Here is a 57,671-nt window from a genome sequence, read left to right as displayed (position 1 = left end):
GCATTTTATTCTTATTTAACGAATTAATAAGGGCGTGAAAGCGATAAGAAAATTGAAGTGGTATATATGTACAGCTTTACTAGGTACAGCAATATGGAGTGTATATACAAATGGAATTCCAAAGTATGTAGAGAAGTTAACATTCTCAAATATACAAAGAGGAAAAGAAACGGAGTTTAGTAATAACGATGAAAAAGTCATCTTATCAAATGTTCCATTAATTCAGCAGTTACCAGAATTGGATAGAGGCTGTGAAGTGACAAGCTTAGCGATGATGTTACAATACGCTGGTGTTTCAGTGGATAAGATGACATTAGCAAATGAAATAAAAAAAGTTGATTTTATAGACAATGGTGTGCGCGGGAATCCAAATGAAGGATTTGTAGGTAATATTTATACATTCTCTGAATCAGGATACGCTGTATATCATGGGCCACTTTTTCAGTTAGCGGAAAAATATTTACCTAATAAAGCTGTAGACTTAACAGGGAAGAATATAGAAGAAATTTATAAGAGTGTAAAAGCAGGGAAACCTGTAGTCATGATCACGAATGCAACATTTGCACCATTAGATGAAGATGAATTTACTACATGGGAAACAAATAGTGGAGATGTTTCTATTACGTATAATGAACATTGTGTTGTACTTATTGGGTATGATCAGGAATCTGTATATATTCGAGATCCACTTGAGGATAGCTTAGATGTAAAAGTACCGAGAGAAGCCTTTGAACAGGCATGGGTACAAATGGGAAGTCAGGCAATTAGTTATGTAAAGAGCGCTAAATAAATTAGGACGAAGATTTTTAGTAATATGACTATAAGGGGAAGGATAAAACATTTGAGGATTATAAGAAAAGTTTTATAGAGTAGAAGCTGTTAAGAAATAAGAGAACTTTAGCATATATAATGCTAAAGTTCTCTTATTTTTATGATTAAAATACGTATAAGGATTGAATATGCAAAAATGCATAATTGACGAAAAAATTACATGTTATCATTATATATTGTTTTATATATGTTAATTGTATAAAATGACACAAGTATCCACATTACATAAAGGAGGCTTATTATGCAAAAAATATTTAACTGGGTTAAATGTATGAGTATCAATAAAAAATTAATCATTTCATTTTTTATTATTTTAACTATACCAGGAATTATTATCGGTGGTGTTTCATATCAAACTGCCAAAACAAATTTTGAGCATCAAATGACAGATAAAGCAAAGGAGAATATTTCAGTTTTAAATACTGTTATTTCTCAAAATATAGAAGAGAAATTTGTTGATGCGACGTACTTTGCAGACATCTTAACAGAGGATACATATCCAAACGGACAAGAAGAAATAGTAAGAACGAAGTTAGCACAATATATAAAGCTTCATCCAGAAGTAGAAGGTATTTATATTGGAACAGAGACGGGAAAGTTTATAAGAGAACCATTTATCCAAATGGCTGATGGGTATAATCCAACAGATAGATCTTGGTATAAAGAAGCACATGAAAATAAAGGGAAAGTAATTGTTACTGCACCATATCAATCAGCATCTACAAAAAATATGGTAGTGACAATTGCGAAAGAAGTAAAAGATGGTAAAGGTGTTATAGGAATTAATTTAAACTTAGATAACATCTTAAAAATTTCCAAAATGATTAACATTGGTGAAAAAGGTTATGCAGTTATTTTAGATCAAAATAAGCAAATTGTTAGTCATCCATCTAGAAAACCAGGTGCAAAAGTTACTGATCCTTGGATTAAACCAATTTATGAAGATAAACAAGGAAATGTGTCTTATACAGAACAAGATGATAAAAAGAATTTAATCTTTGCAACAAATGAGAAAACAGGCTGGAAAGTAGTTGGTGTTATGTTCGATGAAGAAATTACTCAAGCTGCCAGTCCAGTGTTTTATAAGACTTTGATTGTCATTGCTATCGCTATTGCATTTGGTAGTGTATTAATTTATTTCATTACAAAGTCTATTACAAGGCCATTACGAAAAATAGCTGAATCGGCATATAAAATTAGTAAGGGAGATTTAACAGAGAAAATTACAATCCATTCCAAGGATGACATAGGAAAATTAGGGAATTCATTTAATGAAATGTCTACGTCTTTACAAGATGTTATTACCCAAATAAGCTTTTCAGCAGAACATGTTGCAGCATCGGCAGAAGAGTTAACAGCGAGCGTACAGCAAGCAAATGATGCGACAGACCAAATTACAATTGCAATGGAACAAGTATCAGGTGGGGCCGAATCACAAAGTCAAGGTGTTGAAGAAGGTGCGGCTACATTGCAACAAGTAAATACAGCAATTCAAGATGTAACTGGAAGCGCAGAGTCAATTTCTATTTCCTCATTACATGCGCGAGAAAGAGCTGAAGAGGGAGAAGATTTAGTTGAACAAACCGCAAAACAAATGCAGTCTATTTCTAAATCAGTATCCGAGTCAGATGCTATTATTAAACTTCTTGATGAGAAATCAAAGCAGGTAGGGGCTATTTCTGAAGCAATTCAAAACATCGCTACTCAAACGAACTTATTAGCTTTGAATGCGGCTATTGAAGCAGCAAGAGCAGGTGAACAGGGACGAGGATTTGCTATTGTAGCAGATGAGGTTAGAAAATTAGCAGAGCAATCAGGAGAGTCATCTGGAGAGATTGCAAATTTAATCGCAGAAATTAAGGCGGATATTGAACATACTGTTAAGGCAATGGATAATGTGAATGGAGAAGTTCAACAAGGCCTTGATGTTGTAACAAAAACGAAAGTAAGTTTTACGGAAATTTTAAGTTCTACTACACATATTGTTTCTCAAGTTAATCAAATGGTAGAAACAACGAAGAGAATTGCTGGAGATGCAAATGAAGTGACAAATGCTATTGATGAAATTGCAGCTGCTGCAGAAGAAAATACAGCTAGTATGCAAAGTGTTGCAGCTTCAACAGAAGAACAGGTTAATTCCATGGAAGAAATTAGTTCAGCTTCGCAAAACTTAGCTGAGATGGCAGAAGAACTACAAGCGATGACTAGTAAATTTAAAGTATAATAATAGCAGATAAGTAAGGTGAAAATAATATCACCTTACTTATTTTTCTATTCAGCAATTAGGGGAGTCATTAACGGGATGAAAAAAAGAAAAAGACTATGGAATTTGTGGAAAACGATTACATTGTTAGTTTGTACAGTTGTAATTTTTTCTTTACTTGTGACAGATGTATTAATTAGTCATAATGTGGAACGGACGACGGAGGATAGCCAATCAGAGAAGGCAAAAACAATTGCACACATTGTGGCGAATGATTCGATTGTAATCGATGGTTTGGTTGGGAAAGCAGATACCTCTGCAATCCAAACGTATACAAATAGGATATTAAAAAACACAGGTGTTCAATTTATTGTAGTTATGGACATGGATGGAATAAGAAAATCTCATCCAGATCCTCAAAAAATAGGTCATCATTTTATTGGCGGGGATGAAGGGCCTGTATTGAAAGGAAAAGAACATGTATCGTTAGCAGAAGGAACTTTAGGTATTTCCATGCGAGTGTTTGTACCAATATTTTCTGAAACAGGTGAACAACTTGGAGCAGTGGCTGTTGGTATTTCAGCAGATAATGTAAAAGAGAGAGTTAAGGAAAGTAGACATATCATTTATATTGGTGTCGGAGTTGGTGTATTAGTCGGAATTATAGGAGCAATATTGCTAGCTAGACATATAAAGAAAAGTTTATTCGGTCTTGAGCCGCACAGGATAGCAAAAATTCTTGAAGAAAGAAATACGATGCTACAATCTGTAAAGGAAGGTATTATTGCTGTAGATAAAGAGGCTAGAGTAACGTTAATTAATAATGAAGCGAAACGTCTATTTAAAAAAAGCGGACTTGAAGAAGATTTTATCGGTAAAGATGTTGAGTTGTATATGCCAAATTCACGTATAAAAGAAGTATTGCAAACGGGAGAAGTACAATTAAACGAAGAACAAAATATTTATGGAATTACGATTGTGACGAATCGAGTTCCTTTATATGTAAAAGGAGAAATAGTTGGTGCAATTGCAACATTTCGTGATAAAACAGAGATTAGAAAACTAGCAGAGGAACTAACTGGTATTAGACTATATGCAGAAGCATTACGGGCACAATCTCATGAGTTTATGAATAAGATGCATGTCGTATTAGGGCTTACACATATGAAACAGTATGAAGAATTACAGAAGTATATAAGCGGCATGGTATCAGAGCATCAGTATGAAATTGGTGGAGTTATGAAAAGAATAAAAAGTCCAGTATTTGCTGGTTTTTTACTCGGTAAGCTCAGCTATGCTAGAGAGAAAAATATAAAATTAATTATAAGTGAAGATTCTTATATGCCGGAAATAGATGATGAAAGTATTATCCATGAACTTATTACGATTGTTGGAAATTTAATTGATAATGCATTAGAGGCAGTTACGAATTGTGAACAGAAACAAGTTGAAGTTAAGATACAACAAGGGGATATATTAACTATTACAGTGCAAGATACGGGAAAAGGTATACAAGAAAAAGAAATAGAGGAATTATTTACGAAAGGTTATTCCACAAAGGGAGATAACCGCGGTTATGGTTTGTATCTTGTAAAAGAAAGTATACAGCGAATAAATGGGGAAATTCATATGCATTCATTAGTAGGAAAGGGAACAACGATAACAATTGAAATACCTAAAGGTAGGGATGAGAGGCAAATATGATTAAAGTTTTAATTGTAGAAGATGACCCGATGGTAGCGATGTTAAATACGCATTATTTAGAGCAAGTAGGAGGGTTTGAACTTGTTCAAGCAGTTAACTCGGTAAAGTCGGCGATAGAAATATTAGAGAAATCACGAGTAGATTTAGTATTACTTGATATTTTTATGCCTGAAGAGACTGGGTTTGAGCTTTTAATGTATATCCGGAACCAAGAAAAAGAAATCGATATTATGATGATTTCAGCTGTACATGATATGGGGAGTATAAAAAAAGCATTACAATATGGAGTTGTAGATTATTTAATTAAACCATTTACATTTGAACGATTTAAAGAAGCATTAACTATATATCAAGAAAAACTTACTTTTATGAAAGAACAACAAAAAATTAGTCAATCGGAATTAGATTCGTTAATTTTACAAAAAGAAAAAAGGGAGCCTATTGTCACTAAAGAGCTTCCGAAAGGGTTAACGAAGCAAACGTTGCAATTAATTTGGCAAAAAATCGAGTCTTTGAATGGAAGCGTGTTTACAACAGATGAAATGGCACAATTAGTTGGAATTTCAAGAGTTTCTATTCGAAAATATGTAATGTTTCTGACTGACATTGGGGTGTTAGAAAACGAAATGATGTACCAACATGTGGGAAGACCTGTAAGTAAATTAAGATGTGTTAATCAAAAGAAAATAGAGTTTTACGTATAAGCGACTTAGTATAAGTCGCTTATACTTTTTTTAATTACAAAATCAATTACAAAACTTACAAAAACTATTTTTACTATTGAAAGCGTTTTAATATTGTTATTAAGAAAACGAGGGGGTGCCATATGGGAATTCAAAAGAATGTGGAAGCGGTATCATTTTCTGAAGGAAATGAAGTACAAAGAGAATCTTTCGCTTCTAAAATTATGAATGTAAAAATCGGTGTTATACCTTTACCGTTATATGTAGTATTGGCTGCTATTATTTATGGGGCATCTGTATATAATAAATTGCCAGCAGATATGATTGGTGGATTTGCAGTTATTATGATCATGGGGATTTTCTTAGGCGATATTGGGATGAGAATTCCAATTTTAAAAAATATTGGCGGTCCAGCAATACTTTCGTTATTTATTCCATCATTACTTGTATTTTTTAACTGGATGAATCCAGCTTCAATGGAAGCTGCGACTATGTTAATGAAAAAATCGAACTTTTTATATTTATATATTTCTTGTTTAGTAGTCGGAAGTATTTTAGGAATGAACCGTAAAGTGTTAGTACAAGGTTTCGTTCGCATGTTTATTCCTTTAGTAGTAGGGACGTTAGCTTCTGTAGCAGTAGGGTTATTGGTCGGTTCATTATTTGGATTTGAAATGAAGCACACATTCTTCTTTATCATCGTACCAATTGTAAGTGGTGGTATCGGGGAAGGGATTTTACCATTGTCGCTAGCGTATAGTGATATTTTAAATGAATCATCAGCAACGTTTGTATCACAGCTTATTCCAGCAGCTATTATTGGAAATATGTTCGCAATTGTAAGTGCAGGGTATATGAAGCGTTTAGGTGAGAAGAAACCGGAGCTTAGTGGTAACGGTGTATTAGTGAAAACAGACAATCAAGCAGAATTATTAAAAGAACAAAATACAGAGAAGCCAATTGACTTCTCATTAATGGGAGCAGGTTTATTAATTGCGTGTACGTTCTTCATCTTCGGAGGATTTGCTTCTAAGTTCATCGGTATTCCTGGGGCAATCATTATGATTTTTTCAGCAGCACTTGTGAAATACTTTAAATTAATGCCAGCAAAAATGGAGCAAGGAGCATTCCATTTATATAAATTTATTTCGAAGAATTTAACTTGGCCTTTAATGGTTGGATTAGGATTGCTATATATTCCGTTAAAAGACGTAGCAGCAGTTCTTTCAGTAGGATATGTTGTTGTGTGCGCATCGGTTGTTCTTACAATGGTAGCATCAGGTTTTCTTGTAGGGAAAGTGATGAAAATGTATCCAGTCGAATCGGCGATTGTAACTGGATGTCATAGCGGTTTAGGTGGAACTGGAGATGTTGCTATTTTATCGGCTTCAAATCGTATGGAATTAATGCCGTTCGCGCAAATTTCAACTCGTTTAGGCGGGGCGGCAATGGTTGTAACGGCGACAATATTATTAAAAATGTTTTCATGATCAAACAAGCTAGCTATATTCATATAGCTAGCTTGTCAAATTAAGGGGAGATTATAAGTATGTTAGCAAATCAAATTAATGAAAGATCATTGTTATTGCATAAAGAATTAGTAGGGAAAATTGAAATTACAAGTAAAGTGGAGGTAAATTCAGCGGATGATTTAAGCCTGACGTATACACCAGGTGTAGCGGAGTCCTGTAAAGCAATTGCGGCAGATGAAGAAACAGTGTATGACTATACAGCACGTGGCAATATGGTGGCAGTTGTCTCAGATGGAACAGCGGTACTCGGTTTAGGAAACATTGGACCGAAAGCGGCTATGCCTGTTATGGAAGGAAAAAGTATTTTGTTTAAGAAGTTTGCGAATGTAGATGCTTTCCCATTATGTTTAGGCACAACGGATGTAGATGAAATCGTTACCCTTGTAAAAAATTTAGAGCCTACATTTGCAGGGATTAATTTAGAAGATATTGCAGCACCGCGTTGTTTTGAAATTGAAAAACGATTAAAAGAAGAAACGAATATTCCTGTATTCCATGATGATCAACATGGAACAGCTATTGTCGTTTTAGCAGCTGTTATTAATGCATTAAAAGTTGTTAGCAAACAAATGGATAATGTGAAAATCGTTATTAACGGTGCGGGTTCGGCAGGAATTGCAATTGGAAAATTATTATTAAAGGCTGGTGCAAAGCACATTACGCTAGTTAGCCTAGAAGGTATTGTTTGTGAAGGTGAAACATGGATGAACGAAGCACAAATTGAAGTTTCAAAAAAGACAAATCGTGAACATGTGCGTGGAACGTTAAAAGAAGCGATTCACCAAGCTGATATTTTTATTGGCGTATCTGCTCCTAACGTATTAACGAAAGAACTTGTACAGACGATGAATGAGAAAGCAATTGTGTTTGCAATGGCGAATCCAATTCCAGAAATCTTCCCTGAGGATGCATTAGAGGCTGGGGCAGCTGTAGTAGGAACTGGGCGCTCGGATTATGCGAATCAAGTAAATAATGTATTGGCGTTTCCCGGAATATTCCGCGGTGCGTTAGATGTGCGCGCAACTGATATTACAGAAGAGATGAAATTAGCGGCAGCATATGGGATCGCTAACATCATTACTGATGAAGAACGTAATGCGAATTATGTAATCCCGAATCCATTAGATAAAAGAGTTGTTCCAAGTGTTGCAGAAGCAGTAGCGAAAGCAGCTATTGATTCGGGCGTCGCGCAAATTACGAAAATACCACGTTATTAATAGCGAAAAGCAGTGCCTAAAAGGCACTGCTTTTTTGAGATAAGAAATCAAAATAATGAAGAAGTGTAGAATTATTTATGTTTCTTCACTATTTATTTAATTCCATTGCAACTTGTTTACCATTCACTAAAACCTCAGTTACTGCTACGATCACTTCTATCATTTTTTTCATCTCTCATCTCTCCTCGTTTCATTTCTTACTTTAAGTATAAGAGAAGAGAGATAATTCAACTATCGAAGTACATGACGTAGAAATTACATTGTTGTAAGGAAGTGATTTATCTTTGTCACTTTACTTAGCGGTGATTACAAACTGATTATAATATTTTTCATTCACATATATATTTAATAACCATAATCCAGGTGAAGGTAGTGACATAGCGAGAGGGAGTTCGCTTGTAGTAGAATCGATTGTATTTGAAGTAGTCCAAGTTTGTTTGGAAGTTTCTTTTTGAAAGAGTACTGGTGTTGGAGTTACAGATCCTTGTTTTAGCGCAATAATAGACAATTTTCCAGTTGGTATTTCAGAATCTAGAAAGTACCACATTATTTCATTTTGTTCATTTGCGATAATAGGACTATCAGCCATTGCGACTTTACCTTCGATGCCTTTTAAAGGCATTTTTCCTTCTATGAAAGAAGGTGTTTCTTCCCAATTTACATCTTTTAAAACACTAAGGTGAAAGAAGGAAGGTGCGTTCACTTGAGTGGATGACGTTGCGACAGCTTCAGTTTTAGATGCTTTTGAATCAGGTTGTGCTTGTGTGCATCCAGTGATGAGGAAGGAGAGAAGTAGCATAGTTCCAATTTTTTTCATGGTGCCACACTCCTAGTTTTTATTGTTAGTGTAATTGTATTTGCTAGAAGGCGGGACAATTCCTTTAAAGTATAAAAAGAGGTCGTAAGTTTTGTACGACCTCTTTTGACATTTTTATCCCGTAAAAGCCCGATTGGTGTAGGTTAATAATTAGTGGGAGATAGTCCCCACTAATTAAAGTTTCATTTTATATTTGTTCCGTTGTATAGGTTGGTTCGGTTTCTTTTTGAGGCATCGTCAAAAAAATAACGGACAGAACGATACATACGCCGCCTAATAATTGATATGTTCCAAAAGATTCATTTAGCCAAGTGATTGAAACGATGGCAGCTACAAGGGGTTCAATGCTAGATAAAATGCTTGTTTCTGTTGCTGCTAAATATTTAAGACTACCGATATATAGAAGGAAAGAAAGGGTACCACTAATAATGATAAGAATAAGCATAGAAAAAGTTTTTAGTGTGAGGGTTTGTGAAAATTGATTCCACCCGAATGAACGATTATAAATAAGTAGTGCAATTCCTCCGATTAACATTCCCCAACCCATTACTACAGTTGTCCCGCATTCTTTAATGAGAGAAGCCGGATGAAGGGTATAAAATGCAAATCCGATTGCTGTTAATAGTCCAAAAATAATAGCTTCTTTGGATAAAACAATATTTTCAATTGAGCCATTTGTAATAATAAAGTATGTTCCTATTAGCGCGGCTATAATTGCGAATAGTTGCATGGAAGCAGGGGATTTTCTTTGTTCAAATGCAACATACATGGTAATAAGAACAGGACCTAGAAATTGAAATAGTGTTGCTGTGACTGCATTACTAATATGAACCGTTTCGATAAAGGCGTATTGCGCACCAAGCATGCCGAGAATAGAGAAAATAATAAGTTGTATAGAATATCTAGGGTGTTTCCAAATTTGAAATATGTTTTGTTTCTTTATAAGTAAGAAAGACAAAATAAATATTCCTGCAAGCAACAATCGAATTGTTAAAAAATCAATTGAGGATACATTAGTATGCTGAAATAGCCACTGAATCATTGGACCAGATAATCCCCATAATGTAGCCCCTGTAATAATCATAATGAGTCCGATACGTCTACCATTGTTCATTATCATGTTTCTCCTCTCCAGTATTTGATTTTTTATGTGTGACATGATAAAAGGAATTATATATAACTTCTGGTACTATAAAAAGTATCAGATTTTAGTTTTATTAAGGGGTCAGATACTATGTTAGAATTAACGCCTAATTTAAATATGAATAGTAAAAAGGCATTATATGTGCAATTGTATGAGTATATAAAAAAAGAAATTAAAGATGGATCGATTGTCCCTTTTACGAAATTACCGGCTAAGCGAAAGTTAGCGATACATTTACAGGTAAGTAAAAATACAGTAGAGGCAGCGTACGAACAATTACTTGCAGAAGGTTATATTGAGTCGATATCGAGAAAAGGCTATTTTGTATGCAAAATTGAGCAAATGGTTCATGTAGAGGATAGCGGAGATAGAATAGAAGAAGTACCGTTTCAGGAGAAGAGTTATAAATTTGATTTTACACAAACAGGAATTGATACAAATGCTTTTCCATTCAATATGTATCGGAAAATTGTAAATGAAGTATGGCAGCCGCATAATAACGAACTTCTCTTTCTAGGACACCCTCAAGGAGAAGCAAGCTTAAGAGAAGAGATTGCGAATTATTTGTATGAATCTAGAGGTGTGCGTTGTTCAGCTAGTCAAATTGTATTAGGAGCGGGAACACAAATATTAGTGAAACTATTGTTTCAATTGTTAAAGGGAAGCAATTATGCAGTTGAAAACCCAGGGTATCATAGGAAGATGGTTGTTTTTGAACAAGGAGAAGCAAGAGTCCAAATGTTATCTTTAGATAGAGATGGAATTTGTATTGCAGATTTAGAAAATAGCAATGCGAATGTTGTATTTGTTACACCTTCCCATCAGTTTCCATATGGAATGATTATGCCTATTACGAGAAGGGTGCAGCTTTTACAATGGGCAAAGAAAGAAGAGAGCAGGTATATTATTGAAGATGATTATGATAGTGAATTTCGCTATTCTGGAAAGCCTATACCGGCGCTGCAAGGGTTAGATACAGAGGGGAAAGTTATTTATATGGGGACGCTATCTAAAGCATTATTGCCATCGCTACGGATGAGCTATATGGTGTTGCCGAAGAAATTAATTAAAAAGTATCAACAGCAATATTTATTTTATACACAAAGTGTTTCAAGAATAGATCAAGAAGTGATTAGAAGATTTTTAAATGAAGGATATTGGGAAAAACATATTCATAAAATGCGTGTTGTCTACCGAAAGAAGAGAGATCGACTTGTTTTTGAAATAGAGAAGTATTTCTCTAATCGTGTTGAAGTGATAGGAGAAGATTCGGGATTACACATTTTATTAAAAGTGCATAATGGAATGCGGGAAGAAGAATTAATTCAAGAAGCTGCGAAACATAGTATCAAAATATATCCTGTGTCTACGTACTATAAAGACGGTACGGCACCTGAGAGTGTAGTTTTACTAGGGTTTGCGATATTATCAGAGGAAGAGATTGCGAAAGCGATTCAATTATTACATAAGGCATGGTTTACAAGAAAGTAAAAAACATCCTCCAAACATGAGGATGTTTTTTATTATTTATTTTCATCTAAGAATAAGACCATATGCTCTTCGTCCCAATATTGTCCGTTATATTTTAATGAACGTTCTTGTACACCGAATGTTTTAAAACCTAATGATTCATAAAGTTTTTTCGCTCCATCGTTTCCAACGACAACATCAAGCATAACTTGTTCTACTTCTAAAGATTTAGCAAGCTCAAGACATTCTTTAATAAGTGCTTTTCCTGCTCCAAGTCCGCGTGCTTTTGGAGATACATATACAGAACCGATTTTAGCTTTATGTTCTTGTTTTACATATGGTTTCGTTTCCAGTGTTGCAACCCCGATTAATTTTCCATCTTTAAATGCACCTAGCGTATAGTTTTCATCTTGTGCTAATTTTTGTGCTTTATATTCAATCGCACACTCTTTATTAATAATATCTTCATAAGAAGAGCTGAATGCTTCAGGGTTTTGCTTTAATCCTTCTACGCGAAGTTCTAAGTAAATTTCTGCTTCGTCTTTTGTTAATACATGGATATCCAATTATATCACCCTCCAAATCTTTGCAAATGTACCTTTATTTTATATTGAAATAAGAATAATTTCAAAAGCTTAGCTTATATGAGCTGTTTTTATGAACAAAATAACACCAGTAGTGTTTACTACTACTGGTGTTTTCACACGCATATTATTCAAAAGGTAGCTCGATTATAAAGTTTGTTCCCGCTCCTAATTGGCTTGTTACTAGAATAGAACCGTTATGCAATTCTACAATTTCCTTTGCAACAGCTAGCCCGATACCTTTTCCGCCTGTAGCTCGTGTTCTAGATTTATCGACACGATAAAAACGGTCAAATATATGCGGGATATCTTCTTCAGGAATACCTTCACCTTCATCTTGTACACTTATTGTAAAAGAATCTGTTTTTGTAAGTACACGTATCGTAATGGCTGTGTTTTCTGGCGAATGTTGATAAGCGTTGTGTAATAAATTTAACATAACTTGTTCCATACGTCTTTCGTCTATACAAACTTCTAAATCATCTTTGCAATATACATGAAGCTGCATTTGCTTATTTGTTAATGTTGTTTTTGTTTTTTCTACCATTCGTTCTAAAAATGGCTGAAGAAGCACTTTTTGTTTTTTTATAACAAATTGGTGTTGTTCTAATTGTACAAGCATAAATAAATCTTGGACGAGATCGGTTACACTATCCGTTTCATCCTCAATGATTTGTAAGTATTCTTCTCGCTCCTCTTTTGTTAAAGAGTCTCTCTTTGCTACCTTCGCATAACCTTTCATATAGGTCAATGGAGTTAATAGTTCATGAGCGACACTAGCGAGAAATTCATTGCGCTCTTTTTTCATATACGTAAGTTCACTCGATAAATCTTCAATTGTTTTTGCTAAACTTCCGAGTTCATCATTTCGTTTAATACCTAATTGAATTGGCTTGTTTAATTTTGACATTTTTTCTGTCGCTCTCTTCATTTTTACAAGTGGTTCTGTAATAACGCGTGAAAAAACAAAGACAGAAATTGTTGTTAAAATAATTGTTAAAACGCTAATGATAAGAAATTGGTTCATGAGTTTAAGTAACATATTTTCTAGGAAAGATGTTTTTAATAACATATATAGCTTTCCTTGAAACTTTGTTGTGTTAAGTGGACTTACTGTTGTGATGAACTTTGATTTTTTCCAGTTCCTTTCAACGACCAACCCGCCGTCTGGGACAGTTTCTGTTTTACAAGTAAGTTGTTTTTGCATATCTTTTGTTACGGGTTCTGAGGTGGAAATAATTTTGCCGTTATGGTCAGTAATAATGATAGCTATATCGGAGTTAGAAATTGATTCCGATTCAACTAAGTGTGCAGCCTCATTCGTAATATCGAACTCAGGGTACACAGGACGTTTAGGATTTTTATTATGTTCAGCGTGTTTCATTTCTTTATAATATTCATCCCGTCTCTCGCGGCTTTTAATTTTTTTACTATAGCGATTACCTTTCTCTAAAAGAGCATCTGTTTCCTCTACAATACGCATTTTTGAAAGGCTTTTATAAAAAGATACGAAAGCAATTGTTTCAATACATAAAGCTAATATTAAAAAGTATGTCCCAATTTTAAGGGAAAGTTTACTCATTTTTTCACCATACCTTATTCATAATAAAGAGTCAGTGGTATACGATTTCCCACTGACCGAAGTAATTATTCACTTTTCCATTTATATCCGACTTTATAGACCGTTTCTAGGTAATCTTCAATCGGAAATCCTTTTTTGCGTAGTTTATCACGGATATTACGAATGTGTGAGTCAATTGTTCTATATTCGATATCTGTTTCATAGCCCCAAATTTTTTCGATTAAATCATCTCGGCTATAAGCACGGTTTGTATTTTGCAAAAATAGTCCGAGTAACGAAAATTCGATAGGAGTTAGCGAGATTTTTTCATCGTACACTGTGACGGTATGTTTCGTTTTATCCCACTCAATACCATTAAAACTAACAAATCCATCTTTTTTTGTACGGCGTAATATAGCCTCGATTCGTGCGACTAATACATGCTCATCAAATGGTTTTGTAATATAATCATCTGCGCCCATCGTGAGGCCTTTCACCATATCGTAGTTTTGGTTGCGAGCTGTTAACATAATGATAGGAACGTTGGAAATTTGACGAATTTGATAGCAAGTATCCCACCCATCCATATTTGGCATCATAACATCTAATAAAATAATATCGAATTCTTTTTGTTCGATTAATTTTAGTGCTTCAAGGCCAGAGGTAGCTTTCATACAAAAATAGCCGCGAGGGCTTAAGAACAGATCTAATAATCGCAACATACGTTCTTCATCGTCTACTAATAAAATTTTTACCATAATCTTGTGCACCCCAAACTGTTCATTCTACTTGTATAGTTTACATGAAAATAATAAAAAACTCTTTTTATGTGATTGAATGGAGGGCTGATTTTTTCGCTCAGAGTAATTGACATAAAAAATGCACTAGTTTTGCACAACTATTTTTTATAATAGAAAACGTAGCGACACAAAATACCCTATGTTGCGACATAACGTCATGTCATTTTATTTATAAAATGACAATTCCATTCTATTGTGTATGTGAGATAGAGAGGGTTTTCGTATTCACCTCGCATCGGATAAGAAAAATTTCCTATCTCACACTTTTTTTAAAAGGAGATCATACACATGAATTCAAAAGAAGAAATTTCAAAAAAAGAAAAGCAAGATCGTAATACGGTTGTCATGTGCGTTGCCGTATCTATGGTTATTATTATAAGTTGCGTAAATAAAATTTTGGGGATTTTATAATATAAAAAAAGCTGATTGCTTCTTAAGAAGCAATCAGCTTTTTTCATTGTTAGGGGGAGTGTTCATATAATAAACCAAGGTAAAATTGCTAATCCAGAAGTTACAATTGCTGTAGTAAATATTAAAAGCATAGCTCGTTTGTTTTGTTTCATGTCACATTCTCCTCTACATATCAAGTACATGCGATCAGCGTGGGATGTAGTTCCCCACTGAGTAAAGTTTCACTTTATATTTTTAGTATAATGAATGGAAAGGTTTGGTACGATCGATAAAGGTGACATGAAGATTACATTGTTGTAATGAAAAAAACATCTTTCTTATTAAGAAAGATGTTTTTGGAAAACTCCCCCACTGAGTAAAGTTTCACCTTATATTGAAGTATTAATCATTTAAGAACAGAACCATATGTTCCTCGTCCCAATATTGACCGTTATGTTTTAATGAACGCTCTTGTACGCCGTAAGTTTGGAAACCTAATGACTCATATAATTTTTTTGCTGCATCGTTACCAACTACAACATCGAGCATAAGTTGTTCTACATGTAATTTATCGGCATTTTCAATAATTGCTTTAATTAGAGCGCGTCCTGCTCCAAGGCCACGCGCTTTAGGGGAAACAAAAACGGAACCGATTTTTGCTTTATGTTCTTGTTTAATGAAAGCCTTTGTTTCTAAAGTAGCGATACCAATTAAATCGTTATCTTTGAAGACCCCTAGAGTATACTTATCCGGATTGCTTAATCGTTTTGCCATAGCAGCTACAGGATCCTCATGTTTAAGAACATCTTCATAAGAAGAGCTAAAAGCTTCCGGGTTCTTCGTTAAACCTTCCATACAAACTTTTAAATATATTTCTGCGTCCTCTGTCGTTAATAAGCGAATTTCCATTGTTGTAACCTCCTTGGGTGATTTTAAATAAAATAAATCCATTATTTTTATAAGAATGTGGATGCGTTTTGTTAGCAGTCTCTTTTAATTTGTAAAAGAATGAAAAGATATATGCTACAATATTTTGTTTTAATTATGTAATGAAATTATATATTAACTTTATTAACTATTCAAGTGTTTAATATATTACATTTTTATAACTAAAATAACTCCTCAATCGAGGAGCTATTTTAGTTATTCGATTGATACCCATCAATTCGATGTGGATGCGTGTAAATATTACAAGATTCATTTCTAATAAATCCTACGACTGTAATGCCTAAATCATGGGCAAGTTGCAATGCTAGTTTTGTTGGAGCTGATTTAGATAGAACAATTTCACATCCGATTTTTGAAACTTTGAGTAAAATTTCGGATGAAATACGTCCGCTAAATGCGATGATTTTTCCTTTAATGGATATATCGTTACGCAAACAATGACCATATATTTTATCTAATGCATTATGTCTTCCAATATCCATTCTTGATAGGAGGACATTGTTTCGATCACATAGCGCGGTATTGTGAACACCGCCAGTTTGGCGAAATGTAGTAGAAGATTGTTGCAAGGTATTCATTAAGTGAAAGCATTCTTCAGGAGTAATTTTTACATGTATATCATGTAAGTCTTTTGCTTTTGCTGCGTCGTTTACGAAAATAAAACCTTGTCTACCTTTTCCGCAGCAAGAAGTGATGTATCGTTTATTATATAAAGTTTGATAGAGCGGATTCACTTTTGATGATTTTACATGGACAATTCCGTTATCTTTTTGAACCCATAGTTCTTCAACATCGTTATAGGAAGAAATAATCCCCTCAGAAATTAAAAAACCAATTACCATATCTTCAATATAATTTGGTGTGCATACGACTGTTACATATTCTTCACCATTCAATTTAATAGTAATAGGAGATTCTGTAACAATCTCGTCAAGTTGTTTTGAAAATGTACCAGATTGATAACGTACAATTTTATAAGTCTCTTGCGTAGGCCTCATATTTAATTCCCCTTTTATATGTATTTCTCTCCCACATTTATCATAAAACAATGGGAAAAATAAAAACACCTATTAGCAAGAAGATCACAGATTATTTTGGTTATTATTGTATATGTACGATATAATAGAACTGTAGAATAGTGATATTTTCAAGCTTTCGTAGTTATACCTTATAACATCTAGAATCGACTTCATAAGAAAGTATTTGGGTAGAGCGTTTCAAAAATATGTACAGTAATGCAGTTTTGAAAACGGATTCATAATTGTGTTGTACAGTTGGTTGTAAGGAGAGGGGAAACTATGGCAGAACAGACAGTCCGTGTAACCGTCGATGGTAAAGAATTTTCTGCATCAGGTGAAAAGACGATACTACAATTATTTAACGAGAGTAATTTGGAACATCCTCAAATTTGTCATGTACCAGAAGTAGATCCAATTCAAACTTGTGATACGTGTATTGTAGAAGTAAATGGAAAATTATTGCGTGCTTGTTCAACGAAATTAGAGAACGGTATGCATATCGAAAGACAGTCCCAGCGTGCAAAAGAGGCACAGACTGAGGCAATGGATCGAATATTAGAGAATCATCTATTGTATTGTACCGTTTGTGATAACAATAATGGTAACTGTAAAGTCCACAATACAGTACATATGATGGGAATTGAGGAACAGAAATATCCGTATGAGCCGAAAGTAAGTGCGTGTGAAGTGGATATGTCACATCCATTTTATCGATATGATCCAAATCAATGTATTGCTTGTGGGCAGTGTGTAGAAGTATGTCAAAACTTACAAGTGAATGAAACTATATCGATTGATTGGAGCTTAGACCGTCCACGTGTTATATGGGACAATGGTGTAAGTATAAATGACTCATCTTGTGTAAGTTGTGGGCAGTGTGTAACAGTATGTCCATGTAATGCGTTAATGGAAAAAACAATGCTGGGTGAAGCTGGATTCATGACTGGATTGAAACCAGATGTGTTAGATCCGATGATCGATTTTGTAAAGGATGTAGAGCCTGGATATAGTAGTATTTTAGCAGTTTCAGAAGTAGAGGCTGCGATGCGTAAGACGAAAGTGAATAAAACAAAAACAGTTTGTACATTTTGTGGTGTAGGTTGTTCATTTGAAGTATGGACGAAAGACCGCCACATTTTGAAAGTACAGCCTGTTTCAGATGCGCCGGTTAACGGTATTTCCACATGCGTAAAAGGCAAATTTGGATGGGATTTTGTAAACAGTGAAGATCGAATTACAAAGCCATTAATTCGCCAAGGAGATATGTTTGTTGAAGCTTCATGGGAAGAGGCTCTTGAAGTTGTGGCATCCAATATGCAGCATATTAAATCAGAATATGGCAGTGATGCATTTGGGTTTATTTCTTCTTCAAAAGTAACGAATGAAGAAAATTATCTTATGCAAAAATTAGCCCGTCAAATATATGGAACGAATAATGTAGACAACTGTTCTCGTTATTGTCAATCTCCAGCAACAGACGGTTTATTTAAAACTGTCGGTATGGGCGGGGACGCTGGAACAGTGAAGGATATTGCGGAAGCAGGTCTTGTCATTATCGTTGGAGCAAATCCAACAGAAGGACATCCTGTACTTGCGACGCGTGTAAAACGTGCTCATAAATTACATGACCAAAAATTAATTGTGGCGGACCTTCGTAAACATGAAATGGCAGAGCGTGCGGATTTATTCATTCATCCGCGCCAAGGAACTGATTATGTATGGCTCGCTGGTATTACGAAATATATTATTGATCAAGATTGGCACGATAAAAAGTTCATAGCTGAAAATGTGAAGAATTTTGATGAATATAGCAAAATGGTAGAAAAGTATACGCTTGATTATACAGAAGAAATTACGGGGATTTCGAAAGAAAATCTGAAAGAAATGGCTCGTATGGTATATGAAGCAGATGGTACTTGTGTACTTTGGGGAATGGGTGTAACTCAAAATACTGGAGGAAGTACAACTTCAGCAGCAATTTCAAATCTATTGCTTGTTACGGGTAACTATCGTCGTCCTGGTGCAGGAGCATATCCATTACGCGGACATAATAACGTACAAGGCGCTTGTGATATGGCAACATTACCAAACTGGCTTCCAGGTTACCAAGCAGTTTCAGATGATGCGCTCCGTGCGAAATTTGAAAAAGCATACGGTACTACAATTCCGAAGGTACCAGGGTTAAATAATATTGCAATGTTACTTGCGGCAGATGAAGGAAAGCTGCGTGGTATGTATGTTATGGGTGAAGAAATGGCTTTAGTAGATTCGAATGCCAACCATGTACAACATATTTTAGCGAATTTAGATTTCCTTGTTGTTCAAGATATGTTCTTATCGAAAACAGCTCGTTTTGCTGATGTTATTTTACCGGCAGCACCAAGCTTAGAAAAAGAGGGAACATTTACGAATACAGAGCGCCGTATTCAAAGATTATATGAAGTATTAAAGCCGCTTGGTGATTCAAAACCAGACTGGTGGATTTTACAAAAAGTAGCTCGTGCACTTGGCGGGGACTGGAATTATGAAAGTCCAAGTGAAATTATGGATGAAATTGCATCGCTTGCACCTTTATATTCTCAGGCAACATACGATCGTTTAGAAGGATGGAATAGTTTATGTTGGGGTAGCCATGATGGTAGCGATACACCACTATTATATGTGGACGGATTTAACTTCCCAGATAAACTAGCTCGTCTATCATTAGATGAATGGGTACCACCAGTTGTAGCGCCAGATGAGTATGATTTACTTTTAAATAATGGTCGTATGTTAGAACATTTCCATGAAGGGAATATGACGAATAAATCGGCTGGTATTTTATCTAAAGTATCTGAAGTGTTCGTTGAAATCTCGCCTGAACTTGCTCTAGAGCGCAATGTGAAAGATGGTGGTCTTGTAGAATTAGCATCACCATTTGGGAAAATTAAAGTACAGGCACTTGTTACAGATCGTGTAACGGGGAAAGAGCTATATTTACCGATGCATGCAACGGTAAATGAAGAGGCAATCAATATTTTAACTGGAACGGCGACAGATATTTATACGTGTACACCAGCGTACAAACAAACGATGGTAAAGATGCGTGTACTACGTGAAAAAGGGAATCGTCCGTTACCATCTTCAAACCCGAGAGATAAAAAGCGTAATCCGCAAAACGGTGTTGAAATCCAGCAAAAATGGCAAAGAAAACAATACGTATCACTTGTGGACTAGGGGGCGGAGATAGTGGCGAAAGAAATTACTGTAATTAAAAAGAAAGTTGTAACAGAGGAAGAACAGAAACAGCAAGTAGCAGATGAACTTCTAAATGAGCTATCTAATAATCGTGAAGCAGTAGAAGAAACGATGCAGCTTTTAGCACAGTTGCAGAAGGCTGGTATATTAGATGCGGCAATTAGTTTACTTGCTGCGAAGGAAGATGTTTCAAAAATCGCTGTGGAGCAATTAAATCGTGAACCCGTTAAAAATGCGTTAAACAATATGATGGGGGCAGGAGAAGCGTTATCTTCAGTTGACCCAGAAATAACGAAGCAAATTACGTCAAGTTTAGTTACAGGATTGCAATTTGCAACAGACGAATTAAATAGTGGTAAAAAAACAAAAGTGATGGATTTCTTTAAAGTATTAAAAGATCCAGATATCAATAGAGCTATTACATTCGGTTTTAGCTTCTTGAAAGCATTTGGACAAGGGTTAGAGAAAAAATAGAATAAATGAAAAAGTGATGGGAAGTAGCCATCACTTTTTTCATTATATGTATAAGAGTGTTCATGTTAAGCGGAATATATTATTATTAAAAAGATGGATTAGAACTGGAAATGTGGAATCCATCTCAAATACCGTTTTAGAATTTGGAGGAATATATGCAACACCGTAAAAAACTATCTATACCAGGAGTAATGAGACATTCCTTTCAAACAGTTAAATTTGCTTTTTGGAATGTATTAACTTTTCAACTTGCTTATAAATTATTAGCAGCGATTGTGTTTGTTCCACTATTTGGAATCATTTTTAATAAATTATTGTATTTTGGTGGTTATGCAAATGCGACAAATGATGAATTATTAGCGTTTTTAAAGACGCCTTATGGCATCTTAGCAATCGTAATTTTGTCATTGTTAGCACTGTTTCTTATCTTTACAGAATTTGCGGTGCTTATTATTATTTCGTATTTCGCTCATAAAAGACAGAAGGTGAAATTACGTCCGATTTTATATAAAACGGTAACGTATTTACCTACTCTTTTCACATATTGCTTACCAGGATTTATTTTATATGCTGTCGTATTGTTGCCTCTTTTAAATATGGGATATGAAACGGCATTAATCCCGCAAATTCAAATTCCTAACTTCATTACAGGAGAACTGTTTAAGACAACGATGGGACAAGTTGGTTATTACACGTTCTTTGCTGTAGTCGCGTATTTGAATCTTCGATGGATTTTCGTTCTACCTATTGTTGTTTTAGAGCAAAAATCATTTCGCGTGGCAGCACGTAAAAGTGCAACTTTAGTAAAGGAAAGCTTTTTTAAAGTACTACTCTTTTTAGTAGGATTTTTTATTTCAATTGGAATTGTATATGTCGTGTTTTTGGGAATGTATTTATTGTGCCTATGGGGTGTTTATGAATTTACAAACCCGAAAGGAACATTTGCATTATTAGCTGAATCAACGATTTCTGTATTTTTAACGAGCACATTGTATTTATTCAGCTTTATCGTGACGCCGTTTTATATTATGGCGATTACGCGATTATACTTACAAAAGGTTCCGGTTGAGGATGTTTTATTAGAAGAAGGATTAGATTATTCGAAAACGAAAGCAGATAAATGTTTCTTCCAAAAACATCGTTGGAAATTCATTGGCGTATACATTGTAGGAATTATTACTGCCGGAATGGTCGTTGCCTTCATTGTAACGTTTATTTCAAATTCGTATAAAGAACCGATTATTATGGCGCACCGCGGGTATATATCAAAAGGCGTAGAAAATACGAAAGAAGCTGTGCAAGGTGCTATTGATGCAAAAGCAGACTACGCTGAAATAGATGTATTACAAACGAAAGACGGTGAACTAGCGGTTATACATGATTTGAAGCTGAAGCGTCTTGCCAATGCCAATGTGCATGTGTCAGATTTAACGATGGCTGAGTTAAGGCAGCTTACCCTTAGTCAAGATGGACTTTCAGGACAAATAAGTACACTTGATGAAATCATTAAGCTAGCAAATGGCAAAATCAAACTTAATATAGAAGTGAAGCTTCATGGGGGCGAAAAAGATTTTGTAAACAAAGTCTTAAAAACGATTAAAGATAATGAATTTGAGAAGCAATGTGTAATTCAAACGTTACACTATCCGCTTATTAAAGAGTTTAAGCGTGCAAATCCAGATATAAAAGTAGGGTATATATTGTATGCAAGTAGAGCTAACTTAAAGAATGTGAAGGCTGACTTTTACGTAGCAGAAGAATATATGTTAAATAAGAAATTAGTAAAAGAAGCAAGGAAGTTAAACAAACCAATTTACGTATGGACAGTAAATGATATGGAAAATTTAAAGGCATATTATAAGTTAAACGTAGATGGTATCATAACCGATTACCCTGAAGATGCACGTGAAACAATTAAGATGTTAAAAGAGCAAGAAGCGGAAGAAAGTGATCTGTTTGATAAAATTACTGAAACGACAGATGATTTGTTTTCAAAACTATTTATAAGTTATCCAGCTGCTAGCTAAATGCTAGCAGCTGTTTTTTTGTGAAAAGAATATATCTCTAAAGTATTAAGTAAAGTAATAACTGTATATGTATACGTTGTCACTTAGGTTTCTTACATTGTTACATTATTGTCAAATAATAAATGATTACTATTTATTTTGAAGAAGTATAATAAAAATAGAGTGATAGATAGTGAAATGCCACGAAACCCCTAATAGAATCAATGTTTTATATATTTACACTATTCTAAATATATAAACTTTAGAAAAATGGTATGTTAGCGTTTTCATAACTTTTAAGTTATGCTAGAATAAGGACATAAGTTATTAATTATTACAAAAAGAAAAAAGAATCTCTTTTTTCTGTTAATTATAAGGGGGCATTTCATTATGCGTATTGGGGTACCAGCAGAAATTAAAAACAACGAAAACCGTGTGGCAATGACACCAGCAGGTGTTGTGCATTTAATTCGTAACAATCACGAAGTATTCATTCAAAAGGGTGCAGGGTTAGGATCTGGTTTCACAGATGCTCAGTATGTTGAAGCGGGAGCAAAAATTGTTGATACAGCTGAAGAAGCTTGGAACATGGAAATGGTTATGAAAGTTAAAGAACCAATTGAAAGCGAATACAAACACTTCAGTGAAGGCTTAATCTTATTCACATACTTACACTTAGCTCCAGAGCCAGAATTAACCAAAGCGTTAATTGAGAAGAAAGTTGTTGCAATTGCATATGAAACAGTACAATTAGAAAACCGTTCTCTACCATTACTTGCACCTATGAGTGAAGTAGCTGGTCGTATGGCTGCACAAATTGGTGCACAATTCCTTGAGAAAAACAAAGGCGGTAAAGGTATCTTACTTGCAGGTGTTCCAGGGGTTAAACGTGGTAAAGTAACAATCATCGGTGGTGGACAAGCTGGTACAAATGCTGCTAAAATTGCAGTTGGACTAGGTGCGGATGTAACAATCATCGACTTAAGCGCAGAACGTCTTCGTCAATTAGATGACATTTTCGGAAACCAAGTAAAAACTTTAATGTCTAATCCTTACAATATTGCAGAAGCTGTTAAAGAGTCTGATCTTGTAATCGGTGCAGTATTAATCCCAGGTGCAAAAGCGCCAAAACTTGTAACAGAAGAAATGATTCAATCAATGGAACCAGGTTCTGTTGTTGTAGATATCGCGATTGACCAAGGTGGTATTTTCGAAACAACTGACCGTATTACAACTCATGATAACCCAACTTATGAAAAACACGGCGTTGTTCATTATGCAGTTGCAAACATGCCAGGTGCGGTTCCACGTACATCAACTCTTGCATTAACAAACGTAACAGTACCATATGCAGTACAAATTGCTAACAAAGGCTACAAAGAAGCTTGCCTAGGTAACTCTGCATTACTAAAAGGTATTAACACATTAGATGGCTATGTAACATTCGAAGCAGTTGCAGAAGCTCACGGTGTAGAGTACAAAGGTGCTAAAGAATTATTAGAAGCAGAAACAGTATCTTGCTAATAGAAGCATTATACAAAACAAAATCGAACAATATATAATACAACATGATAAGAGCTAAGAGATAATACCTCTTAGCTCTTCTTAGTAAAAGGGGGCATACATCGTGGCCAACCTATTTAAAAAGAAATCCGTTACGCAATTGTTAGGGGAAAGTAAAAGTAAAACTTTGACGAAAACGCTAGGGGCATTTGACCTAACAATGCTAGGGATTGGTGCGATAATTGGTACAGGAGTTCTAGTATTAACTGGATTAGTAGCAGCAAGAGATGCTGGTCCAGCAGTTATTTTTTCATTTATGATTGCAGCAATTGTTTGTGGATTTGCAGCATTATGTTATGCAGAAGTTGCATCTACACTTCCTGTTTCAGGTAGTGTGTACACATATTCGTATGCAACAATTGGTGAGTTTGTTGCTCATTTAATGGGATGGACATTACTATCCGTATATGTCGTAACGACTGCCGCAGTAGCTGGCGGATGGACGGGTTATTTCCATAACTTAGTGAGTGGATTGGGACTTGAAATTCCAAAAGCATTGTTAACGATTCCAGCACAAGGTGGTATGGTAAACTTACCGGCAGTTATCGTTACGTTAGTAATAACTTGGTTATTATCAAGAGGTACGAAAGAAAGTAAGCGTGTGAATAACATAATGGTATTAATTAAAATTGGTATTGTTGTTTTATTCATTGCAGTTGGTGTATTCTACGTGAAACCAGAAAACTGGATACCATTTGCACCGTACGGTTTAAGTGGAGTTTTCGCGGGGGGAGCAGCAGTATTCTTCGCTTTCTTAGGATTTGATGCATTAGCAACTTCTGCTGAAGAAGTAAAAAATCCGCAACGTGATCTACCGATTGGTATTATTGCTTCATTAGTCATTTGTACAATCATTTATGTTGTAGTTTGTCTCGTTATGACAGGTATGGTTTCTTACAAGGAATTAGATGTACCTGAAGCTATGGCCTATGTACTAGAAGTTGTAGGACAAGATAAAGTGGCTGGTGTAATTGCTATTGGAGCTGTAATTGGTATTATGGCTGTAATTTTCGCGTACATCTACGCTACGACACGCGTATTCTTCGCTATGAGTCGTGACGGTTTATTACCAAAATCTTTCGCGAAAATTAACAAGAAGACTGAAGCGCCAACATTCTCAGTTTGGTTAACAGGAATTGGTAGTGCTTTAATTGCTGGATTTATCGATTTAAAAGAATTGTCAAATTTAGCGAATATTGGAGCGTTATTAACATTCGCCATGGTTGGTGTAACTGTTATCATTCTTCGTAAAACGCATCCGAAATTACAACGTGGATTTATGGTACCACTTGTACCGATCTTGCCGATCATTTCAGTTGCATGTTGTCTATTCTTAATGGTAAACCTACCATTAAAAACATGGATATACTTCGGTGTTTGGTTAGCAATTGGAGTAGTTGTATACTTTGTTTATTCGAAAAAACATAGTCATTTAAAAGACGATGGAAGTTCGCAGGATAATTTAGAACAAGCTAATTAAAAGCTGATTAAAGGGATATAAGATAGTAAGCCTTGTGCGTCTAGGGAGCGCGCAAGGCTTTTTCTTTTGTTGAAATAAAGGGAATGTATATTACTTTGTTGAAATTTTATGTCGGAATATGAAAAAAGGGTGTGCGAATTGTACATCCTTTTTTGTATGAGAATATAGAGGATGCGGAAAATATGTATATGCCTTACTAAAATGTGAACGAAATGTTCATAAAAAAAATTCAGATTTCATTGACACATATGAGTAGGCGCTCATATAATAAGAGTATAAGATATATGAATGATTGTTCATATGTTCAATTAAAGAGGTGGGCTATAATGGCTGGAAATAAAGTAGAAACACCACAAGAGACATGTTCTCAAACGATAATTCATGAAGAAGTTGTTGAGCAAGTAAAACAAACAATTCCAACTGATGAAAGTTTAAGTAAAGTAGCAGAACTATTTAAAGTATTAGGTGACCGTACACGTACGAGAATATTACATGCGCTATTTGAAGCTGAAATGTGCGTTTGTGATTTAGCTTATTTATTAGGAATGACACAATCATCTATTTCGCATCAGCTTCGTGTGTTAAAGCAAGCGAAACTTGTGAAGAATCGTAAAGAAGGAAAGGTTGTTTATTATTCGTTAGCTGACCAGCACGTAATTCATATCTTCGAGCAAGCGTTTGAACACGTAAACGAAGAAGAATAAAAAGAACGCGAGGAGGGAGAACGATGGCTGAAGCGTTAGTGAAAAAGAAACTGATGTTAGATGGTTTAGATTGTGCGAATTGTGCAATGAAAATTGAAAAAGGTGTTGGGAATATAGAAGGAGTAAATTCTTGCTCTGTAAACTTCGCAACAAAGACAATGATCTTAGAAACAGCACAAAACAAAGAAAACGAAGTTGTTACGGAAGCAAAACAACTCGTTACAAAATTAGAACCGCATATTAAAGTGCAAGAAGAACCAAAAAATAAAATTGCTAAAGAAGTATTTATATTAGAAGGTTTAGATTGCGCGAACTGTGCAATGAAAATTGAAAATAAAGTTAAGGAAATGCCAGCTGTCTCAGAAGCAACTGTTGATTTCGTATCGAAGAAACTACGAGTAGAAGTTGCGAATAAAAGAGAACTAGAAGCGACTGTAGCAAATATAACAAATGTTGTTCAAAAGTTAGAGCCAGATGTGAAAGTTGTTCGTGAAGAGAAGAACGGTCATGACCACGGACATAGTCACGATCATGGTGAAGCAAACGTGAAAAAGATGGTAGGGAGATTAGTGGTCGGCGGAATTTTGACAGCAATTGCTGCATTAGCGGGCTTACCACAAATGGTAACAATTCCGTTATTCGTCCTTGCTTATTTATTAATAGGTGGAGATATCGTTTGGAGAGCGGTAAGAAACATAACTCGTGGCCAAGTATTTGATGAAAACTTCTTAATGGCAATTGCAACTGTAGGAGCTTTTGCAATTCAACAATATTCAGAAGCTGTAGCAGTAATGCTATTTTATCAAGTAGGAGAACTATTCCAAAGCATTGCGGTAAACCGCTCTCGAAAATCAATTACTTCATTAATGGATATTCGTCCTGATTATGCGAATGTAAAGGTTGGGAATGAAACGAAACAAGTATCACCAGAAGATGTACAAATTGGCGATTATATTATCGTTAAGCCAGGTGAGAAAGTACCATTAGACGGAAAAGTAATTGAAGGAACATCAATGGTAGATACTTCAGCATTAACTGGTGAATCTGTACCACGTGAAGTTGAAGTTGGAAATGATGTATTAAGTGGCTTTGTGAACCAAAACGGTGTATTAACAATTGAAGTTACAAAAGAGTTTGGTGAATCAACTGTATCGAAAATTTTAGATTTAGTTCAAAATGCAAGCAGTAAAAAAGCACCAACAGAAAACTTTATTACGAAGTTTGCGCGTTACTACACTCCAGTTGTAGTTATTACAGCGGCGATCATGGCGTTTATTCCACCGCTTATTTTAGAAGGGGCTACATTCTCTGAGTGGATTTATAGAGCTTTAGTGTTCTTAGTAATCTCTTGTCCATGTGCGTTAGTTGTATCCATTCCTCTTGGATTCTTTGGAGGTATCGGTGGTGCATCTAAAAGTGGTGTGTTAGTAAAAGGTAGTAACTATTTAGAAGCTTTAAATGATGTAAAATATATTGTTTTTGACAAAACAGGAACATTAACAAAAGGTGTTTTCAAAGTTACAAAAATGGAACCGAGCGAAGGTACTACAAGCGAAGAGTTATTAGAGTATGCGGCATTTGCTGAAGTGTATTCTAACCATCCAATTGCCCAATCTATTCGAAAGGCATATGGAAAATCAATTGATGAAAAAATAATCGATGATTATAACGAAATTTCTGGTCACGGTACAGTCGTAAAAGTACAAGGAAAAGAAATTTTTGCAGGTAATGCAAAATTAATGAGAAAAGAAAATATTGAATTTAAACAACCAGAAACAGTAGGTACATTAGTTCACGTTGCTGTAGATGGAAAATATGAAGGTTATATTGTTATTTCTGATGAGGTAAAAGAGGATTCGAAACAAGCGATTCAAAAGTTAAAAGAACTAGGTATTAAAAAGACAGTAATGTTAACTGGTGATGCAAAAACAGTTGGTGAAGCTGTCGGTAAAGAATTAGGCTTAGATGAAGTTCATGCGGAATTACTACCGCAACAAAAAGTAGAAGAGATTGAAAAAATTGATGTAGCGAAGCATGGAAAAGAAAAAATTGCCTTTGTTGGTGACGGTATTAACGATACACCAGTATTAGCCCGTGCAGACGTTGGTATTGCGATGGGTGGTTTAGGATCAGATGCAGCAATTGAAGCGGCAGACATCGTTATTATGACTGATGAGCCTTCAAAAATTGCGACAGCTGTAAAAATTGCAAAACGCACAAGAAGTATAGTGTGGCAAAATATCATCTTTGCTTTAGGTGTAAAAGGGATCGTTCTATTACTTGGTGCCTTTGGTATTGCAACAATGTGGGAAGCTGTTTTCTCAGATGTTGGTGTGACACTACTTGCAGTGTTAAATGCAATGCGTGTATTACGAGTGAAAGATTTATAAAAAAGAGGACGCAACCTGCGTCCTCTTTTTTATTAGTGATTTTGTTGAAATTGATTCAATAAAATAATATCAAATATTATTTTACTTTTAAATAGTATAATATTAAAATTTACAAATAAAAAACATTCGTCTTATTATTTTAATATATTTTTTACAAATATCCATATAGTATTGAAAAAAACAGAGAAGGAGAAACTTCTCTGTTTACTTTTGTATGTTTTTTTCAACTTGTTCTCGAACTGTTTGAATGTAATTCATTTTATGATCCCAACATTCTTGGCTTAAATCGACAGGATACTCTTCGGGATTTAAAGTTCGCATGTATTCTTCCCAAAATAGAGCGAGACTCTGTTCATTATATTGTTGAATATCTAATATACTTGGTAGTTCATATGTTCTTTCACCGTTAACGAAAATGTCTTTATGGAGTTCACGGGCTTCAAAGTTTGTTACGAATTTACTTATATATGTGTGAACTGGATGGAACATTTTTAAGCGCTCTTCTTTTTCAGGTTCTTCAGAATCTAACGCAATATAATCGCCTTCTGCATGATCGTTAACCCGATTGATAATACGATAAATTCGTTTCAGTCCTGGAGTGGTAATTTTTTCAGGATTAGATGAAATTTTAATCGTATCATTTAATTTTCCGTCAGTATCTTCAATCGCAACAAGTTTGTAAACAGCCCCTAATGCAGGTTGCTCAAAGGACGTAATTAATTTCGTCCCAACGCCCCATACGTCAATTTTTGCTCCTTGAGATTTAAGGTGCATAATTGTGTATTCATCTAAATCGCTAGAAGCGATAATTTTTGTATTTGTAAACCCTGATTCATCTAGTAGTTTTCGTGCCTTTTTCGATAAATAAGCCATATCACCACTATCAAGACGTATACCATAGAAATCAATACGATCCCCAAATTCTTTTGCAACACGAATTGCATTTGGAACACCAGATTTCAATGTGTCATATGTATCAACGAGAAAGACGCACTTTTTATGAGTTTCAGCGTATTTCTTAAATGCGACGTATTCATCGCGATATGCTTGAACGAACGAGTGCGCATGTGTGCCAGCTACAGGGATCCCAAAGCGTTTCCCAGCACGAACATTGCTTGTAGAGGAGAAACCACCAATAAAGGCAGCACGCGTCCCCCAAAGGGCAGCGTCGAACTCGTGGGCACGTCTTGTGCCGAACTCTAAAAGCTCATCATTATTTGCAGCATGTTTCATACGAGCAGCTTTTGTTGCAATTAATGTTTGGTAATTCACAATATTTAAGAGAGCGGTTTCAATAATTTGTGCTTCACCGAGTGGTGCATCAACGCGTAATAAAGGCTCGTTATTAAATACAACTTCACCTTCTTGCATACTACGAATCGTCCCAGTGAATTTCATATTTTGTAAATAATGAAGGAATTCTTCTTCAAATTGTAATTCTGCTAAATAAGCGATATCGCTTTCAGTAAAGCTGAAATTTTCTATGTACTCTACAATTTTCTCAAGGCCAGCAAAAACAGCATAACCGTTCTCGAATGGAAGCTTTCGAAAGTATAAATCAAACACGGAACGGCGATTATGAATACCATCTTTCCAATATGTATAAGCCATGTTGATTTGATATAGGTCTGTATGTAAGGCATAACTATCGTCTTTATAATGAGTCATCGCGAGAACACCTCCATAATTTGGTTATAGTATACCAATTTTTCACCATTCGTAGCAAAGAAGAGATATTGAAGTGAAGTCAAGAGAGAAAAAAATGAAATTATGCATATTTTTTAGAAAATTTATATTTATCAATTTATATTTCTCCGAATTTTATGTATTATTAGAGTAATGGGGTAATGAGAATGGAGGAGGACAATGCAACAAACATTAGAAAAAATAGGCAAACAAGTCTTTTATAAACGGCTTCAGCAAAAAATGACACAAGAAGAACTATGTCAGGGCATTTGTTCTGTCTCATACTTAAGTAAGATCGAAAATGGAAAGATCGAAGCATCAGAAGAAATTCTACAATTGCTCTGCACAAGACTGGAAATTGCCGTGACGGATTTGAGAGATGTAGAAGAAGATGTGAAGGGGAAGCTGGATGAATGGTTGAATGCACTAGTTCATTTGGACAAGCAACAAGTAGAACGTATATATGAAGAGTTGCAAGGTGAAATGAAGCATGTATTGGATTTTGAAATTATAAATTATTATAAACTGCTGTATACACGTTATTTAATTATGAAAAGGGATTTTCCTGCTGTCGAAAAAGAGTTAGAGAGCTTAAAGAAGATGTACAAAAAGTATTCACCATTCCAAAAATTATTATATACGTATAGCAAAGGGTTATATTATTTTTTACAACATAGATATAAGAAGGCATTGGAGTATTTGACTCGAACAGAAGTAATGGCAAAGGAACAAGGTTATCATGAGAATGGAATATATTTCAATTTGGCTCTTGTTTATAATGAATTAGAAGTTGAACATATGACTTTACATTTTGCTAATGTAGCAATGGAAGGATTTAAGAATGAATATAAATTCCGTTATGTGATAAATTGCCAGTTACTTATTGCGTTGAGTTATATACAAAAAAAGCAATATAATGAAGCACTATCTATTTATAATAATATTTTGAGGGAAGCAAATTCTTTTGCTGATAAAGAAAGTATAACAGCTATTGCTTTAAATAATTTAGGCTTCTTGTACTATAACTTAAAAGATTATGCAAAAGCAAAAGATTATTATTTACAATGCCTAAAGTACAAAAAGGAAGAGGATTTAAATTATATTGATGCAGTGTATGAGATCGCTTTGCAGTGTATTGAATTAAAAGAATTTGAAGAAGCGAAAGATTGGATTAATAAAGGGATAGATGTTGCCAAGAGGGATGAAAAGTATAAAAGTATGCTATATATACTTTCAATGCTTAAGAATAAATACTTTGAAACGAAAGATGTTTATAAAAGATTTTTAGAAGTTGAGGCAATCCCATTTTTTAGAGGCGAAGAAAATAAAAAGGAATTAAAAATGGTGTATTTAGAACTAGCAGGATATCACGAGGAATTACTAGAATTTAAGGAAAGTAATAACTACTATAAATTAGCAATTAATTTATTAGAAGAAAAGGGAGGAAAATAATATGAAAAAAATAATTATTGGTGCTTTGGCTTTGGTAGCTGTATTAGTGGTATTGGAACCGCAATATGCTTGGACATCGGATATTTATGGTCAAGGAGAAAAAGTAGTAGAATTAATAAATTCTTAACAGAAACCCCTTTCCAACCGGAAAGGGATTTTTCAATATTTGTTCCTCAAAATTCTACAAAACTTGAGAAAATAATTATTTGAATTTTTAGTATATTAATAGTGGAAACATAATGCTAATATGAAACTACTCTTTTTCAAAAAAATTTTTATTAGGGGGAAGGTTCATGAAAAAGAAAAGTTTAGCGTTAGTGTTAGCGACAGGAATGGCAGTTACAACGTTTGGAGGGACAGGCTCTGCGTTTGCGGATTCTAAAAATGTACTCTCTACGAAGAAGTACAATGAGACAGTACAGTCACCTGAGTTTATTTCTGGTGATCTAACTGAAGCAACTGGCAAGAAAGCAGAATCTGTTGTGTTTGATTACTTAAACGCAGCAAAAGGTGATTACAAGCTAGGGGAAAAGAGTGCGCAAGATTCTTTCAAAGTGAAACAAGTGAAGAAAGATGCTGTAACTGATTCAACAGTAGTACGTATGCAACAAGTTTACGAAGGAGTGCCTGTATGGGGTTCTACTCAAGTAGCTCACGTAAGTAAAGACGGTTCTTTAAAAGTATTGTCTGGAACAGTTGCACCTGATTTGGACAAAAAGGAAAAGTTGAAAAATAAAAATAAGATTGAAGGCGCAAAAGCAATTGAAATCGCGCAGCAAGATTTAGGGGTAACACCGAAATATGAGGTAGAACCAAAAGCGGACTTATATGTATATCAAAACGGTGAGGAAACAACATATGCATATGTTGTAAATCTAAACTTCTTAGATCCAAGCCCAGGAAACTACTACTATTTCATTGAGGCAGACAGCGGTAAAGTATTAAATAAGTTTAATACAATTGATCATGTGACGAATGATGATAAGTCACCAGTTAAGCAAGAGGCTCCTAAACAGGATGCGAAAGCTGTTGTAAAGCCTGTTACAGGAACGAATAAAGTAGGAACTGGTAAAGGTGTATTAGGAGATACGAAGTCGCTTAATACAACGTTATCTGGATCATCTTACTACTTACAAGATAATACACGCGGGGCAACGATTTTCACATATGATGCGAAAAACCGTTCAACATTACCAGGAACATTATGGGCAGATGCAGATAATGTTTTCAATGCAGCGTATGATGCAGCAGCAGTAGATGCTCATTACTATGCAGGCAAAACATATGATTATTATAAAGCTACATTTAATAGAAATTCTATTAATGATGCAGGAGCTCCGTTAAAATCAACAGTTCATTACGGAAGTAATTATAATAATGCATTCTGGAACGGATCACAAATGGTATACGGAGATGGCGATGGTGTAACGTTTACTTCATTATCTGGTGGTATTGATGTAATTGGTCACGAGTTAACGCATGCTGTTACGGAAAATAGTTCAAATCTAATTTATCAAAATGAATCAGGGGCTTTAAATGAAGCGATTTCTGATATCTTTGGTACTTTAGTAGAATTCTATGATAACCGTAACCCAGATTGGGAGATTGGTGAAGATATTTACACGCCTGGTAAAGCAGGAGACGCGCTTCGCTCTATGAGTGATCCAGCGAAATATGGTGATCCAGACCATTATTCTAAGCGTTACACTGGTTCAAGTGATAACGGTGGCGTTCATACAAACAGCGGCATTATTAATAAACAAGCTTATTTATTAGCAAATGGTGGTACGCATTACGGTGTAACTGTAACTGGTATCGGTAAAGATAAATTAGGTGCGATTTACTACCGTGCAAATACACAGTATTTCACGCAATCTACTACATTTAGTCAAGCTCGTGCTGGTGCAGTACAAGCTGCTGCAGACTTATATGGTGCAAATTCTGCTGAAGTAGCAGCGGTTAAGCAATCATTTAGTGCTGTTGGTGTAAACTAAGGTTTTAAGGAAGAGCTAGTAATAAAATACCTCAAAAATAAAGAAGGAGCCTATGCTCCTTCTTTATTTTTTTCTCCATTTTTTCCACAAATAAAACAATCCAATAACGCCTGCGATTGTTACAACCCACTTCGCTTCATTTGTTCCGTTCATGACTTGGTATGCCGAATATACTTCAATCAATAATGCCGGTATTTTACCTATTGTACTGGCAATACTGAAGGAGAGTAATGACATTTTCCCTAGAGCTGCAAATAAAGTCACGATACTTGATGGGATGAAAGGTATCAATCGAAACGATAGAACGAGTAGAAAGGCCTCTCTACCTTGTACATAAAGAAGACGCTTTACCTTTGGGTACTTATTTACTTTATCGTGAGTGAACTTTTGAAGGCCCATGCGGTAAATATAAAACGAGATAATGGCCCCTAAGGCCTCACCTGCGATCGAAATGATTGTGCCATTTGTTACACCGAAGAGCTGTATATTAATGGCGGTTAAAAAGATGCTAGGAATAACACCTAAAAGACTAATGATGATGTTAATTAAGATACTAAGTGGAATTGCGATTGAATAGTATTCTGTTAAGAAATTTTGAATCGTTTCAGCCATTGTTTAAAATCCTTTATCTTTTTTTGCATTACACCACATTTCGTTTGTATAGGCAAGGGTAAATTTACATAATGTAGAAAAATGTTGATAAGAAGGGGTCTTTATACCTTATATGGGTATTGGGTATATAAAAACAGGGGTATTTTAAAATGTTTTGAAAAATACTATAAAAACCTTTTTATAAAAGAGTTTTATAGTTATATTATCAGTGTTTTCATCTGGGAAATAATCATAAAATATAGGGGGTATATATTATAAAAGTCGAAAAATAGAGGGTTGATGAAATTGCGCGGGTAAATATGGAAAAACAGATAAAAAAATGAAAACTGATAGATTTTTTCGTTGTGAAATTGACTTTTATTGAAGTTGCGATAATAATCATGAAAGAGGTGATATGATGAAACGAATAAGTAGTCTTTTCTTGAGTGGTTTATTGGCACTAATGCTGATCTTAAGTGGATGTGCAGGAAAAGAACAAAAAACAGAGAAACAAACAGGGAATCAATCGACATCAGTAGAAAAAATTAGTGATAATATTTTAGATGAAATGGAAGGACCACCTAAAAATGGTCATACGATTGAAAGACATGTAGGCAAATCAGAAGAAGATTTGAAGAATCGCTTGAAGACAGATAAAGTATCAGCAGCAAGTACATACTATGACAAGGAAACAGCAACGAAAGCTGTAAAAGATAGTTTGAAGCAGCATGATAAGGAAATTCAAGACTGGTTAAAAAATTCTAAAGAGGCTCGTCTCGTATTAAATACAACACATTCATTCCCGGTTGGAAAAACGGTAATAAAGAAAAATATGAGTGTAAAAGACAAGTTAGTAAAAACTGTTACTGTTTTAGCAAGAGATAAGTCAGGAGAATTAGGGTTTAAGATTATTACTTCTTATCCATCTGATAAATAAGAAGGGGGAGTACATTATGTATACGACATTACAATACTTTCTTAAATCGTACTGTACGTTAAGCGTTCATGAGGATGAAATAGTAAGCGTGATGGAAGAGTTTATTGAACAAGAAGACGAAGAAATTGTTTTGAAATTACGTGATGAATTAATAAATATGAAGAAAAAGAACGCGTGGGAAGAGGCGTGTGTATTAGCTACGAAACAAGGCAATCGTATGTGGTCTTTAGAAGAAACGAAAGACCATCTTGAAACTTTTTTACTATTACTGCAAAAGAAAAAGGCGTGATATAATCACGCCTTTTTCTTTATGCTATTCGGTGGATATTATCTATTCTTTTGGAGCGCTTTTATATACGCTTTTTGAAATTTGTCCATTTGATATTACTTCCCCGTTTTGTGTTACTTTTTTATACGTAACCGCTGTGATTTTATCACTAGTCCTACTAATTACTTGAGAAGAAACTTCAACATTTTTACCAGTATTTGTACCGAAAATGCGTGTAGTAATACTACCTCCATTTGAAAATGCTTGAATATAAATATGATTGCCCGTATTATTTTTAAATTTTAAATCTGGACCATAATCTGCTACTGCTGCATCTTGCCCAAGTGGTAAATAATTTACCGGCATAGAATGATTGCTTCGAGAAACAATGCCTAAATCTGCCCTTAAAGCTGCGCTGTATAATGTACTACTGACTTGGCAAACTCCTCCCCCTGCACTTTGTATTACTTTACCTTGTGAATATACTGCTGCAGATTTGTAACCATGTGCAGCATCAGTTACGCCAACGCGGCCGTTAAAACTAAACGTTTCATCAGGTGCGACAATAACCCCACTTAAAGTATTGGCTGACTTATTTACGTTAAATGATTGATTTCCGTTACGGCCGGCCATTGGAGTAGAATATTCAGCGATGACTTCTTTAATACCCATTTTCTGTATGTCTTCTGTAGAACGTTCTGGTTTTATAAATGTAACTGGCAATGTAACATCTGATTTACCAGTAGTAATAGCTTCGTTTGTTAAACCGTTTAGTTTCCCTTTATCAATTTTTTCTCCGTTTTGGCTTTGACTAATATTTACTGTTGAGCCTTCAATACTCAATTCTGCATTAACAGGATTTTTTAATGTTTCATTATATTTATCTTTTATAAAGGTTTCATAAGCTGTTGCATTTAATTGTGGTGTTAATTTATAGTCACGTTTTAATTCACCGTTTTCAGCTTGCTTACGCATTTTGTAACGATTCATTACGTTTCCTTCTTGTTCTTTGAAGATTTTGTCAATAATATCTTTCTCTTTATAATTTATCCCTAAATCTTTCCATGTGTAAGTTTGTTTATCGTTTTGGAATATGTAGGTAAGGGATTTTTGATCTAACTCATTTACCTTTTTATTAATAATTGCTTGAATATCTTTCTTATTTTTTCCTTCGAGAGAAATACCTTCAAATGTAGTATTTGGTAATGCAGTAGTATCTAATTGATTATTTAATTTGGATACATATTGATATCCCCCAACACCGCCTACACAAAGTAATATGCCCCCAGCAATTGCAGAACCAATCAGTATTTTACTTAGCTTCATGTATTTCCCCCCAGAAATTTATGTATAAATATATGTATTACATTTTTTGTATAAAAATGATGAAAATAACATTATGTACGTACTAGTATACTATTATTTTCACTGTGTGTGTAATGTTTTCATAAAAAATGTTACATCGCTGTAATAATTGTCACTTCTTGTCACAATGTGTATGAAAAATATGTTGAAAAATATAATAAAAAGGCTGTCTAGAAAGATCTAGCAGCCTTTTTATTATAATTTTTTATGTTCATTTTTATTCGTAACACCGAGATGTTTTTGAAGGGTAGTTGAAATAGTATCGACGCTTTTTTCATTTGGAACGTAATAATAAATACCGCCTATATATTTATCTGTACCTTCTACTTGCATTTTTTCCATTTTTAAATTTGAATCCATTGAATTTTTTGTAATTGTCATCATATCATCAAACGTTAAATTGGTTTTTAAATCCTTATCGACAGCGTCTAGTAGGCCACCGATTTTATTAATAGAATTAAGAGATAGTGCCTTTTCAGCAATGGCCTCTAATACAAGCTGTTGTCGTTTGCCACGCATATAATCACTATCGATATGACGAGTTCTAGCTAGTGCCAGTGCCTCTTCTCCATTTAAATGTTGACGTCCTTTTTTTAGATGAATTGCATCTGCTTCATCTTTACTATTTTGCTCTGTGAACTCAACTGGAACGTCCACAGTAATACCACCAAGAGAATCAACAATTTTGATAAAGGATTTAAAGTTGAATTTTACATAATAATCAACTGGAACATCTAAAAAGTTCTCTACCGTATCAATTGTGCTGTCTACACCACCGAATACGTGAGCATGTGTAATTTTATCGTATTTATCACGTGATTTAATGTAGACGCGTGAGTCACGTGGAATGCTTACAAGTTTAACGGATTTATCGTTTTTATTAATTGTTGCAAGTAATAACGCATCTGTTCGAGTTGCTTTTCCATAACCTTTTTCCCTAATTTCACTTTCATCAACACCCATAATAAGTACGGAAATGTTGTCGGTCATAGGTTTAACAGCTTTTTCACGTTTACTGGACTTATCTCCTCGACCTAGTTCAGCATAAGCATTATTTAAGACGGACTTTGCTTTACTGTATATATGGAATGAGTAGCCTCCTGCTCCAAGTGCTACAATTAGTAATGGAATAAGAAGGAACCAAAGTAGGCGTTTTTTCTTTGAGCGTCCTTTTTTGGCTCGCGTATTGTTGTTCATGTCGGATTTCATCATTTTTTCTCCTTTAAAACTATCAAAGTGTATACATTTAGAAGTGTATTCAAACACATAAAAAATATTTTACGCTAAATAAAAGCGATTGTACATGTATAAAAAATAGATGTCTTGATTATTTATAAGACACCTATTCGTTATTGTATACAAAAGATAGGGATAAGAAAATGATAAAATTTTACCTAATTACAACATAATGCTTACGATAATTGCAGATAAAATACTAACGAGAGTAGCTCCATATAGTAATTTAAGGCCAAACCTCGCAACAACGTTTCCTTGTTCTTCGTTTAGTCCTTTTACCGCACCTGAAATAATACCAATGGAAGAAAAATTGGCAAAAGATACAAGGAAAACAGAAATAATACCAACTGTACGGGGAGAAAGGCTATTAGAAATTTTACTGAGGTCCATCATTGCAACAAATTCATTCGTTACAAGCTTCGTTGCCATAATGCTGCCAGCCGCGACAATTTCAGAACTTGGTACACCGATAAGGAATGCGATAGGTGCAAATACATAGCCGATTAATTGTTGGAACGTAATACCGAATATAATGAGGAACAGGTCATTAATACAACTAATTAATGCGACGAATCCGATGAGCATAGCGCCGACAACAATGGCTACACGAAAACCATCAAGAATGTATTCTCCAAGCATTTCAAAAAAGCTTTGTTTTTCACCTTTGATTTCTAAAATATCTTCGTCATCTTTAACGTCGTAAGGGTTAATGATGAGTACGATAATAAAACCGCTAAATAAATTGAGAACGAGTGCAGTTACTACATATTTAGGTTCAATCATTGTCATATAGGCACCTACGATAGACATAGATACGGTTGACATAGCAGAGGCACAAAGTGTATAAAGACGGTGTTTTGGAATTTGAGCTAATTGCTTTTTCACTGTAATAAAAACTTCTGATTGGCCGACAATGGCAGAGGCGATAGCGTTGTAAGATTCTAATTTCCCAAGACCATTTATTTTACTAAGAAAGTACCCGATCCAATGAATAAAAAATGGTAGTATTTTGAAATGTTGTAATATACCAATTAAAACAGAAATAAAGACGATTGGTAATAATACATTAAGGAAAAATGGCATTTCACCTTTATTTGCAAGGCCACCAAATACGAAATTTATTCCATCAGCAGCATACTCGAGTAGCTTGGTAAACAAACTGGAAATGATTCTAATTAGTATGAGGCCGACTTCTGTATTTAGTAGTAAATAGGTTAAAATTAACTGTATAATAAGCATGATAAAAATTGGTTTAAATTTAATATGCTTCTTATTATTGCTAGCAATATAAGCGAGCAAGAAAACAACAATTAGTCCGACGAAAAAAGTAATGAATTTCATGATAAGCCCCCTAAAAGAGATATTCTGCTATATATGTTTTTCATTTCAAGAGAGAATATGCATCTTTGGTAAAGAAAGGAATAGAGAGAGTATGAATATATGTAGAGTGCATCACGTTGCAATTATTTGTTCGAATTATGAGACGTCAAAGGATTTTTATACTAGAATATTAGGATTTAAAGAACTGAATGAAGTATATAGAAAGGAACGAGATTCTTATAAATTAGATTTATGTGTAGGAGAAGAGTATCAAATCGAATTATTTTCATTTCCAAATCCGCCTGAGCGCAAAAGTTTTCCAGAAGCAGCAGGTCTTAGACATTTAGCATTTGCTGTTACAAATATAGAAGAAGCTGTGAAGCATTTAAATCAATGTGGTGTTGAGACCGAATCGATCCGTATTGATGAAATAACGGAGAAGAAATTCGTCTTTTTCCAAGATCCCGATGGTTTACCTTTAGAATTGTATGAGGTTTGAAAATTGGTGGATTTTATATAGAGTTGCTTTCCAATAATTGAAGAAACTAAAGTGAAACTTCTTTTTAAAAGGAGGTGTAACTTTAGCTAAGAAAGCTAAAGGACATATGTGGATATTTTAAAATTATTGATGGTAGTCATTCTTATTGGATTAACAGCATTTTTTGTGGCTGTTGAATTTGCAATTATTAAGGTACGTAGCAGTCGTATTGATCAACTCGTTAGCGAAAAAAGACGAGGTGCACTGGCAGCTAAAAAGGTAACTTCAAATTTAGATGAATATTTATCGGCCTGTCAGCTAGGTATTACAATTACTGCTTTAGGGCTCGGGTGGCTAGGGGAACCAACTATTAAACATTTACTCGAGCCGTTGTTTTTAAAATTAAAATTCTCACCTGCAATTTCCAGTACAGTTTCATTTATTATTGCCTTTGCAGTAATTACATTTTTACATGTTGTCATTGGGGAACTTGCTCCAAAGACATTTGCTATACAAAAAGCAGAACAAGTTAGCTTATTGTTATCGAAACCACTTATTTATTTTTACCGAGTTATGTATCCGTTTATTTGGGCTTTGAATGGTTCAGCGAGGGTTGTAACTGGTTTATTCGGATTACATCCAGCTTCTGAACATGAAGTAGCTCATTCAGAAGAAGAATTAAGGTTAATCTTATCTGAGAGCTATGAGAGCGGAGAGATTAACCAAAGGGAATTTAAATATGTAAATAATATTTTTGAATTTGATAATAGAGTAGCAAAAGAAATTATGGTACCTCGTACGGAAGTTGTAGGCTTATATGAGGACGAACCATTTGAAACACATATTAAAGTAATCGCACAAGAAAAGTACACGAGATATCCTGTATTTGGTGAAGATAAAGATGAAATTATTGGGATGGTTAATGTAAAAGATTTATTTATTCGTTATATGGATGGGAATCGGGACGAGGAGTGCTCGATTATGCCATATACTAGGCCAGTTATTGAAGTGCTAGAAAATATTCCAATTCATGATTTACTATTACAAATGCAAAGAAAACACATTCCATTAGCTGTATTGTATGATGAATATGGTGGTACAGCAGGGATTGTTACACTAGAAGATATTTTAGAAGAAATTGTTGGAGAAATTCGAGATGAATACGATGAAGATGAGAATCCACCTATAGAGCATGTAAGTGAAGGTTATAAAATCGTAGAGGGAAAAGTGCTTATTAGTGAAGTAAATGATTTGCTTGGCATACATTTAATTGCTGATGATGTAGATACAATTGGTGGCTGGATTATGGTACAAAAACAAATCGTTGCTGAAGGAGATGTTATTGAGAAACATGGTTTTTATTTTAAAGTCCTTGAAAAGGATATGCATCAAATTAAACGAGTGGAAATAAGGAAAGTAGAAGAATGATTTTCTGTAAACTTTAATAAAAAGGATATACAGAAAAATAAATGTTTGCGCTTTCAAAAAAGGTGCTATATAGTGAAGGTGGATACTGAAAAATTCTTCTGAATGATACTCGTGTTTTTAGAGGGCGGATTTTTTGGATAAGGATTTAGAATGAAAAAGTATAGGTGATAAAAATGATAGCAACGAAGGATATACGTATAGAAAAAGATTTTTTAGGTGAAAAAGAAGTACCAAGTGCAGCTTATTATGGTGTACAAACATTACGTGCCGTAGAAAACTTCCCAATTACAGGATACCGCATTCATCCATCACTCATTACAGCAATGGCAATTGTGAAAAAAGCGGCGGCACTTGCGAATATAGATACTGGTTACTTAGCTAAAGACATTGGACATGAAATTGCAGAAGCAGCGCAAGAAATTGTTGATGGAAAGTTTCATGATCAATTTATCGTGGATCCTATTCAAGGCGGAGCCGGAACTTCTATTAATATGAATACAAATGAAGTAATTGCGAATAGAGCGTTAGAACGTATGGGATATGAAAAAGGGGCGTATGCGAAAATTAGCCCAAACACTCATGTGAACATGGCCCAATCAACGAACGATGCGTTTCCAACAGGGATTCATATTGCAACTCTTATGATGTTAGAAAAGCTTCTTATTACAATGGAAGAACTTCATTCTGCTTTTCGTAAAAAAGCAAAAGAGTTTGATCACGTTATTAAAATGGGACGCACACATTTACAAGATGCAGTTCCAATTCGCCTTGGGCAAGAATTTGAAGCATATAGCCGAGTGCTTGCGCGTGATATAAAAAGAATTAAACAGTCTCGTCAACATTTATATGAAGTGAATATGGGGGCGACAGCTGTTGGCACAGGATTAAATGCAAATCCTACGTATATTGAACAAGTAGTAAAACATTTAAGAACGTTTAGTGGATTCCCACTTGTTGGTGCAGAGCATTTAGTTGATGCAACGCAAAATACAGATGCATACACAGAAGTATCTGCAGCACTTAAAGTATGTATGATGAACATGTCTAAAATTGCAAACGATCTTCGTATTATGGCGTCTGGGCCACGTGTTGGGTTAGCTGAAATTCAATTGCCAGCACGTCAGCCGGGTTCATCGATTATGCCAGGTAAAGTAAATCCAGTTATGGCAGAAGTAATTAACCAAGTCGCATTCCAAGTAATCGGAAACGATCATACAATTTGCTTAGCATCAGAAGCAGGACAATTAGAGTTAAACGTAATGGAGCCTGTGCTTGTATTTAATTTAATTCAATCTATAAGTATTATGAATAATGGATTCCGTGTATTCCGTGAATATTGTATTGAAGGAATTACAGCAAATGAAGAATTGCTGAAGCAATATGTTGAGAAAAGTGTTGGAATTATTACAGCAGTTAATCCTCATATTGGTTATGAAGTAGCATCTCGTATTGCACGTGAAGCAATTGAAACAGGAAAATCTGTTAGGGAGTTATGTTTAGAACATGGTGTACTGACAGAAGAGGAATTGGATATTATTTTAGATCCATTCGAAATGACTCACCCTGAAATTGCTGGAGCTTCTTTATTAAAAAATAAAAAAATGTAATGTGAAAAACACCGATCCATTTGGATCGGTGTTTTATTTTTAAAAGATATTAAATACAGCGTTTAATTGAAGTAAGCTAATAACAGCTAAGAAGATTAAACTGTATTTCATTGCTGTTTTAAATAGAGCAGATTCTTTCCCAACTAGTCCAACTGCGGCACAAGCAACTGCTACAGATTGTGGTGAAACCATTTTTGCCATTGTACCACCTACTACGTTTAAGGCAACGAGTGTAGAAGGAACGATGTTTAACTGGTCTGCTGTTACTGCTTGAAGTGGTGCGAATAAAGAACCACTTGAAACTACTGAACCTGTAATGAATACGCCAATCCATCCTAAGATTGGAGAAAGAACTGGGAATGCATTACCAGTAGAAGAGAATGCAAGTCCAAGTGTAGACGACATACCAGAGTAGTTCTCTACGTAAGCTAAAGCGATAACGCTACAAATTGTATATACTGGAGCTTTTAATTCTTTCATTGTTTCAATCATTAATTCTTTAACCATTTTACCTTTTACGCGGTAAACGATAAGTGAAACGATAATTGCTAGTACAATCGCTGTAGTTGTAGAAGAGAATACATCGAATTTGAAAACAGCTGCGAAAGGTGTAGCAGCTTTTGTAATTGGTGTAGTTTTCATAACAGCATTATGAAGACCAGGGAACTGAATGTTAAATACTAAGTTTGCTAACGCACCATCTGGAGCAAATAAAGCTTTAATCGGTTTTAAGTTAAAGATTGTTACAAATGCAGTTAAGAATACGAATGGAGACCAAGCATATAAAATTTGATTGAATGTATGTGATACTTTAGTTTCTTGTTTTTCTTCTTTAGTAGAAGATTTTGGTTGCCAAACACGTAAGAATAATGCAAGAGCAATCATACTTACAACGGCTGCGAAAATATTAGTAAGTTCTGCACCTAAGAAGTAAGTTACAGCGAATTGAGTAATTGCGAAAGAAACACCACTTACAAGAATACCTTGCCAAGTTTCTTTAATACCTTTAATTCCATCGACCATTGAAACAAGTAAGAAAGGTAAGATAACACTAATGAAAGGTAAAATAAGAACAGTTTGACGACCAATAGTTAATGCGTCAAGTTGAGTTAATTGTGCTGGTACTGTAACTGGAATACCCATAGCACCCATAGCACCACCAGCGATATTAGCTACTAAACAAATACCTGCTGCTTTTAATGGGTTAAATCCCATACCTACAAGTAGTGCAGCTGTAATAGCAACTGGAACCCCTAGACCAGCTGCGCCTTCTAAGAAAGCACCGAAAGAATAAGCGATTAATAATACTTGTAAACGTTGATCATTTGTAATGCTTGAAATACTATCGCGAATAATATTGAATTGCTCTGTTTTAACAGTTAATTTGTAAAGGAAAATTGCGGCGATAACGATAGTACAAATTGGATAAAATCCAGATAAAACACCGAATCCAGCAGATGCTACAGCTACTGTTGCTGGCATTTTATAAACAAATATTGCAAGGATAATAGCGACAATCACACTATAAAGACCAGTCATGTAACTTTTCATTTTGAATCCCATTAAACAAATGATGAAACAAAAGATTGGAAGTGCTGCGATTAGTGCAGATAACCAAATATTGTTTAATGGGTCATAAATTTGTGTCCAAGTACTCATAATAATGACAACTCCTATCTATTATATGTGAAGAAATTCACATTATTTGTGAAACTATTCACAATCAACTTACATGCTTAGTATATTCTCCTTCAACACTATTGTCAACGTAAAAAAGTATAATTATTCCATAATAGTGTTAAAAGAAAAGCTTTGTTCATAAAGTAGACAAAAAACACACTCAAATGAATTTAAGTGTGCTGTATAAGTTATTTGCATATTATTTTGCTTATTTAGATGGCATGTTCCTTATAGGCGTATATTAGATGCCATCTTTTATATCGAGTATAAAGTTTGATATATGAACTGATCTGTCCTGTTTGATCTAGTGAGGGAGGAATGGTGAGTGGATTTAATAGGAAGTTTTGCACAACAGTCCAACCGCTTGCAATACGAATAAAAAATAAGAAACAAATTTTTAATATCACATCATCTCTTTTTACTGAAAATTCCTTTTAGCGTAACAAAGAGGTTAATTATAGTTCAACTACATTACGATAGGTTATCAATTATAGACGGTATTTTACAATACCGTTACTGTGCATTTCAATGAGGTGAAAATATAACAAAAAGCCTGATAAAACAACGTTTGCAAGCAAAGTATTCGTAGGCCATTATTTTGCTTTTTCGTTATATCATATAGTATAATATTCAAAATCAACAAGGATTTTTTCCTGAATTTTTGTTGATGAAAATGGAAAAATTTTTCGGCTTTATAGGTTGATAAAGTTATGTCGTAACAGGAAATATAAGAACAGATATATAAATAAATAAAAAGAACATAAAAACGCAAATAAAAACGAAAATGAGGGGAACTTTATGAGCCAAAATCAATTCGAATGTCGTATTTCAGAAGAAGATGTACAAATGTTAAGAGCGTTAGCTCACCCACTTCGTCTACGTCTAGTAATGGAACTTATGCAAAGAGGAACATGTAATGTAACACAACTACAGGAAGTATTAGAAATTCCGCAATCAACGGTTTCACAACATTTAACGAAGTTAAAGCAAAATAAAGTAGTGCGCTTTGAAAGACGAGGATTAGAAGTGTATTACCAAATCCATAATGATAAAGTAAGTGCGGTAGTAAAAACATTATTTTCTTAAAATTTGAATATTATGGAAAAAGACGTGTGGAATATACGTCTTTTTTTATTTGTCAGAAAGGTAGCGAGAGAGTAAATATTAGCATGTGAGGAAGAAATGACTATCAATCAACATGCTGCTTTACGGAATATATTCTAAAAGGAAAAGAAAAAATAGAAAAGAGTGTAGTAAGCAAAAGGAGGGATATTAGTATGGATGTGAAACGTGTGAAACAAATCTTATCTTCTTCAAGTAGAATTGACGTTACATATGAGGGCGTACCAGTATGGATTGAGAGCTGTGATGAGCAGAAGGGGAGTGCTCAAGTGTATGATGTATCTAATCCTGGTGAGAGCGTTCATGTGGACGTGACAGCTTTAGAGGAGAAATAATAAAAAAGACGCTTCTAATTTTAGAAGCGTCTTTTTGTTATTCCATCATATGTGCAATTTTCTTAGAGAACATAAGAAGTACTAATCCTAGTACGATTACGATAACACCGATGCTCGCGAATACTTCTAAATATCCTAAAGATTGAGTGAAAGCAGCTAATTGTCCTGCTAAGAAGTTTGCACATCCAGTACCAGCTAACCATACACCCATTAATAAAGAAGCTAATTTAACAGGAGCGATTGCACTAACCATAGATAATCCGATTGGTGATAAGAATAATTCACCGATTGTGTGGAACATGTAAGTGAATACAATGAATAGTAAGTTTGCCTTCATTGTAATGTTACCTTCATCACTACCAGTTTTTAAAACAGCTAAAGTTAGAACTAAATATCCAATCCCTAGTAAAATCATACCTAGGGCCATTTTTGTTGGGATTTTTAAATCACCATTTTTTGTTTTTGAAAGTTTAATCCATAAAGCTGAAACAGGTAATGCTAGTAAGATAATGAATAGTGGGTTTACAGATTGGAACCAAGGTGTTGGAATTGTAAATCCACCAATTGTACGATCTACGAACTTATCTGTGTAAAGTGTTAAAGAACTACCAGCTTGTTCAAAGCCTGCCCAGAAGAATACAACGAAACAAGTTAAAATTAAAATTGCAGCTGTACGTTTTTTCTCTTGTGTTGTTAAAGGTTTTTTCTCAATTACTTTTGCAGTTTTTTCTTTAGACTTCTTACCTACAACAGTTGTACCAATTGTTCCTAAGTAACGAGGTGCTAAGAAATTAAAAGCAACCTGTCCAATGATCATACCGATACAAGCTGTTAAGAATCCATATTTGTAATCTGTGAAGTAACCGCAAATGAATGGAGCGATAAGAGCTCCTAAGTTAATTCCCATGTAGAAGATAGTGAAAGCACTATCACGACGAGAATCGTTGTCGCTATATAATTGACCTAGTAAAGTCGAAATATTTGGTTTGAAGAATCCGTTACCGATAACTAATAATCCTAATCCTAAAAATAGTCCAGTTTTCGTATTCATTGAAAATAGTACAAAGTTACCAATTGCCATGATGATACCGCCAATAGTAATGGCGTGTCGTTTCGTAATGAAATGGTCAGTTAACCAACCACCAATGATAGGTGTGAAATATACAAGCATTGTGAAAATACCGTAAATTTGAACTGCAACTGCTTTATCAAATCCTAAACCGCCACTTACTAAGCTCGTTGTTAAATAAAGAACTAATAAGCCACGCATTCCGTAATAACTAAATCTTTCCCATGCCTCTGTAAAGAACAACAAGTATAACCCTGGTGGATGTTTTTTTGGTGATTGTTGCTCTCCAGCTTTGTCTAATTTTAAAGCTGCATCCATTTTTGTTTCCCCCTAATCCTGTATAACGGATATTTATGTAATCATTTTAATTTACAAAATATTTAGAAGTCAATAGAATTATATGGAAATAGAAAGAGAATTTCTAAAAAAGTTCTATTTTTCTTCAACCGTTACTGTATTTTGCCCTGAAAACGAGATGATAAGCGTTTTCAAATGTAATAATTGAATTCTAAAAGAAAATAAAATAGTGATTAATCAGAAAATTTAGATTAAAAAATCTATTCTGATATAAAGAAAATATATTCTATTTACTTTTATAATATAACATATTGGGAATAAAAATACAAAATGAAATAATGTGACACTTCAGTGAAATGAAAAAAACAGCTCCATCAAAGAGAGAGCTGGTTAGAATAAAATTATTTAACAAAGCGTTTTTCGATATCATCTAATAGTAGGTTAGCAGCCATTACACCGCCAGCTGTATTCCAAATAACATCGTCGACTTTGTATGCTTTACCATTTTTTACGGCATTTAAATTTTTAAATAGAGGATCGTTTATATATTCTTTTTCTAGTTCAGATCCTTTTTTCTCATTTCCTTTATCGAATGTGAAGTAGAATAATACGTCACCATCCATAGCAGAAATACGCTCTTTAGATACGTTACGCTCTGCAAAATCATCTTTGTTTTGATCTCCAGGACGTTTAAATCCAAGTTCTTTTAAAATAACACCAGAGAATGTATCGCCATGATAAATACGAACATCACCAGGCATGAAACGAACCATAGAGATTTCTTGATTTACTTTATCGCCAAGTTTGCCTTTTAAATCTTTCATACGTGATTCGTAATCAGCTACAACTTTTTGACCTTCTTTTTCTTTATTTAATGCTTTTGCATAAAATTTGAAGTTATCTTTCCATTCCCCACGTAATGTTTCTGAGAACACAGTAGGTGCAATTGCTTTTAGTTGTTCGTACACTTTTTCGTGACGCATTTTGTTACCGATAATTAAGTCTGGTTTTAAAGAAGCAATTGTTTCAACGTTAACTTGTCCTTCATCACCAACAACTTTTACATCTTTCATTTTATCCTTAATATGTGGATACCATGGGTCACCCGTCCAAGACTTTACAGCACCAACTGGTTTCACACCTAATTCAAGTAAAGCTTCAGTTCCTTCATTTGTTAAGATAACTACACGTTTTGGATTAGCAGGAACTTCTGTTTTACCCATTGCATGTTCTACAGTAACCACTTCTTTTTTATTATCTTCTTTTGTAGATTCTTCTTTGTTATTTGATTTTCCACAAGCGCTTAAAAGCATTGAAAATGCTAGTAAAAATACAAATACTGTAAACGATTTTTTTTGCATGAAATTCATTATGTACCCCCTACATGTTGAGAATATTTTTCAATAGCAAGCATGATATTAAGCCTTTATCTTTTGATTGTCAATACATATGGTTGAAAATAATTCTCATTTCCGTTGACAATAAGAATTAAGTTGAAATACACTTACAACGTATCATTATACATTGAAGGGGAAACGCTGCATGTTATTAAAAACAAATCAAGCAAAATGGATTGGATTATTTGTTGGAATCATTGCAGTCGTTATTTGTATTTGGGGAAGTATTATTTTCGGATATACAAATACGAGCTGGAAATTAGCGCTAGATGCTTTTTTCCATTTTAATGGTTCTAATGAACATATTATTATTCAAAATGTGCGCCTTCCAAGGGCACTTATAGCAGCAAGTGTTGGTGCTAGTTTAGCCATCGCGGGTTGTCTTATGCAAACTTTAACTAAGAATCCACTTGCTTCTCCAGATTTTATTGGATTAAATTCAGGTGCTGCGTTCTTCATAGTTGTAGCAATTGTAATCTTTTCAGTAACATCATTATCAGCTTTCACATGGATTGCCTTTTTAGGAGCTGCGGTTGCAGCTGTACTTGTATTTGCTTCTAGTTCTTTAGGAAAAGAAGGGACTACTCCTCTTAAGTTAACGTTAGCAGGGGTCGCAATTAGTGCGTTATTTTCATCATTAACACAAGGATTACTTGTGTTAAATGAAAAAGCACTTGAAGAGGTATTATTTTGGCTTGCTGGATCTGTGCAAGGGAGAAAGTTAGAAATTTTACAATCTGTATTCCCATATTTATTAATAGGATGGATTGCATCTCTTATGATGGCAGGGAAAGTAAATACATTGATGATGGGAGAAGACGTCGCGAAAGGACTTGGACAACGAACAATTTTAATGAAATCATTCGTGTTACTTATTATTGTACTATTGTCTGGTGGTTCAGTTGCGGTTGCTGGCCCAATTGGATTTATTGGAATTATTACTCCGCATTTTGCTAGATTTCTTGTTGGAGTTGACCACAGATGGAGAGTGCCTTATAGCGGATTGTTAGGTGCAATACTACTAATATTGGCTGATATAGCAGCAAGATATGTCATTATGCCACAAGAAGTACCAGTAGGAGTTATGACAGCATTTATTGGAGCACCGTTCTTTATTTATATTGCACGTAAGAGAGGGCTTAGCAAATGAAGAAATATATTCCGTTTCGTATAGGAAAAGGCGAGCTCTCGTTTTTAATGTATAAACGAGCTTGTCTCGTCTTGTTAAGTTTACTAGTTGTTTTAATAGGATTATTCTTTGCGAGCGCAGGTATGGGAGACATGAAAATTGCTCCTTATGACGTATGGCAAGCAATTACCGGAAATGGCGATGCAATGTCAAATATGGTTGTAAATAAGTTTCGTATGCCACGTATTTTAATTGCTATCCTCGTAGGAATTGCGCTTGCGGTAGCGGGCTGTATTTTACAAGGGCTCGTTCGAAATCCACTTGCTTCTCCTGATATCATCGGGATTACGGGCGGGGCAAGTGTCGCAGTTGTATTATTTTTAGCGTTATTTAGTGATAAAAATAATGCACTAACGGTAAGTATTCATTATATGCCGCTCGCAGCTTTTGCAGGAGCAACGATTGTAGCAGTTTTTGTATACTTATTTGCATGGCAAAATGATGGATTATCACCAATTAGTCTCGTTTTAATTGGTGTTGGATTTTGGGCATTAACGAAGGCGGCGACAACATTATTTATGTTGCTAGCACCAATTTATCAAGCGAGCCAAGCGAATGTATGGATTACGGGTACCGTTTACGGCTCTTCTTGGCAAAATGTTATGGTACTTGCGCCTTGGGTTCTCATTTTAACAGTAATATCATTTATCGCAGCTAGGCATTTAAATGCACAAGAGCTAGGGGATGATATAGCGGTAGGACTTGGGGTTCCTTTAACGAAGTCGCGTGTATTTATGTTATTACTTAGTACAGCTTTAATTGGTGGTGCGGTAGCTTTTGCCGGAGGGATTGGATTTGTCGGTTTAATGGCACCTCATATTTCACGAAGATTAGTTGGTTCTTTATACGGTGCATTACTCCCAGTTGCAGCTATTGTCGGTGCAATTCTAGTACTTGCTGCAGATTTAATAGGGCGTACAATTTTCACACCACTTGAAATTCCAGCAGGGGTATTTACATCAGCAATTGGTGCACCTTATTTCATTTATTTACTTTATAAAAGTCGGAATTCATAAAGGGAGATGAATATGCAAAAAGCATTGGAGACGAAACGCTTGACGTTGTCTTATGGTGAAACAATTATTATTGATGAGCTGAACTTAGAAATTCCAAAAGGAGAAATTACAATTTTTATCGGTTCTAACGGTTGCGGGAAATCAACTTTATTACGTTCACTAGCCAGATTATTAAAGCCAACAAATGGTGATATTTTGTTAGATAATCAAGCAATTCAAAGTATGCAAACGAAGCAAATTGCTCGTCAAATGGCGATTTTACCGCAAGGACCACAAGCACCAGAAGGACTTACAGTATTACAACTTGTAAAGCAAGGACGCTATCCATATCAAACATGGCTGAAGCAATGGTCAGAAAAAGACGAGGAAATGGTACAGAAGGCACTTGCAGCAACAGGTATGACAGAATTTGCTGAGCGTGATGTGCATGCTCTTTCAGGTGGGCAGCGTCAACGTGCTTGGATCGCAATGACACTTGCACAAGATACAGATATCATTTTACTGGATGAGCCAACTACATACTTAGATATGACTCACCAAATTGAAGTGCTAGATTTATTATTCGAATTAAATGAAACAGAACAAAGAACAATTGTTATGGTATTACATGATCTGAATTTAGCATGCCGCTATGCAGATAACATTGTAGCAATTCAAGATAAACAAATATATGCACAAGGTAAACCTGAAGAAGTGGTAGATGAGAAACTAGTACGTGATGTATTCCGAATGGAGTGTCAAATTAGTACGGATCCGTTGTTTGGAACACCGCTTTGTATCCCTCACGGAAGAGGAAGACGTGTAGTTAAAGAAGTTGCTCAGGCAATGAGATAAAAAAACGATGAGTGAGTCATCGTTTTTTTTATTTGGTACAAGAAAATAAGAGGAAGAGAGGAATACGTAAGCGACGTTTATACTCTTCTTCATCTTGAAAATAGGTTGGATTTGGTGTAGCTTCTTTTAATGATGTAATGGTAAATCCAGCTTGCTGTAATAATGTGAAATACTCTTCCGTTGTACGATGATATTTAATAACTTCTTGGTCAATCCATGGTTCAACCCGTTTGCCTAGTTTAAAATAATCATCGCCGAGCCAACTCGTTCTTTTACCACTTGTTTGTAAGCTTTCAAATGAAGAAGTAATAACGGGATGTTGAACGCTAAAGGTAAAGGTGCCATTTGTTTTTAAAGTTTGAAACACATTTTGAAAAATGATATCAAGATGTTCAATATAATGTAAGGCGAGTCTAGAGGTTACTAAATCAAAAGTGGAAGAGGGATAGGTATAATCTTTGAGGTTTAAAAAATGAACAGATCCATTTTTATTTTCTAGTTGTTTTTTAGCTTTTCCATACATAAGCTCGGAGCCTTCAATGCCGGTGTAAGAGTAGCATCCCTTTTCTAATAATTCCGCACCAAACTTAGCATCACCACAGCCTAAATCGAGAATTTGTTTTCCTTGCACATGACCAATGAGCTGAAAGAATACTGGTTTTTCAATGGATTCATTTGGGCTATTTTCTCGGTATCTTCGTTTCATATATTGTTCGAAAAATGCTGTGTTATTGTATACATCAGATTCTGTAAATGCCATGTTTGAAGCCTCCCTAAATATTTTTTTAATTCTATCAAATATGAAAAGTAAATGATAGATTTATTGTAATGAATCATATATAATCTAGAATTGTAAGCGGTTACTTTAAACTATTTTTCTATAATAAATTCTGAAAACGTGTTAAGCTAGTAGAGGGATTATTAGAACTATTAAGACAATAATCCGCTTACATGAACGATGGGAGGCTTCACAATGTCTAGTAAAACACTTGCGAAATTTTTAGAAGAAAATTTAGAGGATTTAAAATCAAAGGGGCTTTATAACGTAATTGATCCGCTTGAGAGTTCGAATGGACCAATCATTACAATTGGCGGAAAAGAATATATTAACTTATCTTCAAACAACTATCTTGGATTAGCAACAGATAGCCGTTTGCAAGAAGCAGCAATTGGTGCTATTCATAAGTACGGTGTTGGAGCAGGGGCTGTTCGTACAATTAACGGTACTTTAGATTTGCATATTAAGTTAGAAGAAACAATTGCAAAGTTTAAACATACAGAAGCAGCAATTGCTTATCAATCAGGATTTAACTGTAATATGGCAGCGATTTCAGCTGTTATGGATAAAAATGATGCGATTCTTTCAGACGAATTAAATCATGCATCTATTATTGACGGTAGTCGTCTATCAAAAGCAAAAATTATTGTTTATAAACATTCTGATATGGAAGATTTACGCCAAAAAGCAATCGCGGCGAAAGAATCAGGTCTTTACAATAAATTAATGGTAATTACAGACGGTGTTTTCTCAATGGATGGAGATGTTGCAAAACTACCAGAAATTGTTGAGATTGCAGAAGAGTTAGATTTAATGACATACGTAGATGATGCACACGGTTCAGGTGTACTTGGAAAAGGTGCAGGAACTGTAAAGCACTTCGGTCTTTCTGATAAAGTTGATTTCCAAATTGGTACATTATCAAAAGCAATTGGGGTAATTGGTGGATATGTAGCAGGGAAACAAAACTTAATTGACTGGTTAAAAGTTCGTTCACGTCCATTCTTATTCTCTACAGCATTAACACCAGCTGATGCGGCAGCTTGCATGAGATCAATTGAAATCTTAATGGAAAGCACAGAGTTACATGATCGTCTATGGGAAAACGGTCGTTATTTAAAACAAGGGTTAAAAGAACTTGGCTTTAACATTGGGGAAAGTGAAACGCCAATTACACCTTGTATTATTGGGGACGAAGTATTAACACAAGAATTTAGTAAACGTCTAAATGAAGAAGGCGTATACGCAAAATCTATCGTGTTCCCAACTGTAGCAAAAGGAACAGGTCGTGTTCGTAATATGCCTACAGCAGCTCATACGAAAGAAATGTTAGATGAAGCAATTCGTAAGTATGAAAAAGTAGGGAAAGAAATGGGCATCATTTAAGTAACGACATCTTTTGAATAGCTTGCAAATGAGGAGTGGGGAAAATGAAAAAAATTCTAGTAACCGGTTCTTTAGGGCAAATTGGTTCTGAACTAGTAATGAAACTTCGTGATGTATACGGCGCATCAAATGTTATTGCAACAGATATTCGTGAAACAGACAGTGAAGTAGTAACGTCTGGTCCATTTGAAACGTTAGATGTAACAGATGGACAAAAACTACATGATATCGCAAAGCGTAATGAAGTAGATACAATTATTCATTTAGCAGCTTTACTTTCAGCAACAGCAGAAAAAAATCCGTTATTTGCATGGAATTTAAATATGGGTGGACTTGTAAATGCTCTAGAAGCAGCTCGTGAATTAAACTGTAAGTTCTTCACACCAAGTTCTATCGGTGCATTCGGTCCATCGACGCCAAAAGATAATACACCGCAAGATACAATTCAGCGTCCTACTACGATGTATGGGGTAAACAAAGTAGCAGGAGAATTACTATGTGATTATTATTATCAAAAGTTTGGTGTAGATACGCGCGGTGTTCGTTTCCCAGGTTTAATTTCTTACGTAGCTCCTCCAGGAGGCGGAACAACTGATTATGCAGTTGAAATTTATTATGAGGCGATTAAAAAAGGTGCATACACCTCATACATTGCTGAAGGAACGTACATGGACATGATGTATATGCCTGATGCTTTACAAGCGATCATTTCATTAATGGAAGCTGATCCAAGTAAGCTAGTGCATAGAAATGCATTTAACATTACAGCAATGAGCTTCGAGCCAGAGCAAATTGCAGCGTCAATTCGTAAACACATTCCGACGTTTACAATGGATTATGCAGTAGATCCAGCTCGTCAAACAATCGCTGATAGCTGGCCAAACTCTATTGATGCAACAGCAGCAATGAAAGAGTGGGGCTTCAAAGCAGAATACGATTTAGATAAAATGACAACTGACATGCTGGCTAAGTTAAAAAAAAAGCTCACAGCTGAGTTAGTGATGAATTAATAGGAAGAGTCGATTCTTAGGAATCGGCTCTTCATCATTTTTGGAGGGAGAGAAGTCTTATGCAGAGAGTTGATGTCGTATATGCACTAATACATGACGAAGAAACAGATAAAATATTAATGGTACATAATGTAGAACAAAACGTTTGGTCATTGCCAGGCGGGGCTGTGGAAAAAGGTGAAATATTAGAGGAAGCACTAATAAGAGAAGTGAAAGAAGAGACAGGTTTAACAGCTGCGTTAGGTGGACTTGTTGCGATTAATGAAAAATTATTTGAAGAATCAGGGAATCATGCACTATTTTTTACATTCCGAGCGAATGTAGTAAAAGGTGAACTTATTGCGGAAGATGAAGGTGAAATTTCTGCAATAGAGTGGGTGGATCGAACAATTGCGAATGAGCGCTTCCCATACTATGACGGAGGATTTGAATCTTTGTTAGAAGTAGCCATTCCATACAAGTTTCAACCAGAAACAAAGTAATTGAACGAAAAAACAGGAGCCACAAGGCTCCTATTTTCTATTCAATCGTCTTCAGTAATAATTTTTTCAGTAATGGTTTAATCTTCAATCGTAAATCTTCAGCGTGATTTGCAACTAAGAAGTGATGGTTATAAATGTTTTTCATCAATTGATAAGTTGCTTCTTTCGCTTCGCCTTCTTCGATGAAGATACCGATTACTTCCATACCACTTTTACGCGCGAGTTTAACAGCTTCATGCGTATCTAAAATTCCGTCTTGTTGATAGTCTAGCGCAGAAGGCTCACCGTCTGTGAAGACTAGTAAGAATTTATGTTTCTCAGGTCTTTTGGCAAGCTTTTCAGAAACGATACGAATAATATATCCGTCGCGGTTATCTTCTTCTTCACGAAGTTGCATAATTTCTGGACCGACGTTTGGTAACGTTGAGTTTTTATAATTTACAACTTCATGGATAACGTTCGGCTTATCTTCAGGTTTAGCGCTAGAGGCATCTTCCCAAAATCCGCTAATAGCGTGCGGGATTTTTAAAGATTTTAAAGCTTCATGGAATAGTACAACACTCTTCTTCGTTTCTTCCATTTTGTTATACATAGAACCAGAACAGTCAACTAACAGTTGGAATGCAACATCGAGTTCTTGTGACTCTTGTCCTTTTTTATAAAACATCCGCGGTTGTTTTTCGGTATAAATACGAAGGAATTTCTTACGAAGTCTGCCGTAATATTTATCACTATTCGCATTCGTTTTATTTTCAATCGTTTTTTCGATAATTTTCTTTAATTCTTTTACATCTTTATTGACGACTGATTTGATAGCTTGGTAATCTTTTTTCTCATCAATATTTACTTTGCGAGCTTCTTTAAATGTATGAGAAGCACCTACATTATACTTCCCATATGCACCGTCGTGCTGGCTAGAAGCGTGTGAAGCCCTTGCTTCTTCTGTATCAGCGCCATCAAAGTTGGATTGTGTACTTTTTTGAGAAGTACCTTGTACAGAACCAAGTGCTTGGTCGCCATCTTCTGATTCACGAGCAGTATCGCCCATCATGTTTGTTTTTGTTCCGCTTTCTAATTCAAAGCGTAAAAAGTTCTCGTTTTCGTTATTTTTATTTTCACGATGCCATGTGGAGAAACTTTCATCCATTTTGTTTTTATTTTCATCGTCATCTATAAGCTGCGTATCATCATTTGCTAAATCTTCGACGCGACAGTTCTTTTCGTCTGCAAGAACAGATAAGTAAAGTGGAGCATGTCCGAAATAGTTGTTAAGCATATCACTTTCAAGAAGCGCCTCTAAGCGATAGCGAATTTTCTCAACGATATACATAATATCTTCTGTATTACGTGCTTGGAATGCTTCATGTAAAATCGCTTCAATTTGCTCAAAATATTCATTATTAAACATTTCATATTTATCGCTCGTTAATGAAAGATAGCATAGGCAAAATAGACGATCACCGTGATAATTACGAACGCGGTTTATTTCATTTTGAGAGCCGAAATAATTGCGGTACATTTCTTTTCGGCGTTTAAAAATATGTTTCGTGCCAGGACGTAAGTTCTTTACGATTTCCTCAACGCGTAAATCTTCTAATAGAACAAATAATTGTGTTAAAAACTTTTTTAGGGGCGATTCTTGCAATTCAATCGCATACGAACGAATTAAAGTCATGTCCGAGTAATGTTTATTACCAAGTGCTTTTAAGAACACTTCGCTTTTTAATCCGATTACTGTATCTTCTTCTTTTCGATCATCCCAAAAGTGACTAATGACAACTTTCTTTTCAATTTCGTCGTAGTATGCTTTATAGCCATATTCAAGATAGGCATCGTCTTCTTTTAGAAGGGCATACATTAAGTTTTCCATTTGTAGAAACAGCGACGCATCAATTTTTTTGTCACTAAAAATTTGTCTCATAAATTATCCCTCAAAGAAATAACTTTCTGCTAATTC

Annotated in this window: 50 protein-coding genes (2 of these 50 cut by a window edge); 32 read left to right on the top strand and 18 right to left on the bottom strand. The window is 34.9% G+C overall.

Annotated features, from left to right (window positions below; all coding sequences use genetic code 11):
• The 7 genes from ACQRBL_RS03425 to ACQRBL_RS03395 all read left to right on the top strand — a co-directional run.
• Positions 1 to 27 carry the 3' portion of a transporter gene (locus tag ACQRBL_RS03425; protein ID WP_097920154.1) on the top strand. 795 nt of this gene lie to the left of the window's left edge, so 27 of the gene's 822 nt are visible here — the last part of the coding sequence; its start codon lies off the left edge, out of view; its stop codon occupies positions 25 to 27.
• A 7-nt stretch (positions 28 to 34) separates the two neighbouring features.
• On the top strand, positions 35 to 790 hold the full coding sequence (locus ACQRBL_RS03420) for a C39 family peptidase (RefSeq protein ID WP_097920153.1): 756 nt from the start codon (positions 35 to 37) through the stop codon (positions 788 to 790).
• A 423-nt stretch (positions 791 to 1,213) separates the two neighbouring features.
• Positions 1,214 to 3,055 carry a methyl-accepting chemotaxis protein gene (locus ACQRBL_RS03415; RefSeq protein ID WP_151260853.1) on the top strand — a complete coding sequence of 614 codons (1,842 nt, stop codon included), beginning with the start codon at positions 1,214 to 1,216 and terminating at the stop codon, positions 3,053 to 3,055.
• 78 nt (positions 3,056 to 3,133) lie between these two features.
• Positions 3,134 to 4,738, top strand: a complete 1,605-nt coding sequence (locus ACQRBL_RS03410) for a sensor histidine kinase (RefSeq protein ID WP_000746429.1) — start codon at positions 3,134 to 3,136, stop codon at positions 4,736 to 4,738.
• A complete protein-coding gene (locus ACQRBL_RS03405) occupies positions 4,735 to 5,442 on the top strand; it encodes a response regulator (RefSeq protein ID WP_023521021.1) in 708 nt (235 codons plus the stop codon). Before ACQRBL_RS03410 ends, ACQRBL_RS03405 begins: the two co-directional genes overlap by 4 nt.
• Before the next feature lie 122 nt (positions 5,443 to 5,564).
• Positions 5,565 to 6,911: a 2-hydroxycarboxylate transporter family protein gene (locus tag ACQRBL_RS03400; RefSeq protein ID WP_000512722.1), complete on the top strand. Its 1,347-nt coding sequence runs from the start codon at positions 5,565 to 5,567 to the stop codon at positions 6,909 to 6,911.
• A gap of 59 nt (positions 6,912 to 6,970) precedes the next feature.
• Positions 6,971 to 8,170 carry an NAD(P)-dependent malic enzyme gene (locus tag ACQRBL_RS03395; RefSeq protein WP_000880780.1) on the top strand — a complete coding sequence of 400 codons (1,200 nt, stop codon included), beginning with the start codon at positions 6,971 to 6,973 and terminating at the stop codon, positions 8,168 to 8,170.
• A 292-nt stretch (positions 8,171 to 8,462) separates the two neighbouring features.
• Here ACQRBL_RS03395 and ACQRBL_RS03390 read toward each other — a convergent pair whose 3' ends face one another.
• Positions 8,463 to 8,987, bottom strand: coding sequence for a DUF4871 domain-containing protein (locus ACQRBL_RS03390; protein ID WP_000719683.1), 525 nt, complete (start codon positions 8,985 to 8,987; stop codon positions 8,463 to 8,465).
• A gap of 187 nt (positions 8,988 to 9,174) precedes the next feature.
• Positions 9,175 to 10,101 (bottom strand): DMT family transporter, encoded by a 927-nt coding sequence (locus tag ACQRBL_RS03385; RefSeq protein WP_411996158.1) that lies wholly within the window; start codon positions 10,099 to 10,101, stop codon positions 9,175 to 9,177.
• A 120-nt stretch (positions 10,102 to 10,221) separates the two neighbouring features.
• Between ACQRBL_RS03385 and ACQRBL_RS03380 the strand changes: the two genes are divergently transcribed.
• Positions 10,222 to 11,622, top strand: coding sequence for a PLP-dependent aminotransferase family protein (locus tag ACQRBL_RS03380; protein ID WP_000891883.1), 1,401 nt, complete (start codon positions 10,222 to 10,224; stop codon positions 11,620 to 11,622).
• A 32-nt stretch (positions 11,623 to 11,654) separates the two neighbouring features.
• On the opposite strand, the gene ACQRBL_RS03375 is transcribed toward ACQRBL_RS03380, so the two are convergent.
• The 3 genes from ACQRBL_RS03375 to ACQRBL_RS03365 all read right to left on the bottom strand — a co-directional run bounded on the left by ACQRBL_RS03375 (position 11,655) and on the right by ACQRBL_RS03365 (position 14,504).
• Entirely contained in the window at positions 11,655 to 12,167 is a 513-nt protein-coding gene (locus tag ACQRBL_RS03375) for a GNAT family N-acetyltransferase (protein ID WP_000351212.1), read from the bottom strand.
• A 145-nt stretch (positions 12,168 to 12,312) separates the two neighbouring features.
• Positions 12,313 to 13,767, bottom strand: coding sequence for a HAMP domain-containing sensor histidine kinase (locus tag ACQRBL_RS03370; protein WP_000041023.1), 1,455 nt, complete (start codon positions 13,765 to 13,767; stop codon positions 12,313 to 12,315).
• 65 nt (positions 13,768 to 13,832) lie between these two features.
• Positions 13,833 to 14,504, bottom strand: a complete 672-nt coding sequence (locus ACQRBL_RS03365; protein WP_000238956.1) for a response regulator transcription factor — start codon at positions 14,502 to 14,504, stop codon at positions 13,833 to 13,835.
• A gap of 330 nt (positions 14,505 to 14,834) precedes the next feature.
• On the opposite strand from ACQRBL_RS03365, the gene ACQRBL_RS03360 reads away from it, so the two are divergent.
• On the top strand, positions 14,835 to 14,957 hold the full coding sequence (locus tag ACQRBL_RS03360) for a hypothetical protein (protein ID WP_001085006.1): 123 nt from the start codon (positions 14,835 to 14,837) through the stop codon (positions 14,955 to 14,957).
• Between the two features lie 381 nt (positions 14,958 to 15,338).
• On the opposite strand, the gene ACQRBL_RS03355 is transcribed toward ACQRBL_RS03360, so the two are convergent.
• Complete coding sequence (locus ACQRBL_RS03355; RefSeq protein ID WP_023521023.1) at positions 15,339 to 15,845, bottom strand: GNAT family N-acetyltransferase; 507 nt, start codon at positions 15,843 to 15,845, stop codon at positions 15,339 to 15,341.
• A gap of 230 nt (positions 15,846 to 16,075) precedes the next feature.
• On the bottom strand, positions 16,076 to 16,882 hold the full coding sequence (gene fdhD / locus ACQRBL_RS03350; RefSeq protein ID WP_411996157.1) for a formate dehydrogenase accessory sulfurtransferase FdhD: 807 nt from the start codon (positions 16,880 to 16,882) through the stop codon (positions 16,076 to 16,078).
• Between the two features lie 300 nt (positions 16,883 to 17,182).
• Here fdhD and fdhF point away from each other — a divergent pair, with 300 nt between their 5' ends.
• From fdhF to ACQRBL_RS03315, 7 genes are all read left to right on the top strand, one after another.
• Positions 17,183 to 20,119, top strand: a complete 2,937-nt coding sequence (fdhF, locus tag ACQRBL_RS03345) for a formate dehydrogenase subunit alpha (protein ID WP_153217524.1) — start codon at positions 17,183 to 17,185, stop codon at positions 20,117 to 20,119.
• 12 nt (positions 20,120 to 20,131) lie between these two features.
• Positions 20,132 to 20,614 (top strand): DUF1641 domain-containing protein, encoded by a 483-nt coding sequence (locus ACQRBL_RS03340; protein ID WP_001040540.1) that lies wholly within the window; start codon positions 20,132 to 20,134, stop codon positions 20,612 to 20,614.
• 155 nt (positions 20,615 to 20,769) lie between these two features.
• Positions 20,770 to 22,641, top strand: coding sequence for a glycerophosphodiester phosphodiesterase (locus ACQRBL_RS03335; RefSeq protein ID WP_023521026.1), 1,872 nt, complete (start codon positions 20,770 to 20,772; stop codon positions 22,639 to 22,641).
• Positions 22,642 to 23,010: 369 nt separating this feature from the next.
• The gene (gene ald, locus ACQRBL_RS03330) at positions 23,011 to 24,144 is read left to right on the top strand and encodes an alanine dehydrogenase (RefSeq protein WP_088083212.1); all 1,134 of its coding nucleotides are present in this window, start codon (positions 23,011 to 23,013) and stop codon (positions 24,142 to 24,144) included.
• Positions 24,145 to 24,247: 103 nt separating this feature from the next.
• Positions 24,248 to 25,663, top strand: a complete 1,416-nt coding sequence (locus ACQRBL_RS03325) for an amino acid permease (protein ID WP_001284886.1) — start codon at positions 24,248 to 24,250, stop codon at positions 25,661 to 25,663.
• 326 nt (positions 25,664 to 25,989) lie between these two features.
• Positions 25,990 to 26,367, top strand: a complete 378-nt coding sequence (locus ACQRBL_RS03320) for an ArsR/SmtB family transcription factor (protein ID WP_000918378.1) — start codon at positions 25,990 to 25,992, stop codon at positions 26,365 to 26,367.
• 23 nt (positions 26,368 to 26,390) lie between these two features.
• Positions 26,391 to 28,757: a heavy metal translocating P-type ATPase gene (locus tag ACQRBL_RS03315; protein ID WP_098376860.1), complete on the top strand. Its 2,367-nt coding sequence runs from the start codon at positions 26,391 to 26,393 to the stop codon at positions 28,755 to 28,757.
• A 204-nt stretch (positions 28,758 to 28,961) separates the two neighbouring features.
• On the opposite strand, the gene ACQRBL_RS03310 is transcribed toward ACQRBL_RS03315, so the two are convergent.
• A complete protein-coding gene (locus ACQRBL_RS03310) occupies positions 28,962 to 30,425 on the bottom strand; it encodes a nicotinate phosphoribosyltransferase (RefSeq protein WP_000150179.1) in 1,464 nt (487 codons plus the stop codon).
• 198 nt (positions 30,426 to 30,623) lie between these two features.
• Here ACQRBL_RS03310 and ACQRBL_RS03305 point away from each other — a divergent pair, with 198 nt between their 5' ends.
• The 3 genes from ACQRBL_RS03305 (at position 30,624) to ACQRBL_RS03295 (ending at position 33,889) form a co-directional block, all read left to right on the top strand.
• Positions 30,624 to 31,895, top strand: coding sequence for a helix-turn-helix domain-containing protein (locus ACQRBL_RS03305; RefSeq protein ID WP_001187959.1), 1,272 nt, complete (start codon positions 30,624 to 30,626; stop codon positions 31,893 to 31,895).
• A 1-nt stretch (position 31,896) separates the two neighbouring features.
• Complete coding sequence (locus tag ACQRBL_RS03300; RefSeq protein ID WP_000720172.1) at positions 31,897 to 32,022, top strand: NprX family peptide pheromone; 126 nt, start codon at positions 31,897 to 31,899, stop codon at positions 32,020 to 32,022.
• A 166-nt stretch (positions 32,023 to 32,188) separates the two neighbouring features.
• A complete protein-coding gene (locus ACQRBL_RS03295) occupies positions 32,189 to 33,889 on the top strand; it encodes a M4 family metallopeptidase (protein WP_078994597.1) in 1,701 nt (566 codons plus the stop codon).
• A gap of 63 nt (positions 33,890 to 33,952) precedes the next feature.
• Here ACQRBL_RS03295 and ACQRBL_RS03290 read toward each other — a convergent pair whose 3' ends face one another.
• The gene (locus tag ACQRBL_RS03290) at positions 33,953 to 34,501 is read right to left on the bottom strand and encodes a TVP38/TMEM64 family protein (protein ID WP_078994596.1); all 549 of its coding nucleotides are present in this window, start codon (positions 34,499 to 34,501) and stop codon (positions 33,953 to 33,955) included.
• A gap of 397 nt (positions 34,502 to 34,898) precedes the next feature.
• On the opposite strand from ACQRBL_RS03290, the gene ACQRBL_RS03285 reads away from it, so the two are divergent.
• Complete coding sequence (locus tag ACQRBL_RS03285; protein WP_000822706.1) at positions 34,899 to 35,417, top strand: RNase A-like domain-containing lipoprotein; 519 nt, start codon at positions 34,899 to 34,901, stop codon at positions 35,415 to 35,417.
• Positions 35,418 to 35,433: 16 nt separating this feature from the next.
• The gene (locus tag ACQRBL_RS03280; RefSeq protein ID WP_065482127.1) at positions 35,434 to 35,706 is read left to right on the top strand and encodes a hypothetical protein; all 273 of its coding nucleotides are present in this window, start codon (positions 35,434 to 35,436) and stop codon (positions 35,704 to 35,706) included.
• Positions 35,707 to 35,748: 42 nt separating this feature from the next.
• Here the strand turns inward: ACQRBL_RS03280 and ACQRBL_RS03275 are convergent, their stop codons facing one another.
• The 3 genes from ACQRBL_RS03275 to ACQRBL_RS03265 all read right to left on the bottom strand — a co-directional run bounded on the left by ACQRBL_RS03275 (position 35,749) and on the right by ACQRBL_RS03265 (position 39,627).
• Positions 35,749 to 37,011 (bottom strand): VanW family protein, encoded by a 1,263-nt coding sequence (locus ACQRBL_RS03275; RefSeq protein ID WP_411996156.1) that lies wholly within the window; start codon positions 37,009 to 37,011, stop codon positions 35,749 to 35,751.
• Between the two features lie 234 nt (positions 37,012 to 37,245).
• Positions 37,246 to 38,262 carry an LCP family protein gene (locus tag ACQRBL_RS03270; RefSeq protein ID WP_023521034.1) on the bottom strand — a complete coding sequence of 339 codons (1,017 nt, stop codon included), beginning with the start codon at positions 38,260 to 38,262 and terminating at the stop codon, positions 37,246 to 37,248.
• Positions 38,263 to 38,448: 186 nt separating this feature from the next.
• On the bottom strand, positions 38,449 to 39,627 hold the full coding sequence (locus tag ACQRBL_RS03265; RefSeq protein ID WP_000668875.1) for a NupC/NupG family nucleoside CNT transporter: 1,179 nt from the start codon (positions 39,625 to 39,627) through the stop codon (positions 38,449 to 38,451).
• A 91-nt stretch (positions 39,628 to 39,718) separates the two neighbouring features.
• Between ACQRBL_RS03265 and gloA2 the strand changes: the two genes are divergently transcribed.
• From gloA2 to aspA, 3 genes are all read left to right on the top strand, one after another.
• Entirely contained in the window at positions 39,719 to 40,105 is a 387-nt protein-coding gene (gloA2, locus tag ACQRBL_RS03260; RefSeq protein WP_001017676.1) for an SMU1112c/YaeR family gloxylase I-like metalloprotein, read from the top strand.
• A 108-nt stretch (positions 40,106 to 40,213) separates the two neighbouring features.
• Positions 40,214 to 41,512: a hemolysin family protein gene (locus tag ACQRBL_RS03255; protein WP_000353315.1), complete on the top strand. Its 1,299-nt coding sequence runs from the start codon at positions 40,214 to 40,216 to the stop codon at positions 41,510 to 41,512.
• 173 nt (positions 41,513 to 41,685) lie between these two features.
• Positions 41,686 to 43,119, top strand: coding sequence for an aspartate ammonia-lyase (gene aspA / locus ACQRBL_RS03250; RefSeq protein WP_000562131.1), 1,434 nt, complete (start codon positions 41,686 to 41,688; stop codon positions 43,117 to 43,119).
• A gap of 39 nt (positions 43,120 to 43,158) precedes the next feature.
• On the opposite strand, the gene ACQRBL_RS03245 is transcribed toward aspA, so the two are convergent.
• Positions 43,159 to 44,778, bottom strand: a complete 1,620-nt coding sequence (locus ACQRBL_RS03245; RefSeq protein ID WP_411996155.1) for an L-lactate permease — start codon at positions 44,776 to 44,778, stop codon at positions 43,159 to 43,161.
• An 819-nt stretch (positions 44,779 to 45,597) separates the two neighbouring features.
• Between ACQRBL_RS03245 and ACQRBL_RS03240 the strand changes: the two genes are divergently transcribed.
• Both ACQRBL_RS03240 and ACQRBL_RS03235 read left to right on the top strand, forming a co-directional pair.
• Positions 45,598 to 45,885 (top strand): ArsR/SmtB family transcription factor, encoded by a 288-nt coding sequence (locus tag ACQRBL_RS03240; protein WP_000081428.1) that lies wholly within the window; start codon positions 45,598 to 45,600, stop codon positions 45,883 to 45,885.
• A gap of 191 nt (positions 45,886 to 46,076) precedes the next feature.
• A complete protein-coding gene (locus tag ACQRBL_RS03235) occupies positions 46,077 to 46,256 on the top strand; it encodes an acid-soluble spore protein H (protein WP_000382679.1) in 180 nt (59 codons plus the stop codon).
• 37 nt (positions 46,257 to 46,293) lie between these two features.
• Here ACQRBL_RS03235 and ACQRBL_RS03230 read toward each other — a convergent pair whose 3' ends face one another.
• Both ACQRBL_RS03230 and ACQRBL_RS03225 read right to left on the bottom strand, forming a co-directional pair.
• Positions 46,294 to 47,643 carry a peptide MFS transporter gene (locus ACQRBL_RS03230; RefSeq protein ID WP_000338305.1) on the bottom strand — a complete coding sequence of 450 codons (1,350 nt, stop codon included), beginning with the start codon at positions 47,641 to 47,643 and terminating at the stop codon, positions 46,294 to 46,296.
• Positions 47,644 to 48,023: 380 nt separating this feature from the next.
• The gene (locus ACQRBL_RS03225) at positions 48,024 to 48,992 is read right to left on the bottom strand and encodes an ABC transporter substrate-binding protein (RefSeq protein WP_109737046.1); all 969 of its coding nucleotides are present in this window, start codon (positions 48,990 to 48,992) and stop codon (positions 48,024 to 48,026) included.
• 172 nt (positions 48,993 to 49,164) lie between these two features.
• Between ACQRBL_RS03225 and ACQRBL_RS03220 the strand changes: the two genes are divergently transcribed.
• The 3 genes from ACQRBL_RS03220 to ACQRBL_RS03210 are packed head-to-tail and all read left to right on the top strand — an operon-like array spanning position 49,165 to position 52,058.
• A complete protein-coding gene (locus ACQRBL_RS03220; protein WP_000925211.1) occupies positions 49,165 to 50,169 on the top strand; it encodes a FecCD family ABC transporter permease in 1,005 nt (334 codons plus the stop codon).
• Positions 50,166 to 51,224 carry a FecCD family ABC transporter permease gene (locus ACQRBL_RS03215; RefSeq protein WP_000760059.1) on the top strand — a complete coding sequence of 353 codons (1,059 nt, stop codon included), beginning with the start codon at positions 50,166 to 50,168 and terminating at the stop codon, positions 51,222 to 51,224. The genes ACQRBL_RS03220 and ACQRBL_RS03215 overlap by 4 nt, the downstream gene beginning before the upstream one ends.
• A 12-nt stretch (positions 51,225 to 51,236) precedes the next feature.
• Entirely contained in the window at positions 51,237 to 52,058 is an 822-nt protein-coding gene (locus tag ACQRBL_RS03210) for an ABC transporter ATP-binding protein (RefSeq protein WP_001167953.1), read from the top strand.
• Between the two features lie 28 nt (positions 52,059 to 52,086).
• Here ACQRBL_RS03210 and ACQRBL_RS03205 read toward each other — a convergent pair whose 3' ends face one another.
• Positions 52,087 to 52,818 carry a class I SAM-dependent DNA methyltransferase gene (locus ACQRBL_RS03205; protein WP_411996154.1) on the bottom strand — a complete coding sequence of 244 codons (732 nt, stop codon included), beginning with the start codon at positions 52,816 to 52,818 and terminating at the stop codon, positions 52,087 to 52,089.
• A gap of 213 nt (positions 52,819 to 53,031) precedes the next feature.
• On the opposite strand from ACQRBL_RS03205, the gene ACQRBL_RS03200 reads away from it, so the two are divergent.
• The 3 genes from ACQRBL_RS03200 to ACQRBL_RS03190 are packed head-to-tail and all read left to right on the top strand — an operon-like array spanning position 53,032 to position 55,714.
• Positions 53,032 to 54,222: a glycine C-acetyltransferase gene (locus tag ACQRBL_RS03200; RefSeq protein ID WP_000095906.1), complete on the top strand. Its 1,191-nt coding sequence runs from the start codon at positions 53,032 to 53,034 to the stop codon at positions 54,220 to 54,222.
• A gap of 44 nt (positions 54,223 to 54,266) precedes the next feature.
• Positions 54,267 to 55,232, top strand: coding sequence for an L-threonine 3-dehydrogenase (locus ACQRBL_RS03195; RefSeq protein ID WP_000723149.1), 966 nt, complete (start codon positions 54,267 to 54,269; stop codon positions 55,230 to 55,232).
• 59 nt (positions 55,233 to 55,291) lie between these two features.
• On the top strand, positions 55,292 to 55,714 hold the full coding sequence (locus ACQRBL_RS03190; protein WP_097822411.1) for an NUDIX hydrolase: 423 nt from the start codon (positions 55,292 to 55,294) through the stop codon (positions 55,712 to 55,714).
• Positions 55,715 to 55,751: 37 nt separating this feature from the next.
• On the opposite strand, the gene ACQRBL_RS03185 is transcribed toward ACQRBL_RS03190, so the two are convergent.
• Positions 55,752 to 57,635 (bottom strand): vWA domain-containing protein, encoded by a 1,884-nt coding sequence (locus tag ACQRBL_RS03185; RefSeq protein WP_001248842.1) that lies wholly within the window; start codon positions 57,633 to 57,635, stop codon positions 55,752 to 55,754.
• A gap of 3 nt (positions 57,636 to 57,638) precedes the next feature.
• A protein-coding gene (locus tag ACQRBL_RS03180) for an ATP-binding protein (protein ID WP_000892988.1) crosses the window boundary here: on the bottom strand, positions 57,639 to 57,671 show its 3' end. It continues 861 nt past the right edge of the window; only the last 33 of its 894 coding nucleotides appear in the window; its start codon lies beyond the right edge, outside the window; it ends in the stop codon at positions 57,639 to 57,641.

This window comes from Bacillus sp. AF62, from assembly GCF_050312695.1.
Taxonomy (GTDB): domain Bacteria; phylum Bacillota; class Bacilli; order Bacillales; family Bacillaceae_G; genus Bacillus_A; species Bacillus_A cereus.
This window is presented reverse-complemented; position numbering and strand designations above follow the sequence as displayed.

Excerpts from the sequence above, each read along its gene's own strand:
- ACQRBL_RS03415 (WP_151260853.1), top strand. The coding sequence starts at position 1,214 with ATGACAGATAAAGCAAAGGAGAATATTTCAGTTTTAAATACTGTTATT.
- ACQRBL_RS03410 (WP_000746429.1), top strand. The coding sequence starts at position 3,134 with ATGAAAAAAAGAAAAAGACTATGGAATTTGTGGAAAACGATTACATTG.
- ACQRBL_RS03405 (WP_023521021.1), top strand. The coding sequence starts at position 4,735 with ATGATTAAAGTTTTAATTGTAGAAGATGACCCGATGGTAGCGATGTTA.
- ACQRBL_RS03400 (WP_000512722.1), top strand. The coding sequence starts at position 5,565 with ATGGGAATTCAAAAGAATGTGGAAGCGGTATCATTTTCTGAAGGAAAT.
- ACQRBL_RS03395 (WP_000880780.1), top strand. The coding sequence starts at position 6,971 with ATGTTAGCAAATCAAATTAATGAAAGATCATTGTTATTGCATAAAGAA.
- ACQRBL_RS03390 (WP_000719683.1), bottom strand. The coding sequence starts at position 8,987 with ATGAAAAAAATTGGAACTATGCTACTTCTCTCCTTCCTCATCACTGGA.
- ACQRBL_RS03385 (WP_411996158.1), bottom strand. The coding sequence starts at position 10,101 with ATGAACAATGGTAGACGTATCGGACTCATTATGATTATTACAGGGGCT.
- ACQRBL_RS03380 (WP_000891883.1), top strand. The coding sequence starts at position 10,222 with ATGTTAGAATTAACGCCTAATTTAAATATGAATAGTAAAAAGGCATTA.
- ACQRBL_RS03370 (WP_000041023.1), bottom strand. The coding sequence starts at position 13,767 with ATGAGTAAACTTTCCCTTAAAATTGGGACATACTTTTTAATATTAGCT.
- ACQRBL_RS03365 (WP_000238956.1), bottom strand. The coding sequence starts at position 14,504 with ATGGTAAAAATTTTATTAGTAGACGATGAAGAACGTATGTTGCGATTA.
- ACQRBL_RS03360 (WP_001085006.1), top strand. The coding sequence starts at position 14,835 with ATGAATTCAAAAGAAGAAATTTCAAAAAAAGAAAAGCAAGATCGTAAT.
- ACQRBL_RS03355 (WP_023521023.1), bottom strand. The coding sequence starts at position 15,845 with ATGGAAATTCGCTTATTAACGACAGAGGACGCAGAAATATATTTAAAA.
- fdhD (WP_411996157.1), bottom strand. The coding sequence starts at position 16,882 with ATGAGGCCTACGCAAGAGACTTATAAAATTGTACGTTATCAATCTGGT.
- fdhF (WP_153217524.1), top strand. The coding sequence starts at position 17,183 with ATGGCAGAACAGACAGTCCGTGTAACCGTCGATGGTAAAGAATTTTCT.
- ACQRBL_RS03335 (WP_023521026.1), top strand. The coding sequence starts at position 20,770 with ATGCAACACCGTAAAAAACTATCTATACCAGGAGTAATGAGACATTCC.
- ald (WP_088083212.1), top strand. The coding sequence starts at position 23,011 with ATGCGTATTGGGGTACCAGCAGAAATTAAAAACAACGAAAACCGTGTG.
- ACQRBL_RS03320 (WP_000918378.1), top strand. The coding sequence starts at position 25,990 with ATGGCTGGAAATAAAGTAGAAACACCACAAGAGACATGTTCTCAAACG.
- ACQRBL_RS03315 (WP_098376860.1), top strand. The coding sequence starts at position 26,391 with ATGGCTGAAGCGTTAGTGAAAAAGAAACTGATGTTAGATGGTTTAGAT.
- ACQRBL_RS03310 (WP_000150179.1), bottom strand. The coding sequence starts at position 30,425 with ATGACTCATTATAAAGACGATAGTTATGCCTTACATACAGACCTATAT.
- ACQRBL_RS03305 (WP_001187959.1), top strand. The coding sequence starts at position 30,624 with ATGCAACAAACATTAGAAAAAATAGGCAAACAAGTCTTTTATAAACGG.
- ACQRBL_RS03300 (WP_000720172.1), top strand. The coding sequence starts at position 31,897 with ATGAAAAAAATAATTATTGGTGCTTTGGCTTTGGTAGCTGTATTAGTG.
- ACQRBL_RS03295 (WP_078994597.1), top strand. The coding sequence starts at position 32,189 with ATGAAAAAGAAAAGTTTAGCGTTAGTGTTAGCGACAGGAATGGCAGTT.
- ACQRBL_RS03290 (WP_078994596.1), bottom strand. The coding sequence starts at position 34,501 with ATGGCTGAAACGATTCAAAATTTCTTAACAGAATACTATTCAATCGCA.
- ACQRBL_RS03285 (WP_000822706.1), top strand. The coding sequence starts at position 34,899 with ATGAAACGAATAAGTAGTCTTTTCTTGAGTGGTTTATTGGCACTAATG.
- ACQRBL_RS03280 (WP_065482127.1), top strand. The coding sequence starts at position 35,434 with ATGTATACGACATTACAATACTTTCTTAAATCGTACTGTACGTTAAGC.
- ACQRBL_RS03275 (WP_411996156.1), bottom strand. The coding sequence starts at position 37,011 with ATGAAGCTAAGTAAAATACTGATTGGTTCTGCAATTGCTGGGGGCATA.
- ACQRBL_RS03270 (WP_023521034.1), bottom strand. The coding sequence starts at position 38,262 with ATGATGAAATCCGACATGAACAACAATACGCGAGCCAAAAAAGGACGC.
- ACQRBL_RS03265 (WP_000668875.1), bottom strand. The coding sequence starts at position 39,627 with ATGAAATTCATTACTTTTTTCGTCGGACTAATTGTTGTTTTCTTGCTC.
- gloA2 (WP_001017676.1), top strand. The coding sequence starts at position 39,719 with ATGAATATATGTAGAGTGCATCACGTTGCAATTATTTGTTCGAATTAT.
- aspA (WP_000562131.1), top strand. The coding sequence starts at position 41,686 with ATGATAGCAACGAAGGATATACGTATAGAAAAAGATTTTTTAGGTGAA.
- ACQRBL_RS03245 (WP_411996155.1), bottom strand. The coding sequence starts at position 44,778 with ATGAGTACTTGGACACAAATTTATGACCCATTAAACAATATTTGGTTA.
- ACQRBL_RS03240 (WP_000081428.1), top strand. The coding sequence starts at position 45,598 with ATGAGCCAAAATCAATTCGAATGTCGTATTTCAGAAGAAGATGTACAA.
- ACQRBL_RS03235 (WP_000382679.1), top strand. The coding sequence starts at position 46,077 with ATGGATGTGAAACGTGTGAAACAAATCTTATCTTCTTCAAGTAGAATT.
- ACQRBL_RS03230 (WP_000338305.1), bottom strand. The coding sequence starts at position 47,643 with ATGGATGCAGCTTTAAAATTAGACAAAGCTGGAGAGCAACAATCACCA.
- ACQRBL_RS03225 (WP_109737046.1), bottom strand. The coding sequence starts at position 48,992 with ATGAATTTCATGCAAAAAAAATCGTTTACAGTATTTGTATTTTTACTA.
- ACQRBL_RS03220 (WP_000925211.1), top strand. The coding sequence starts at position 49,165 with ATGTTATTAAAAACAAATCAAGCAAAATGGATTGGATTATTTGTTGGA.
- ACQRBL_RS03215 (WP_000760059.1), top strand. The coding sequence starts at position 50,166 with ATGAAGAAATATATTCCGTTTCGTATAGGAAAAGGCGAGCTCTCGTTT.
- ACQRBL_RS03210 (WP_001167953.1), top strand. The coding sequence starts at position 51,237 with ATGCAAAAAGCATTGGAGACGAAACGCTTGACGTTGTCTTATGGTGAA.
- ACQRBL_RS03205 (WP_411996154.1), bottom strand. The coding sequence starts at position 52,818 with ATGGCATTTACAGAATCTGATGTATACAATAACACAGCATTTTTCGAA.
- ACQRBL_RS03200 (WP_000095906.1), top strand. The coding sequence starts at position 53,032 with ATGTCTAGTAAAACACTTGCGAAATTTTTAGAAGAAAATTTAGAGGAT.
- ACQRBL_RS03195 (WP_000723149.1), top strand. The coding sequence starts at position 54,267 with ATGAAAAAAATTCTAGTAACCGGTTCTTTAGGGCAAATTGGTTCTGAA.
- ACQRBL_RS03190 (WP_097822411.1), top strand. The coding sequence starts at position 55,292 with ATGCAGAGAGTTGATGTCGTATATGCACTAATACATGACGAAGAAACA.
- ACQRBL_RS03185 (WP_001248842.1), bottom strand. The coding sequence starts at position 57,635 with ATGAGACAAATTTTTAGTGACAAAAAAATTGATGCGTCGCTGTTTCTA.